Raw genomic sequence first — 57671 nt, 5'->3', positions numbered from 1 at the left:
ATCGCGCCGGGGCCCCGCGACGGCGCCGAGGTGCGCCGGATGCTCCTGACCAGCGCCGCGATCCCGCCCGCCGCGGTGTGGCACCGCCTGCGCGCGCAGTGGCGCTGGCGCCGCGGCGCGCCGGCGTGGCCGCCGCCGCTGCGCGCGGTCCTGTTCGACCGCGACGGCACCCTCGTGCACGACGTCCCCTACAACGGCGACCCGGAGCTGGTGGAGCCCGTGGACGGCGCCGCCGAGGCCGTCGTGCGCGTGCGCGCGGCGGGCCTGGCCACGGGCGTGGTCACCAACCAGTCCGGGGTGGCGCGCGGCCTGCTGACGCGCGAGGACGTCGACCGGGTCAACGCGCGCGTCGGCGACCTGCTGGGCCCCTTCGACACCGTGCAGGTGTGCACCGACGGCCCGGACGAGCCGTCCACGCACCGCAAGCCGCAGCCGGGCATGGTGCTGGACGCCGCCCGCGCGCTCGGCGTGCTGCCCGCCGAGTGCGCCGTGGTCGGCGACATCGGCGCCGACGTCGAGGCGGCCCTGTCCGCGGGCGCGCGCGGTGTGCTGGTGCCCACGCCCGTCACCCGCTCCGAGGAGGTGCGCGACGCGCCGGAGGTCGCCGCCGACCTGGCCGGGGCCCTCGCCCTGCTGCTGGACGGCACCGGCGCGCGGGCCGCCGGCGCCGGCGAGGGGGGCGCGTGAGGGTCCTCGCCTGCCGCACCGACAACGACGGCGACGTCCTGCTGACCGGGCCGGCCGTGCGGGCGCTGGCGGCCTCGGCCGAGGTGGACGTGCTGGCCGCCCCCGCGGGCGCGGGCGCCGCCCGCCTGCTGCCGGGGGTGCGCGACGTCCTCGTGCTCGACCCGCCGTGGAGCGGGTACGCGCCGCCGGCCGTGGACGCCGCGGCCCTGGACGCCTTCGTCGCCGAGGTCCGCGGGCGCGCCTACGACGCCGCGGTGGTCTTCACCTCCTTCCACCAGAGCCCCCTGCCGCTGGCGCTGCTGCTGCGCCTGGCCGGGGTGCCGCGCCTGGCCGCCGCCAGCGAGGACTACCCCGGCTCGCTGCTGGACGTGCGCCACCGCCGCGAGGCGCCGGGCCTGCCGGAGCGGCACGAGGTGGAGGCCATGCTCGACCTCGCCGGCGCCGCCGGGTTCGCGCTGCCCGACGGCGACGACGGCCGCCTGCGGGTGCGCGACGACCTGCCCGACGCCCGGGCGGCGCTCGGCGGCGCGCTGCCGGCCGGCCCGTACGTCGTCGTCCACCCGGGCGCCTCCGTGCCGGCGCGCGCGCCGCTGCCGGGCCAGGCCGCCGAGGCCGTGGCGCAGCTGGCCGCCGAGGGCCGCGCCGTCGTCGTCACCGGCGGGCCGGGTGAGCGGGAGCTGACCGCGCGCGTGGCCGGCCGGCGCGGCACCGACCTGGGCGGGCGCACCGACCTGCCGCTGCTGGCCGCGGTGCTGGCCGGCGCCGACGCCGTCGTCGTCGGCAACACCGGCCCGGCGCACCTGGCGGCGGCCGTCGGCACGCCCGTGGTCTCCTGGTTCGCGCCCGTCGTGCCCGCCGCCCGGTGGGCGCCGTACGGGGTGGCGCGCGTGGTGCTGGGCGACCAGGCCGCCGCGTGCGCCGGCACCCGCGCCCGGGAGTGCCCCGTGCCCGGTCACCCCTGCCTGGCGGGCGTCGACACCCCGCGGCTGGTCGCCGCCGTCGACGCGCTCGCCCCGATCCCGACCCCAGGAGGTGCGCCGTGAGGATCCTCGTCTGGCACGTGCACGGTTCGTGGACCACCGCGTTCGTGCAGGGCCGTCACGACTACCTGCTGCCCGTGGTGCCCGACCGCGGCCCCGACGGGCGCGGGCGCGCCCGCACGTGGGACTGGCCCGCGAGCGCCGTGGAGGTCGCCCCGGAGGCGCTGCGCGACGCCGACGTCGACGTCGTGGTGCTGCAGCGCCCCGAGGAGCTGGAGCTGGTGGAGCGCTGGACGGGCCGCCGGCCCGGGCGCGACCTGCCGGCCGTGTACGTCGAGCACGACGCGCCGCGCGCGGGAGCGGCCGACAGCCGGCACCCGCTGGCCGACCAGGACGAGGTGCCGGTCGCGCACGTGACGGCCTTCAACCGGCTGTACTGGGACTGCGGGCGGGCGCCGACCACGCTCGTGGACCACGGCGTCATCGACCCCGGGTACCGCTTCACCGGGGAGTCGGCGTCGCTGGCGGCGCTGGTCAACGAGCCGGTGCGCCGCTGGCGGGTGGCGGGCACGGACGTGCTGCTGCGGGTGGCCGAGCAGGTGCCGGTGCACCTGTACGGCATGGGGGTGCAGTCCCTGGCCGACCGGCTGACGGTCTCCGAGGACCTGCCGCAGGCCGCGGTGCACGACGCGCTGGGCGCGCACCGCGCCTACCTGCACCCCTACCGCTGGACGAGCCTGGGACTGTCGCTCATCGAGGCCATGATGGCCGGGCTGCCGGTGCTGGCGCTGCCGGCGACGGCGGCGCCGGAGGCCGTGCCGCCCGCGGCCGGGGTGCTCTCCAGCGACCCGGACGCGCTGGTGGCCGCGGCGCGGCGCTGGCTGGCGGACCCGGACGAGGCCCGCGAGCGCGGTCTGGCGGCGCGCGAGCACGCGCTGGCGGCGTTCGGCGTGGAGCGGTTCCTGGCCGACTGGGACCGCCTGCTGGCGGCGGTGGCGGAGCGTGGCGGGGTGGACCGGCTGACGGGGGTGGTGGCATGAGGCGCGCGCGCGAGCCGCGGCGGATCGCGATGGTGTCCGAGCACGCGAGCCCGCTGGCGGTGCTGGGCGGCGTGGACGCCGGCGGGCAGAACGTGCACGTGGCGGCGCTGGCCGGTGCGCTGGCCGACCGCGGGCACACCGTCGTCGTCTACACCCGGCGCGACGCGCCGGACCTGCCGGCGCGCACGGCGCTGCGCCGCGGTGTGGAGGTCGTGCACGTGGACGCCGGCCCGGCCGGTCCGGTGCCCAAGGACGAGCTGCCGCCGTTCATGCCCGCGTTCGCGGACGTGCTGCGCGCGGAGTGGGAGCTGGAGCGCCCCGACGTCGTGCACGCGCACTTCTGGATGTCCGGCACGGCGGCGCTGCCGGCCGCGCGGGACCTGGACCTGCCGGTGGTGCAGACCTTCCACGCCCTGGGCAGCGTCAAGCGCCGCTACCAGGGGGCCGCGGACACCAGCCCGCCGCAGCGGCTGGGGGCGGAGCGGACCCTGGCGGCCGAGTGCGACCTCGTGGTCGCCACCTGCAGCGACGAGGTGCACGAGCTGCGCGGCTCCGGGGCGGCGCCGCGGCGCGTGCAGGTCGTGCCCTGCGGGGTGGACGTGGCCCGCTTCGCGCGCCCGCGCAGCGGCCCGGCCGTGGTGGGCGACAAGCTGCCCGGCTGCCCGACGCGGCTGCTGAGCGTGGGCCGGCTGGTGCCGCGCAAGGGCGTGGACGTGGCGGTGCGCGCGCTGGTGGAGCTGCCGGACGCCGAGCTGGTCGTGGCGGGCGGCCCCGACCCGTCGCAGCTGGAGGGCGACCCGGAGGCGCGCCGGCTGGTGCAGCTGGCCCGCGAGCACGGGGTGGCCGAGCGGCTGCGGATGGTCGGGCGGGTGGACCCGGCGGACCTGCCGGGCCTGCTGGCCTCGGCGGACGTGCTGCTGGCCACGCCCTGGTACGAGCCGTTCGGCATCGCGGTGCTGGAGGCGATGGCCGCCGGGTTGCCGGTGGTGGCCAGCGCGGTGGGCGGGATGCTCGACACGGTCCGCGACGGCGAGACGGGCCGGCTGGTGCCGGTGGACGCCGCCGGGCACGCCGACCCCGCCGCGGTCGCGGCGGCCGTGCGCTCGGTGGTGGCCGACCCGGCGACGGCGGCGCGGCTGGGCGCGGCCGGGCAGGAGGTGGCCCGGCGGCGCTACGACTGGGCGCGGGTGGCCGCGGCCACCGAGGCCGCCTACGAGAAGGTGCTCGCGCTGCCGCGGCGCACGGCGGCCAACGGCCGCCCCACGACGCGGGCGTGGCTGAGCGAGCACGTGCTGGAGCTGCAGGGGGTGCTGAGCGCGCTGGAGGCCGAGGGCGAGCGCCTGGACCGCTGGGGCCGGCACCTGGTCGACGTGGTCGACAGCGGCGGGCGGCTGCTGGTGGCCGGCAACGGCGGCAGCGCCGCCGAGGCGCAGCACTTGACCGCCGAGCTGGTGGGCCGCTTCGTCGGCGAGCGGCGGCCGCTGTCGGCGCTGTCGCTGCACGCGGAGACCTCCACGGTGACGGCGGTCGTCAACGACTACGGCCCCGACGAGGTGTACGCGCGGCAGGTGGAGGCGCACGGGCGTCCTGGCGACGTGCTGCTGCTGCTGTCCACCAGCGGGCGCAGCACCAACCTGCTGCGGGCCGCCGAGCGCGCCCGCGCGGGCGGGGTGACGACGTGGGCGCTGACGACGAGCGCGGCGAACCCGCTGGCCGCGGTGTGCGACGACGCGCTGGGGCTGCCCGGGCCGTCGACGTCGGCGATCCAGGAGGGGCACCTGATGGCGGTGCACGCGCTGTGCGTGGCGGTGGAGGCGCACCTGCCGGCGGTGCGCAGCACCACGACGGTGGACCTGACGGCCGTGCGCGCGGAGGTGTCCGCGTGAGCGCTGCGCCGCGGCGCGTGGTGGTGGTCGGCGACGTGGTCCTGGACCGCGAGCTGGTCGGCGACGTGCACCGGGTGGCCCCGGACGCCCCGGTGCCGGTGGTGGACCTGACCGGGACGGTGGAGTCGCCCGGCGGGGCGGGGCTGACGGCCCTGCTGGCGGCCGGGCCGGGCGAGACCCCGGTGCGGGTGGCGCTGGTGGCGCCGGTGGCCGACGACGAGGCCGGGCGCCGGCTGGTGGAGCTGCTGCCGGGCGTGGAGGTCGTGGCCCTGCCGCACGCGGGCGGCACGCGCCGCAAGTCGCGGGTGCGCGGCAACGGGCAGGTGCTGCTGCGCCTGGACGACGGCGGCCCGGGCACGCCGGGGCCGCTGGACGCGCCGCTGCGCGCCCGGGTGGCGGGGCTGCTGGCGGAGGCCGACGTGGTGCTGGTCTCGGACTACGGGGCGGGCACGACCCGCGACCCGGTGCTGCGCGAGCTGCTGACGTCCGCGGCGGCGAGCACGCCGGTGGTCTGGGACCCGCACCCGCGCGGCGGGGACCCGGTGCCCGGCTGCGCGCTGGTGACGCCGAACCTCGCCGAGGCGCGGGCGGCGGCCGGGGACGGGTCGCTGGGCGCCGCGGAGGCCGCCGCGCTGGTGCGCGAGCGCTGGGCGGCGCGCGCGGTGTGCGTGACGGCCGGCGCGGACGGGGCGTTCTGCGCGGTGGCCGGCAGCGAGGTGCTGCACGTGCCGGCGGTGCCGGCGGCCGGCGACCCGTGCGGGGCCGGGGACCGCTTCGCGGCCACGGCCGCGGTGCGGATCGCGGCCACGGGCGCGCTGTCGCCGGCGGTGGCGCGCGCGGTGGAGGACGCCTCGGCGTGGGTGGCCCGCGGCGGGACGAGCGGGTTCTTCGCGCGCGCGGCGGCGACGGGCGGGACGACCGCGGCCCCCGCCACCGCGGCGACGGAGCCCCTCGCGCGCGGCGCGGAGAGCGCCCAGGAGGTCGCGGCGCGGGTGCGGGCGGCCGGCGGGACGCTGGTGGCCACGGGCGGCTGCTTCGACGTCCTGCACGCCGGGCACGTGGGCTGCCTGGAGGCCGCGCGGGCCCTGGGCGACGCGCTGGTGGTGCTGGTCAACTCCGACGCCTCGGTGGCCCGCCTGAAGGGCCCGGGCCGGCCCGTGGTGGGCCAGGTCGACCGCGAGCGGGTGCTGCGGGCGCTGTCCAGCGTCGACGCGGTCGTCGTCTTCGAGGAGGACGACCCGCGGGCGGCGCTGGAGGCGCTGCGCCCGGACGTGTGGGCCAAGGGCGGCGACTACGGCGGCGCGGAGCTGCCGGAGGCGCCGCTGGTGCGCGGCTGGGGCGGGCGGGTCGTGCTGCTGCCCTACCTGGACGGGCGCTCGACCACCCGCATCCTCGAGCGGGGCCGCGCGTGATCCTGGCGCTGCGCGCGCTGGGGCTGGGGGACCTGCTGGCGGGGGTGCCGGCCCTGCGCGGCCTGCGCCGGCTGCACCCGGAGCAGCGGCTGGTGCTGGCGGCGCCGCGCGCGGTGGGTGAGTTCCTGCGGGTGCGCGGCGTCGTCGACGAGGTGCTGGCGACCTCGTGGCTGGACCCGCTGCCGCCGGTCGCGGCGCCGGACCTGGCGGTGGACCTGCACGGGCGCGGGCCGGAGAGCCGGGCGCTGCTGGCGGCGACCGGGCCGCGGGAGCTGCTGGGGTTCGCCACCGACGGGTGGCCGGACGGGCCGGTGTGGGTGCGCGACGAGCACGAGGTGCTGCGCTGGTGCCGGCTGGTGGGCGCCGGGACGCCGCAGGACCTGCGGCTGGGCTCCGGCACGGGCACCGGACCGGTCGTGGTACACCCGGGCGCCGCGTCGGGCTCGCGCCGCTGGCCGGTGGACCGGTGGGCGCGGGTGGTGCGCGCCCTGGCGGCGCACTCCCCCGTCGTCGTCACCGGCACGGCCGACGAGGCGCACCTGGGCGCGGCGCTGGCGCGGGCCGGGGCGCGGGACCTGTGCGGGACGCAGTCGCTGGAGGAGCTGGCCCGCACGGTCGCCGACGCGCGGCTGGTGCTGTCCGGGGACACGGGCACCGCGCACCTGGCCACGGCCTTCGGCGCGCCGTCGGTGCTGCTGTTCGGGCCGACCCCGCCGCACTGGTGGGGTCCGGCGGTCGACGCGCACCTGCACACCGTCCTGTGGCACGGCGACCCGGCCGCCGACGACTACGTCGGCGACCCGCACGCCGACGAGGTCGACCCGACGCTGGCGCGGATCGGCGTCGAGGAGGTGCTGGCGGCGGTCGCGGCGCTGGGCCGCTGAGCCCCGGCCCGTTGTCCCGCGGGCCGTCGCGGGGCAGGCTGGCGCCGTGAAGCTCGGCGCCGTCGCCCTGGACACCCCCGACCCCGCGGGCCTGGCCCGCTTCTACGCGGGCCTGCTCGGCTGGGAGGTCGACGAGCAGGAGTCCTCCGAGGACTGGGTGGAGGTGCGCGGGGACGGGCACGTCCTGGCCTTCCAGCTGGCCCCCGACCACGTGCGCCCCACCTGGCCGGCCGGCGGGGTGCCGCAGCAGGTGCACCTGGACCTGCACGTGCCGGCGTTCGAGGACGCCGAGCGCCGCGCCCTGGAGCTGGGCGCGACCGTCCTGGACACCTCGCCGCAGCACCCGACGTGGCGCGTGTACGCCGACCCGGCCGGGCACCCGTTCTGCCTGTGCCTGGACGGGTCCGGCCAGGCTCCCGAGGAGGCGTCCGGGGGCTGACGGGGCCCGGCGGGCTCAACCCCCGGCGAGCAGCTCCAGCAGCCGGTCCACCGCCGGCGCCTGACCGGCGACGAGCTTCGCGCGCGCCACCCCGGGCGACACCCACGCCGCACGGTCCACCTCCGGGTGGTGCCGCACCCGGCCCGAGCCGGGCGGGTGCTCCAGCGCGAACGTGCCCGGGCGCAGCGCGGTGACGTCGAGGTCGCCGGCCAGCGCCCACACGCTGACGACCTTGCCGCCGGACTGGCGGAACTCCCCCAGCGCGACGGGCTCGCCGGGCGGCACGGGCAGCCCCAGCTCCTCGGTGAACTCCCGGCGGGCGGCGGCGAGCAGGTCCTCGCCCTCCTCCGGCTCCCCCTTGGGCACCGACCAGGCGCGCTCGTCGCGGCGCGCCCAGAACGGCCCGCCCATGTGCGCGATGAGGACCTCGACGCCGCCGTCCGGCGCGGGGCGGTGCAGGAGCAGGCCCGCGCTGCGGCGCGGCCCGCGCGCCCGCGTCCCTGCCGCCGCGCCCGCCGGTGCCACCACCTGGCCAGTGTGCCGCCCCGCGGGCGTGGGAGCCTCGGGGACCGTGACGAGGACGCAGGACGGGACGGCGCCGGGCGCGCCGCGGTCGGGGATGGCGCGCGCCGGGGACGCCGTCGGCCGGTGGTTCGCCGTGGTGGTGCTCGCGGCGGGGGCGCTGGCGCTGGCGTTCCCCGCGGTGCCCTCGGGCTGGACCCCGGCGGTGCCGTGGCTGCTCAGCGTGATCATGCTGGGGATGGGCATGACGCTGCGGCCGGTGGACTTCGCGCTCATCAGCCGGCGGCCGTGGGCGCTGCTGCTGGGGGTGGCCGCGCAGTTCACGATCATGCCGCTGCTGGGCTGGGGCGTGGCGCACCTGCTGGGCCTGCCGCCGGTCCTGGCGGCGGGGATGGTGCTGGTGGGCGCGGCGCCGGGCGGGACGGCCTCCAACGTCGTGGTGTACCTGGCGCGCGGCGACACGGCCCTGTCGGTGGCGATGACGTCGGTGTCCACCCTGCTGGCGCCGTTCCTGACACCGCTGCTCGTGCTGGCGCTCGTCGGGCGGTCGCTGCCCGTGAGCGGGACGGCGCTGTTCACCTCGATCGTGCAGATCGTCCTGGTGCCCGTGGTGGCCGGGCTGCTGCTGCGGCTGCTGCTGCCGCGCCTGGTGGAGCGCTGCCTGGACGCGCTGCCGCTGGTGTCGGTGGCGGGCATCGCCGTCGTCGTCGCGGCGGTCGTGGCCGGCAGCGCGGGCACGCTGCTGGAGGTCGGCGCCCTGCTCGTGGTGGCGGTCGTGCTGCACAACCTCGGCGGGTTCGCGCTCGGCTACGCGGTGGGCCGGCTGTGCCGGGTGCCGGTGGCCAGCCGCCGGGCGATCAGCGTGGAGGTGGGGATGCAGAACTCCGGGCTGGCCGCAGCGCTGGCCACCGTCCACGTGGGCCCGGCCGCCGCGCTGCCCGCGGCGATCTTCTCGGTGTGGCACAACGTGTCCGGCTCGCTGCTGGCCACCTGGTGGTCGCGCCGGCCGGTCCCGGACGCGGCTCAGGTGGACGTGCGCGCGGGGGTCAGCCGGTCCGCGGACAGGTAGAGGCGCAGCGCCGCGACGAGGACGCCGTCCGGCGAGGCCGCGAGGTCGAACGCCAGGCAGAACGGGACCGCCGGTCCCGGCCCGCCGGTGAACTCGCCCTCCAGGTGCGCGCGCTCGTCACCGACGTCCAGCGACAGGCCCCGCGGCCGCTCGACGTGCGCCCGGCCGTGCAGGTCCAGGACGTGCTCGCGGACGGCGGCCCGGCCGCGGAACTCCTCACCCGTCGAGCAGTCGGTCCACACGACGTCCTCGGCGTAGCAGGCGGTGAAGTCCCCGCCGTCGCCCAGCGCGGCGAAGTACCGCTCCAGCAGGGCCCGGTTCTCCTCGGCCGTGGGCATCGCCGTCCCCCTCCTCGCGGTCCTGGCGCGCCCAGGGTCCCGCACGGGCGCGCCGGGGTCCAGGACCGGGGTGCGGGCCCGGCGCGGAAACCCGTTGCCGCGCCGTGGCGGCGATGGCAGCGTCCGGCCGGTGGAACCGCCGGACGGCCCGCTGGTGCGCGCCGCGCACGCCGACGCGTGGGCGCAGCTGGCGCGGGTCCGTCCCGGGGGGGGCGGTCGCCGAGCTGCCCGGCGCGCGGCTGGCCTCCAGCGGCCTGCGGCACCCGCAGTTCAACGGCGCCGACCTCTTCGGCCCCGCGCTCGTGGACCCCGGCGCCGTGGCGGCCTGGTTCGCCGCCGAGGGGGTGCCGTGGGCCTGGCGCACGCCTCCCGGGCTGGTGGACCCGCCGGGGAGGCTCGTGGTGGCGCAGCGGCTCATGGCGGTGCCCGCGGCCGGCCTGCGGTCCGCGGTCCCGCCGGCCGGCGTGCACCTGGCCCTCGCAGGACCGGAGGACCTGGCCGACGTCGCGGCCGTCGACGTGGCGGCCTTCGGCGGGGACGCGGGGCGGGCGCGCGCCTGGCTGGGCCCGCACCTGGCGGCCGGTGCGGTGCGGGCCGGGGTGGAGGTCGGCCTGGCCCGCGCTGGCGGGCGCGCGGTCGGCACCGCGTACGCCGTGCGCTCGGACGGCGCCGCCGGGCCGGCGGTGCTGCTGGCGGGTGTCGGGGTCGTCCCCGACGCCCGCGGGCGCGGCGTCGGTGCGGCGCTGTCGTCGTGGCTGCTGGCGCGCGCCGCCGCGGCCGGCGCCCGGCTGGCGCACCTGCAGCCGGACGACGAGCGGGCCGCGCGCGTGTACGCCCGGCTGGGGTTCACCGAGGTCGAGGGCCTCGAGGTGCGCGCCCCCGAGGACCCGGCCGGTGGCGGGAGCGGCCGCGGACCGCGAGGGTGAACGTCGTGGACACCGTGCTCGACAGGTCGGGGGTGCGCGTGCGCTCCGCGGCGCCGGGGCGCCGCGCCGTGCTGGCCCGGGCCGCCGGGATCGGCGCCGTCAGCGGGCTGGCCGGGGCGGCCGCGACGGCGGTCAGCCAGCGCCTCGAGCGCGCCGTGACGGGACGGCCGGCCTCCTACGTGGCCGGGCGGACCCTGCTGCTGCTCGCGGGCCGCTCCCCCGGCGACGACGAGCGCCCCGCCGCGGCCACGGCCGCCATGCGGGTGGGCACGAGCGTCGCCCTGGGGGCCCTGCGCGGGGTGTGGCGGGCCAGCGGGCTGGTCGTCGTGCGGGCGACCGTCGCGCAGACGCTCACGCGGATCATCGTCGACCAGACGCTGGAGAACGCCACGGGCGCGGGCGCCCCGCCGCGCACCTGGCAGCGCGGGGAGGGTGTGGTCGAGGTGCTGCACGCGGCCGTCGACGCGATCGCCACCGGCCTGCTCGTCGAGCACCTGGTCGACCCGGTGCTGGAGTCGCGCCGCGGGACCGCGAGCCACTGACCCCGCCGGCGGGCCGGCACCGCCGTCAGCGGCGGGCCTCCTCGCGCAGGGGCCGGACGGCGGGCGGCACGGCGTCGCCGACCACGGCGGGGAACTCGCACGTGAAGCTGCCCGAGTAGCCGGCCAGCGGCCCGAACCGGGCGTTGGAGACGGCGACGTCGATCGTGAACCGCTCGCGCCGCTCGTCCCAGCCCTCGGTGAGGACCGCGGTGCCGGACAGCGCCATCGGGAAGCGGAAGCTCACCGGTCCCTCGTGGAAGCGCTGCGCGCCGGAGACGATCCGCAGGCTGCCGTCCGGCAGCACCGAGGGGCGCAGGTCCACCGCGAGGTGCTGGTGGGTGCCCAGGTAGTCCAGGACCCGGCCGGGCCCGTCGGCCACGAGCGTGGCGTCGAAGCGGCGGCGCCGGCCGGGCCGCACCTCGAAGGTGCGCACGACGGTGACGGTCTCGCGGCCCAGGGAGTCGCGGTACGCGTAGTTCTCGACGCTGAACGGCACGTCGGTGGCCGCGTCCGGGACGAGGATGTTGCGCCAGGCGCCCAGGTGCAGGAACGGCAGCGTCCACGCCGGCCCGTGCCACACCCGGTCCATCGTCCCGCGGCCCACGCAGGAGTACCCGGCGGCGGTCGAGACGCCGAAGCGCCGGCGCAGCATCGGGTGCAGGCGGTGCGCGTCCTCGCCGAGCGCGCCCAGGACGACGCTGCCCGCCAGGTCCGGCACGGACCCGGGCACGGGCTCCACGGCGCTCACGGGGCGCTCACGGGGGCGCTCACCGGACGCTCGGGGCGCACCGGCCGGCGCCCGCACCGGCGGGCGGAGGGGGTGCCGCGACCCACGGGCACGAGGGCGGCGGCGGCCACCGCGAGCGCCGCGACCGCGGCCCCGCGCGGGCGCCCGGTCCGCAGCGCCGGGACCGCGAGCGCGACCAGCAGCGCCCGCGCCGCCGCGTCCGCCAGGGCGCGGTCGCGGGCCCGGGCGGGGTCCAGGCCCTCCTGCGCCCACAGCCGCAGGCGGTCGAAGCTCCACGCGGTGGCCCAGCCGACCGCCGGCCGCACGAGCACCGGGTCCAGGAGGCGGCCCAGCGGGCCCCAGCCGGGGGTGTAGTCGTAGCCCGTGCTGAAGCGGAAGCCCCGCGCGGTGGGCTCGTAGCGCCAGTACCCCGACCCCTCGCCCAGCGGCGACAGGCGCCCGTGCGGGGAGAACCGCAGCGCCGACGTGCCCCGGCCGTCCGCCCCGCGCCGCTCGCCCGCCGAGACGCCGGTGCCGGTCACGGTGACCAGCGGCAGGCACGGGTGCGGCAGCGACAGGACGTAGGTGAACCGCTGCCGCCCGTCCGCACCGTCCGCACCGTCCGCGGGCGCCTCGGGGTGGATCGCCGAGAAGCGCAGGTCCCAGCGCGGGTGCTGGGCGGGGTCCTGCGTCAGGCGCCACAGCACGTCGGCGTCGCAGCGCACGAGGGTGTCGACGAACAGGGGCGGCACGCGATCACGCTAGCCGGGCGGCACCCGACCGCGGTGGTGTTCGGCCCGGTCAGGTCGCGCCGACCGGGCGGGTCCGCCTCAGCGCGCCTGCTGCTCCCGGAACCACTCCACGGTGCGCTTGAGGCCGTCGGCCCAGCCGACCCGCGGCTCCCAGCCCAGGACGGTGCGCGCCAGCGTCGTGTCCGGCCGGCGCACCTGGGGGTCGTCCACGGGGCGGGGCACGTACTCGATCGTGGAGGCGGACCCGGCGCCGGCGATGACGTCCTCGGCGATCTCCCGCACGCTCAGCTCCTCCGGGTTGCCGATGTTCACCGGGCCGGGGTGGCCGCTGGCGGCCAGGGCGAGGATGCCGTCGACCAGGTCGTCGACGTAGCAGATCGAGCGGGTCTGCGAGCCGTCGCCGGCGACGGTGACGGGCTCACCGGCCAGGGCCTGGCGGATGAAGGTGGGGATGGCGCGCCCGTCGGCGGCGCGCATCCGCGGGCCGTACGTGTTGAAGATCCGCACGATCGCGGTGTCGACGCCGTGGGCGGTGCGGTAGGCCGTGGTCAGCGCCTCGGCGTAGCGCTTGGACTCGTCGTAGACGCCGCGCGGGCCCACGGGGTTCACGTGCCCCCAGTACGTCTCCGGCTGCGGGTGCACCTGCGGGTCGCCGTACGTCTCCGACGTGGAGGCCAGCAGGAACCGGGCGCCCTTGGCGCGGGCCAGCCCGAGCGCGTTCCAGGTGCCGGTGGCGCCGACCTTCATGGTCTCCAGCGGCAGCTTGAGGTAGTCCACCGGCGAGGCCGGGGAGGCGAAGTGCAGCACGAGGTCCACCTCGCCGCTGACGTGCACGTACTCGGTGATGTCGCAGCGCCGCAGCCGGAAGCCGGGGTGGTCCACGAGGTGGGCGACGTTGTCGGGCACGCCGGTGAGGAAGTTGTCGAGGCAGACGACCTCGACGCCGGCGTCCAGGAGCGCCTCGCACAGGTGGCTGCCGAGGAAACCGGCGCCGCCGGTGACCACGGCGCGGGAGAAGGTGCGCGGCTCCCGGTACGCCTGCTCCGGTGCGGGCTGCGACTGCTGCGTGTGCTGCACGCTGGGCATGCAACCACCCGGCGGCCCGGCGCGCGCGGCCGACGCGCCCGCGGGCCGCGCGGGGTGCGGGCCGGCGGCGGGCCGCTAGCGTGCCGCCGTGACCTCCCCCGCCCTGCCCGTGACCGTCGTGGTCGCCACCCGCGACCGCGCCGAGGACCTGCGCCGGTCCCTGCCCCGCCACGAGGCGCCGGTGGTGCTCGTCGACAACGGCTCGCGCGACGGCACGGTGGAGGTGGCCCGCGCGGAGGGCCGGCGGCGGCGCGAGGAGGGCCTGCCGCCGCTGGTCGTGCTGGAGGCCGGGGAGAACCTGGGCGCGGTCGGGCGCAACCTCGGCGTGGGGGCCGCCGAGACGCCGCTGGTGGCCTTCGCCGACGACGACTCCTGGTGGGCGCCCGGCGCGCTGGTGCGCGCCGGGGAGCTGTTCGCGGCGCACCCGCGGATGGCGGTGCTCGCCGCGCGCCTGCTGGTGGGGCCGGCCGAGGAGCTGGACGGCGTGTGCGACGACATGGCCGCGGCGCCGTGGGGGCGCAGCGACGACCTGCCCGGCCCGGACGTCCTGGGGTTCCTGGCGTGCGGGGCGGTGGTGCGCCGCGAGCCGTACCTGGCGGTGGGGGGTTTCGACCCGGTCGTGCACTTCGCGGGCGAGGAGGAGCGGTTCACCTACGACCTGGTGGCCGCCGGGTGGGGCCTGGCGTACGTCGACGAGGTCGTCGCCCACCACCACCCCTCCCCCACCCGCAGCACCCCCGAGCAGCGGCTGCGCCTGCTGCAGCGCAACAGGTTGCTGACGGCGTGGATGCGCCGGCCGGTGCGGGTCGCCGCGCGCGACACCCTGCGGGCGCTGCGCGGGCCCGCGCACGAGCGCGGCGGCGTGCTGGACGCCGCCCGCCGGATGCCGGGCGCCCTGCGCCGGCGCCACCTCGCCGGCCCGGAGGTCGAGCGCCGCCTCGCGGTGATCGGCCGGTGAGCGCCCCCGCGACCTGGCCGGAGGAACCGCTCGACGGCCCGCCCGACGCGCGGGTCACCGTCGTCGTCATCACCTGGCAGCGGCGCGAGGAGGCGCTGCTGGCGGTGCGCCGGCTGCTGGCCCTGCCCGAGCGCCCGCGGGTGGTGGTGCTGGACAACGGCTCCACCGACGGCACGGCCGCGGCCCTGCGCGCGGCGCACCCGCGCGGCACGGCCGGCGCGGACCGCCTCGACGTCGTCGTCCTGCCGGAGAACCAGGGCGCCGTGGCCCGCAACACGGGTGTGGCGACGGCGTCCACGCCGTACGTGGCCTTCTGCGACGACGACACCTGGTGGGAGCCGGGGTCCCTGGCGCGCGCCGCGGACGTCCTGGACGCCGACCCGCGGGTGGCGGTCCTGACCGCCCGCATCCTCGTCGAGCCGGGCTCGCGCGAGGACGACATCGTCGCCGAGCTGCGCGACTCCCCGGTGCCCGGCGCCCCGGACCTGCCGGGCCCGGCGCTGGGCAGCTTCCTGGCGGGCGCCTCGGTGGTGCGCCGCGACGCCTTCCTGGGCGTCGGGGGTTTCTCCCGGCGGCTGTGGCTGGGCGGGGAGGAGGAGCTGCTGGCCGCCGACCTGGCCGCCGCCGGCTGGGAGCTGTGCTACCTGGAGGCCCTCGTCGTGCACCACCAGGCGTCGGTGCTGCGCGAGTCGGCGCTGCGCCGCCGGCACGGGGTGCGCAACACGCTGTGGTTCACGTGGTTGCGCCGGCCGGTGCCGGCGGCGCTGCGGCGCACCGGGTTCCTGCTGTCCAGCGTGCCGCGGGACCGCGTCAGCGCGCTGGGCGTGCTGGACGCGGTCCGCGGCCTGCCGTGGCTGGTGCGGGAGCGGCGCGTGCTGCCCCCGCACGCCGAGGCGCGCTTCGCCAGCCTGGAGCAGGCGCAGCGCGAGTCGCGCTCGCGGCACTACGGCTGAGCCCGCCCACCCCGGTGCCGGTGCTCCGGGGGCGACCTCACCCGCCGCCACGGGGCGCGCGCCCGGGCCGGACGGCCGGGTGCGCGCGCCGGCCCGGCGCCGCGGGCGGCCGGGCGCCCCGGCGGTGCGGGCGCGGCGAGCGCCGCCGGCCGCGCGGGCGCCCGGGGCGGCTCGTCCCCGCCGCCGCTCCCGCCGCCGGCACCCCGCGCGCCGTCGCCCGCGCCGTCCGGGGAGTCCCCGGCCGCGGACGGCCACCTCGCCTCGACCTCGAGCAGCAGCAGGTCGACGAGGAGGTCCGCGGCCGGGTCGGCCTCAGCCGCTGATCGCCTGCTGGTCATCGGCGTGCTGGACCTCGATGCGCCGCGGCTTGGCCCGCTCGGCCACCGGTACCCGCAGGGTCAGGACGCCGGAGCGGTAGCTGGCGCTGATCCGCTCGGTGTCCAGGTTGTCGCCGAGGATGAGCTGGCGGCTGAACACCCCGCGCGGGCGCTCGGCGGCGATCATCTCGTCGGTGCCCTCGTGCACGGGCCGCTGCGCCCGCACCGTCAGGACGTTGCGCTCCACGTCGAGGTCCACGGTGGACGGGTCGACGCCGGGGAGGTCGAACTCCACGACGAACTCGTCACCGCGGCGCCAGGCGTCCATCGGCATCACCGCCGGCCTGGCCGTGGTCCCCAGGAACTGCTGCGTCAGGCGGTCCAGCTCCCGGAAGGGATCGGTGCGCATCAGCATCGTCACCACCTCCGTCGTCGTGAGGAGATGCGCTGTGAACCCCGTGCCGGCCGGTCCCCGCCCGGTCGGCACAGCACTGTGGTAGCACTCCCGGCGCCCGGGTGCAAGAGGTGCGCGGCGATCCGCTCGAGACCCCGACCGGCTGCGGTGCAACGGGTCCGGGCGCCTCCCGGGGGAAGTCAGGCGATCTCGGCGAGGGCCCGCATGACCCGCTGCTCGCTGACCGGGTGCGCGGTGGCGACCCCCTGCGCGAACAGCTGCAACCGCAGCTCCTCCAGCGTCCAGCGCAGGTCGGCCAGCTCGCGCGGCACCAGCGGCCCGGCGCGGCGGACGCGGTCGGCCCACGCGTCGGCCACGCGCGAGAACTCGGCCATCCGCACCCGGTCGCGCTGCGGGTCGTCGGGCACCGCGGCCAGGCGGCGCCCGATCCCCTGCAGGTAGCGCAGCAGGTCCGGCAGCCGCGCCGGGCCGGCCTCGGTGACGAACCCGGGGTGGACCAGGCCGGTGAACTGCGCGCGCACGTCCGTCAGAGACGGCACCAGCGCCAGGCTCGTGGTGCGCGAGATCGCCCGCTCCACCTCGGCGGCCGAGCGCAGCACCCGCAGCGCGCGCTGCACCGTCTCGGCGGTGGCCGCGCCCAGGCGGGCGCCGACCCGCCGCGCCAGGTCGTCGAACTCCGCGCGGGTGCGCACGGGGCCGCCCTCGGCGTCCAGCAGCTCGCCGACGGTGGCGACCAGGCAGTCCTCCAGGACGGCGGCGGCGCTGCCGTGCGGGGCGCGCGCCAGCAGCAGCCTGGCGTCGTTGGGCAGTCCGGCCTGCACGGCGCGCAGCGGCGAGGGCAGCACCAGCAGCAGCAGGCGCCGCACGCCGTCGCGGTGCGCGCGCTGCGCCTCCGCCGCGGTGGCGAACACGTGCAGGCCCACCGACGCTCCCTCGTCGACCAGCGCCGGCCAGGAGGTCACCTCGGCGCCGCGCACGACCGACGTGCGGGTCTCCGGGACGCGCTCGGGCAGGTCGTCCCACGAGCGCGCGCCGTCCACCCGCAGGTCGTCGGCGACCTCGGTGAGCGTCTCGCGCACCCGGCCGGCCAGCCGCTCGCGCAGGGCGGCGAAGTCCTTGCCGCGCGCCAGCTCCCGCAGCTCGCCGCTCGCCGGGTCCGGCGCCACGACGCGGAACGTCGCGCGCAGGTGGTCGGGGACCTTCGCCCAGTCGACGTCCTCCAGGTACACCTCGGTGCCGTCGCCCAGGCGCGGCATCTCCCGCTCGAACGCGGTCCAGAAGTCCTCCGCGCGGGCGCTGACGCGCTGCAGGAACCGGGCGGCGACGTCGGGGGCGGGCACGAGGTTCTTGCGCAGCTGCTTGGGCAGGGCCCGCACCAGCGCCGTCACCAGCTCGTGCCGCAGCCCCGGCACCTGCCAGGCCAGGTCGCGGTCGTCGAAGCGGTTGACGACCTCCAGCGGCACGTCGACGGTCACACCGTCCTGCGGCGAGCCGGGCTCGAACACGTACGTCAGCGCCAGCTCCAGCGTCCCGGACCCGCTGCCCTGCACCCAGGTGCGGGGGAAGTCCTCCTCGCTGACGGCCTCGTCGTCGGCCACCAGCATCGCCGGGTCGAACGTCAGCAGGTCCGGCTGCTCGCGGCGCACCCGCTTCCACCAGGTGTCGAAGTGCCGGCCGGAGACGACCTCGGCGCCCACCCGGGCGTCGTAGAAGTCGAACAGCGCCTGGTCGTCGACGACGATGTCGCGGCGGCGGGCGCGGTGCTCCAGCTCCTCGGCCTCCTCCAGCAGCTCGCGGTTGCGGGCGAAGAACTCGTGGCGGGTCTCGAAGTCGCCCTCGACGAGGGCGTGCCGGATGAACAGCTCGCGCGACAGCTCCGGGTCGACCGAGCCGTAGGCGACGGTGCGCCCGGCCACGACCGGCACCCCGTACAGGGTGACCCGCTCGGTGGCCACGACGGCGGCGCGCTTGCGCGACCAGCGCGGCTCGGAGTACTGCCGCTTGACGACGTGCCCGGCCAGCGGCTCGATCCAGCGCGGGTCGATGGCGGCGACGGTGCGCGCCCACAGGCGGGTCGTCTCGACCAGCTCGGCGGCCACGACCCAGTCGGGCGAGCGCCGGCCCAGCGCCGAGCCGGGGAACACGGCGAAGCGGGCGCCGCGCGCGCCCAGGTACTCCTGCTGCGCGGGCCGCTCGCCCCGGCCGCGGCGGCGCTCCTCGCGCACCTCCTTCAGGCCGATCCCGCCGAGCAGGCCCGCCAGCAGCGAGCGGTGGACGGCGTCGGCGTCGTACAGGCCCGCGAAGCGGTCCCGCGGCGGCGCACCCGCGCCGTCCCCGGCCGGCGCGGCGTCCGCCTCGGGCAGCGGGTCCGGCTCGACGACGTCCATCCCCAGCTCGCGCTGGGCGATGCGCCGCAGCTGGGTGTACGTGTCCTGCCACTCGCGGATGCGCAGGTAGTGCAGGAACTCCGCCTTCACGGTGCGCCGGAACGCCGAGGAGGACAACCGGCGCTGCTCGGCGCGCAGGTGGTGCCACAGGTTCAGCAGGCTGAGAAAGTCGGACTGCTCGTGGCGGAAGCGCGCGTGCAGCTGGGCGGCGCGCTCGCGCTGCTCCAGCGGCCGCTCGCGGGGGTCCTGCACGCTGAGGGCGGCCACGACGACGAGGACGTCGTGCAGGCAGCCGTTTCGCCCGCCCTCCAGCACCATCCGGGCCAGGCGCGGGTCGATGGGCAGGCGGGACAGGTCGCGGCCGGTGCGGGTCAGGCGCGGGCCGCGGTCGCCGGGCCGGGCCTCCTCCAGCGCCCCCAGCTCGGTCAGCAGCGCCAGGCCGTCGGCGACCGCGCGCCGCTCCGGCGGCTGGATGAACGGGAACGCGGCGATGTCGCCCAGCCCCAGGGAGGCCATCTGCAGGATGACGGCGGCCAGGTTGGTGCGCAGCACCTCCGGGTCGGTGTACTCCGGGCGGGACAGGAAGTCCGCCTCCGAGTAGAGGCGGATGCAGACGCCGTCGGCGACGCGCCCGCAGCGGCCGGCGCGCTGGTTCGCCGAGGCCTGCGAGACGCGCTCGACGGGCAGGCGCTGCACCTTGGTGCGGGTGCTGTACCGGGAGATCCGCGCGGTGCCGACGTCGACGACGTAGCGGATGCCGGGCACCGTCAGGGACGTCTCGGCGACGTTGGTGGACAGCACCACGCGCCGGCCGCCGTGCGGGCGGAACACCCGGTGCTGCTCCTCGGCGGACAGCCGCGCGAACAGCGGCAGGACCTCCAGGTCGCGGAACCCCCGCTCCTTCCGCAGCCCCTCCACGGCCTCGGCGGTCTCGCGGATCTCGCGCTCGCCGGGCAGGAACACCAGCACGTCGCCGGGGCCCTCGGCGGCCAGCTCGCGCAGCGCGTCCAGGACGCCCTCGGTCTGGTCGCGGTCGTCCTCGCGCAGCGCGGAGGCCTCGGCGCCGTCGTCCCCCTCCTCGGGCTCCTCCACGAGCTCCTCGGCGGCCAGCGGCCGGTAGCGGACCTCGACGGGGTAGGTGCGCCCGGAGACCTCCAGCACGGGCGCGCCGCCGAAGTGCTCGGAGAAGCGCTCGGTCTCGATGGTGGCGGAGGTGATGACGAGCTTGAGGTCGGGCCGGCGCGGCAGCAGGCGGGCCAGGTAGCCGAGCAGGAAGTCGATGGTGAGGCTGCGCTCGTGGGCCTCGTCGACGATGAGGGTGTCGTACGCCAGCAGCTCGGGGTCGCGCTGCACCTCGGCCAGCAGGGTGCCGTCGGTCATGACCTTGACGAGGTTGTCCTCGCCGACCTCGTCGGTGAAGCGCACCGCGTACCCGACGAGGGAGCCGGGCGCGCGGCCCAGCTCGGTGCCCAGCTCCTCAGCGACGCGCTCGGCCACGGCGCGCGCGGCGATGCGCCGCGGCTGGGTGTGGCCGATGCGCCCGCGCACGCCGCGGCCGACCTCCAGGGCGATCTTGGGCAGCTGGGTGGTCTTGCCCGAGCCGGTCTCCCCGGCCACGACGACGACCTGGTGCTCGCGCAGGGCGGCGGCGATGCGGTCCTTGTCCTGGCTGACGGGCAGCTCGGCGGGGTAGCGCAGCGCCGGCACGGAGGCGCGCCGGCGCGCGGTGCGCTCCTCGGCGGTGGCCGTCTGCGCGGCCACGTCGGCCAGCAGCTCGTCCAGGTCGCCGGGCAGGGCCAGGCGCCGGCGCAGCCGCTGCTCCTCGCGCAGCGAGACGCCCGCCAGGCGCTGCACGAGCGCGTCCACGCGCGGGTCGGCGGGCAGCGGGCGGCCGGCACCCCCGGAGGCGCCCCGGGAGCCGGGGCGGGAGCGGGAGGGGCGACGGCGCGAGGAGCGACGAGAGGGGGCGTCCGACATGGCGCCTCGAGTCTAGGTCCCCCACTCGCTCACCCGTTCGGAGCAACTTCGGTCACCAGGGGTGAGCGAAACGGGTGACTCGCTTGTGCGGCGTCCCCCGACGGCCTCACAGTCGGTCGCGGACCGTCACCGGGGGGCGACGGCCGGAAGGCGCCACCGCGCCACGGAGGGAACACCATGAGCACGCTGCAGAGCCGCACGAGCGCCCGCACCAGCACCCGCACCACCCGCCGCACCCGCGCCCTGGCCGCCGCCGCCGGCGCCCTCGTCGCCGCGGGCGCCCTCGCCGGTGCCGCACCCGCGTCCGCCGCCGGCGCGCCCGACCTCGTCGTCACGGCCGTCTCCTGGGGCCCGTCCTCGCCCGTCGTCGGCGCCCCCGTCACCTTCCGCGCCACCATCGCCAACCGCGGCACCGCCGCCACCCCTGCCGGGGTCGTGCACGGCGTGCAGTTCAAGGTCGACGGCGTCATGACCACCTGGTCGGACTCCTCCACCGCGGCCCTGGCGCCCGGCGCGAGCCGCACCGTGACCGCCAACGGCGGCCCGGCCGCCACCGCCGTCTGGACCGCCACCGCCGGCGCCCACCGCATCACCGCCGAGGTCGACGACGCGCGCCGCATCGCCGAGTCCGACGAGCGGAACAACCGCCGCGACCGGACCCTGACCCCCCGCACCGGCAGCGACACCGTCTCCAGCGAGGTCGTCGTCACCGGCACCGGCACCGACCGCTGGGTGAGCGTGCGCAGCACCCTGGGCCCGTCCACGCGCCCCAGCTACGTCTCCTCCCGCCTGTCCGGGACCCTCAGCGCCGCCTGCTACGACGCCCGCGGCACCGCCGTGGCCGGCACCGTCCGCGACCTGGGCCGCGTCGCGATCGGCGACACCGCCGCCGGGCCGTTCCGCTCCTCCCCCGACGCCGTCTACGCCGTCGCCGACGCCCACCGGGCCCCGGTGACCGTCAGCGCCGACGTCGTCCTGCGGGCGATCCTGCGCGACCGCGCCGGCGACCTCGCCGGGCTGGGCTGCGCGGGCGGCACCACCGCCGGGTTCGCCCGCTGGGACGTGGACTCCCTCACCACGCAGCGCCGCAGCCTGGTCGACGACGCGGTGGTGGCCACGGCCACCTCCACCGACCGCGTCTCCTACGCGTTCCCCGCGCCCACGGCCTGACACCCGTCGCCCGACACGCGCCGCCGGGCGCCCGGGAACCCCTCCCGGGCGCTCAGCGCAGGCGCGGCAGCACGACCTCGCCGAAGGCCGGCAGGTCCACCAGGTAGTCGGGGAACACGAGCATCAGCCCGTCCAGGCCGCCGGCCTCCACGTGCTCCAGCACCTGCTCCACCACCGAGTCCGGGCCGCCGACGACGACGGCCGTCTGGAACGCCTCGTGGGCCTCGTCGCCGGCGGTCATCGACATCGCCCGCTCCAGCGGCAGGCCCCACGACAGCTTCATCGCGGTGATGGCCTCGCGGTCGTACCCGCGCCCGTACGCGGCGAACCGGCGCCGCGCGGCCGCGTCCGTCTCGTCCAGGACCACGGTGAGCATCGCGTACGTGCGGATGCTGCGCCCCCGCTCGGCGGCCAGGCGCCGCACCTGCGCACCGGCCACCTGCAGCCCCTCGACGTCCTCGGCGGTGAGGAACGAGCCGTCGCAGTGCTCGGCCTGGAACGCCAGCCCCGCCGGCGAGCGCCCGGCACCGACGACCCGCGGGCGACGCGCCGGGTGCGGGCGCGAGACGCAGTCGTCCAGCGAGAAGAACTCCCCCCGCGCGGTCACCGACGGCTCGGTCCACAGCCGGTCGACCAGCCGCATCCACTCGTCGGTCATCCGGTAGCGGTCGTCGTGGCTCTGGGCTGGGTCCCACAACCCCATCTGGGAGAACTCCCGCTCGTAGGCGCCGACGACGACGTTCAGGCCCGCCCGCCCGCCGGAGACCTGGTCGAGGGTGGCGAGCACCTTCGCGGCCACGGCCGGGTGCACGAGGTTGGTGTGCACCGTCGCCCACACCCCGACCCGCTCGGTGGCCTCGGCCAGCGCCGCCATGAGCGTCACCGACTCCAGCGTCTCGCCCCAGTGGTCGGTGCGGCCGCCGAAACCCCGCCACTTGGCCATCGACAGGACGAAGTCGAACCCCGCGTCCTCGGCGATCAGCGCGGCACGCCGGTTGTGCTCGTAGGTGGCCGGCGGGCGCGGCGCCGTGTCGGAGACGATCCACCCGCCGCTGGCGACCGGCAGGAACACCCCGTACTCGGTACCGGTCGCGGTACCGGTCGCGGGACCGGTCGCGGGACCGCTCACGGCACCGGCCAGACGAGCTGCCCCGCGTCGTCGTAGAGCGCCGGCACGACGGCGGGGTCGGTGAACGTGGCCGGGTCCGGCGCCGCGGGGATCTGCCCCCTCTCGACGAGGAAGCGCGCCTCGGTGCTCATCAGCTCCTCGTCCAGCGTGCCCAGCGGCTGCCCGGCGGGCAGCGAGGAGTCGACCAGCCCGCTCTCGACCTCCCACACCGCGGCGTTGTGCTCCTCGTCGTAGCCGGCCTGCGCGCGCTCGGCCGCGTAGCCGACGCACTCGGCGGCGTTCTCCTCGCAGTACGAGTACGCGCGCAGCTGGGCGCGCAGGAAGTCCTCCACGGCCGTGCGGTGCTCGGCCAGGAACGCCGGGTTCACGATCGTCGTGGCGATCGAGCCCGGGACGCCGTAGTCCTCCGGGTCCCACTGCACGACCTCCTCGCCCAGCTCGGCGAGGGTCAGCGGCTCGTTGGACTTGTACCCGGTCAGCGACTGCACCTGCCCGCGCACCAGGACGGTCGGGTCGTAGCCGACGACGACCTGGGTGATGCGGTCCACGTCCACGCCGTCGGCGCGCAGCATCGCCTCGATCGTCACCGGCAGGGCGCCCTTGTGGCCCAGCGTCGTGCCCTCCAGCTGAGCGAGCGAGGTGATCTCCGGGCCCGTCATGAGGGTGGCGACCGGCACGTGCCCGAACGTGGCCACGGCCGTGACGTCCACGCCGTTGGCGACGTTGACGAGGACGTCGGCGTTGCCCGCGATGGAGCTGACCTGGGCCGTGCCGGCGGCGACCAGCTGCGCGTTCTGCGCCGTCTCCCCCGTGCCCGGCTGCAGCTGCACGTCCAGGCACACGGCGTCGAAGTACCCCAGCGCCTCCGCGGCGACGGGGTCGAGGATGCTCGCCGAGGCCTGGAACTGGTAGCCGGTGACGTAGGTGACCGTCCCCGCCTCCCGGTTGGCGGCGCAGCGCTCCTCGCTGACGGCCGAGCCCTCGGCGGCGCGCTCCGCCGGGGGCGCCCCGCCGTCCCCCGCGCCGCCGTCGCCACCGCCGCAGGCGGCGAGCAGCAGGACCGCGCTCAGGGCGCCGGTGAGGACGGCGCCCCGGCGGCGGGCGGGCGCGGGACGGGGGGTGGGCGGCACGGCTGCTCCTCGGTGGGTGCTGCGGGGTCGGGCGTCGGGTCGGGCGTCGGGTCGGGCGTCAGGTCGGGCGCTGCGACTCGTGCCATCCCAGCACGCGCCGCTCGACGGTGCTCACGAGGAGCAGGAGCAGCGCCCCCAGCAGGGCCAGGCACGCGATCGCCGCCCACACCGTGCCCAGCTGGGAGTTCGAGGACGCCACGCTGATGACGGTGCCCAGCCCGCGGGTCGCGCCGGCGGCCAGCAGCTCGGCGACGACCGCGCCGACCAGCGACAGCGGGAAGGCGACCCGCAGCGCCGAGAACAGGTACGGCAGCGCGTACGGCACCCGCACTCGCAGCAGCACGTCCAGCCGGCTGGCGGCGACCGTGCCGAAGACCTGCAGCACCGGCCGCGGTACCGAGCGCAGCCCGGTCGTGGTGTTCATCAGGACGGGGAAGAACACGATGAGCGCGGTGACGACGACCTTCGGCGTCATCCCGAACCCGAACGCGACGATGAGCGCCGGCACGACCGCCACGACGGGGGTCACGTTGAGCACGACGGCCAGCGGCATGACGGCGCGGCGCAGCACCGCGGACTCCGAGACCGCCACCCCCAGGCAGAACGCGGCGACGGCGCCCACCAGCAGGCCCAGCAGCGCCTCGCCGAGGGTGGTGGCCGCGTTGGCGGCGTAGAAGCCGGGGTCGCCGGCCAGCTCGGCCCCCACCGCGGACAGCCGCGGCAGCACGTAGGGGTTGTCGCGCGCCACGAGCGTCCAGACGGTCCCGGCCGCGAGCAGCGCGACGACGGTGGGCACCCACGTGCGCGGGTGCAGGGCGGACCTCACCGGGCGGCACCCGCCGGCGGTGCGCCCCGCACGTCCCGGGTGGCGCTCCGGGTCGCGCCCCGGGTCTCGTCCGGCGCCGCGTCCTGGGTCCAGGCGGACCCCAGCGCCACGCGGACCCGGTGCTCCATCTCGTGCATGGCCGCCGAGTCGAGCTGGTCGTGGTGGCGGGGGCGGGACAGCTCCACGTCCAGCACGGCCTCGACCCGGCCCGGGCGGGCCATGACGACGACCGTGTCCGAGAGCAGGACCGCCTCGCTGACGGAGTGGGTGACGAACAGCACCGTGGTGCGGTGCTCCTGCCACACGTCCAGCAGCTGCAGCTGGACCGCCTCGCGCGTGAACTCGTCCAGGGCGGAGAACGGCTCGTCCATGAGCAGCACGTCGGGGCGCAGCGCGAACGCCCGCGCGATGGCGGCGCGCTGGCGCTGACCGCCGGACAGCTCGTGGGGGCGCCGGTGCAGCAGCCCGCCCAGCCCCAGGCGCTCCAGCAGGGCCACCGGGTCCACCGGCGCCCCGCCCCGGCCGGCGCGCCGCGGGGCGCGGCGGTTGACCCGCTCCAGCACGCGCACGTTGCCCAGCACGTCCAGCCACGGCAGCAGCGCCGGCACCTGCGGGACGAAGCCGACCATCTTGCGCTCGGCGGCGCGCACCGGCGGCTCGCCGCACACCGACACCGTCCCCGCGTCCGGCTGCTCCAGCCCGGCCACCAGCCGCAGCAGGGTGGACTTGCCGCAGCCGCTGGGCCCGATGACGCTGACGAACCGGCCGCGGGGCACGTCGAGGTCGACGTGGCTCAGGGCCGTCGTCGCGCCCGGCCCGGAACCGTACGTCTTGCAGGCGTCGGCGACGCGCAGCCCGCCGCCGTCCGGCGGGCCGGGCGCTCCCGCCCGCTGCTGCGACCCGTCCTCCGGCACGCTGCGACCCTACCCAGGGGGGTCCGGAGCACCCGGCGGCGCCCGGCGGGTCCGCCCGTCACGGCGCCGGCGCGACGGCCTCCGCGACGCGGACGCGGTCGCGGCCGGCGGCCTTGGCCTCGTACAGCGCCCGGTCCGCCGCCGCCAGCAGCGCGCCGGCCGCGCCCGGCCCGCCGGTCGGGCCGTCGTGGACGGCGACGCCCACGGACACCGTGGGGCGCACCGCCCGTCCGGGTCCGGCGGTGGGGCCGGCGGTGGGGCCGGCGGTGGGGCCGGCGGTGGGGCCGGCCGGGACCGCGAGGGCGGCGCAGCGGCGGCGCAGGTCCTCGGCGCGCTCGCGCGCGGCGCGCTCGGGTGTCGCGGGCAGGACGAGCACGAACTCCTCCCCGCCGAAGCGGGCGAGCGCGTCGCCGGGTCGCGCGGACGCCCGCAGGGCGTCGGCGACCGCCACGAGGACGGCGTCGCCGACCGGGTGGCCGTGGGTGTCGTTGACGCGCTTGAAGTGGTCGACGTCGACGACGAGCAGGGCCACCGGGCGCCCGGTGTCCCGCGCCTCGCGCAGGGCGGCGGCCAGCGCGCCGTCGAGGAAGCGGCGGTTGTGCAGGCCGGTGAGGGGGTCGCGCACCGACTCCTCGGCCAGCTGCGCGCGCAGCCGGTCGATCTCGGCGAGCTGCGCGCGCAGCCGGGTCGTGGCGCCCACGGCCTCGCTGACGTCGCGCACCACGACGACCCGGCCCAGCGAGCGCCCGCGCCGGTCCGAGACGAGCGTCGTGCGCACGTCCAGGTGCACGCCGGGCAGGGCCTCGACGGTGCGCCGCGAGGAGCCGCCGGGCAGGTCGCCCAGCTGCTCGGGGCCGAGGACCCGGTCGGCGGCCAGGCCCACGAGGTCGGCGTCCAGGTCCGGCCGCACGCGCCGGGCCAGCTCGTGCGCGGCGGGGTTGGCGTCCACGACGCGGCCGCGGGCGTCGACCACGAGGACCGCGTCGGCGATGGTGTCCACGACCACGTCGCGGGCCACGGGCACCACGCGCAGCAGCCCCTGGCGCAGGACGGCGCGGGCGTCGATGAGCCCGGTGACCGCGAAGAACAGCGGGGTCAGGTCCTGCCGGCCGACGAGGTCGGGGGCGGCGAGGACGAGGAGGTTGCCGACCACGGGCGGCACGGCGCCCAGCAGCAGGGTGCCCAGCTGCGGGCGGAACACCGGCGAGGCCCGCGCCCACGAGCGCACGAGCCCCGCGAGCGCGACGGACATCAGGCCGTAGCAGTAGGCGGTGTGGACCCAGAACAGCGCGCCGAACTCGGCGACGAAGCGGCCCTCGCGCGGTCCCAGCGCCGTGAACCACGCGTCGCCGCCGCCGACGATGGCGGTCGCGGCCATCGAGGCCAGCAGCGCGAGCGGGACGCCGAGCAGGACCGCCCGCACGAGCGGCCGCGGCCGGTGGTGCGGGTCCACGACGGTCCGGCACACCAGGAACAGGCCCGTGACGGCCCCCCACACGCCGAGCAGCGAGCCGTGGACGGCCAGGCGCTGCACGGCCGGGTCGCCCGACAGCTGCACGAGCGCGGCGCAGCCGGACCAGTGGACGAGGGCGAGCATCGTCGCCGCGAGGACGGTGGCCGCCGGGGTCGAGGAGCGCCGCCGCCACGCGACCACGCCCGTGCGGGCGCAGACGAGGGCGGACAGCACGAAGGCAGCGCCCAGCACCAGTCCCACGCCGGCCCCCTCCTCCTCCCCGGGGTCCTCGGCACGCCGGGCGGCCGGCTGGAGGCTCCGGGCGGGCGTCAGAGGGCCGCGCGCAGCAGGGACAGCGCGAGCACCGCCATGACGACGGCGATGCCGGCGTCCAGGACCCGCCAGGCGGCGGGCCGGGCGAACAGCGGGCGCAGCCGCGCGGCGCCGTGCCCGAGGGCGGTGAACCACAGCGCGCTGGCCAGCGCCGCCCCGGCGGCGAACCACCACTGCCGGCCCGCGTGGGACTGCGCGATCGAGCCGAGGAGGACGACGGTGTCCAGGTAGACGTGCGGGTTCAGCCAGGTCAGGGCCAGCGCGGTGCCCGCGGTGGCGGCCGCCGACGCGGGCGGTGCGGTGCCCGCCGCCTCCAGCGCGCCCGGGCGCAGCGCCCGGCGGGCGGCCAGGAGCGCGTAGGCGGCGAGGAAGGCGGCCCCGGCCAGCCGCACCGCGTCCAGCAGTCGCGGGTGGGCGCCCACGAGCGCCCCGGCGCCGGCCGTGCCGGCGGCGATGAGGACGACGTCCGAGAGCGCGCACACCGCCACGACCAGCCCGACGTGCTGCGTCCGCAGCCCCTGGCGCAGCACGAAGGCGTTCTGCGCGCCGATGGCGACGATGAGGGACAGGCCGAGGCCGAGGCCGGAGGCGGCGGCGACGAGGGCGGGGTGCACGCGACGACGGTAGGGACGACCACCGCCGAAGCGCAGCTCACGTCCCTGCAGCTGCGTTAGCGTCGCTTCCGTGGATCCCGCAGCGCTGCCGGCACGGGGCTGGGACCTGGACCTCGGCCAGCTGCGGGCGCTGCGCGCCGCGGTGGACGAGGGCAGCCTGGAGGCCGCGGCCCGCGTCCTGCACGTGACGCCCTCGGCCGTCAGCCAGCGGCTGCGCGCCCTCGAGGTCGCCACGGGCCGGGTCCTGCTGGTGCGCAGCCGGCCGGTGCGCGCTACGGCCTCCGGGCAGGTGCTGCTGCGCCTGGCCCGGCAGGTGGAGCTGCTGGCCGGCGACGCGCTGGCCGAGCTGGGCGGGGCCGGCGGCGGGCCCGCGGTGCCCGTCCTGCCGGTCGCGGTCAACGCCGACTCCCTGGCCACCTGGGTGCTGCCGGCCCTGGCCCCGCTGGCGGGCTCGGTGGCCCTGGACCTGCACCGCGACGACGAGGGCCGCACGGCGGACCTGCTGCGCGCGGGCACCGTCGTCGCCGCCGTCACCACCGAGCCGGAGGCCGTGGCCGGGTGCTCGGTGACGGCGCTGGGCGCCGCCCGCTACCGGCCGGTGGCCTCGGTGGCGTTCGCGCGCCGCTGGCTGCCCGGCGCGCTCACCGGCACCGCCGACCCGGCCGCCCTGGCCGCCGCCCTGCCCCGCGCGCCCGTCGTCGTCTTCGACCGCGCCGACGACCTGCAGCACCGCTGGCTGCGCCGGGTCGCCGGTCCGGGCGCGGCTCCGCCCGCGCACCACGTGCCCGCCTCGGCGGACTTCCTCGCCGCGGTCCACCTCGGCATGGGCTGGGGGATGCTGCCGGACCTGCAGGTCGGCGCCGGCGGCCCGGACGAGCGCTCGGGGCTGGTCGTCCTGGACCCGGCCGGGGCGGTGGACGTCGCGCTGCACTGGCAGCAGTGGAAGCTGCGCTCGCCCGCGCTGGACGCGGTGACGCGCGCCGTGACGGACGCCGCGCGCCGCCACCTCGTGCCGCCGGGGCCGGCGTGAGCGGGTGGGTGCAGGCGCTGCTGGGCGCGCTGGCCGGGCTGCTGCTCGTGTACGCGCTGGCGCTGCTGCTGCTGTGGCGCCTGAGCCCGCCGGAGGCGACGCTGCGCGAGGCGCTGCGCCTGCTGCCGGACCTGCTGCGCCTGGTGCGCTCGCTGGCCGCCGACCGGGCCCTGCCGCGGCGGGTGCGCGCGTACCTCGTCCTGCTGCTGGGGTACCTGGCGCTGCCGTTCGACCTCGTGCCCGACGTCGTGCCGGTCCTCGGGTACGCCGACGACGCCGTCGTGGTGGCCCTCGTGCTGCGCGCCGTCGTGCGCGCCGCCGGGCCGCAGGCCGTGCGCCGGCACTGGGCTGGCACGCCGGTGGGGCTGGACCTCGTCCTGCGCCTGGCCGGGCAGCGGGGGCGCTGAACCCCGGGAACGCCGAACGGGCGCCGTCCGCGTGGACGGCGCCCGTTCGGCGCGAACCTGTCGGGCTGACAGGATTTGAACCTGCGACCCCTTGACCCCCAGTCAAGTGCGCTACCAAGCTGCGCCACAGCCCGATGGCTCCCGCGCACCCCGTCGGGGTGGCCGAGCCGGGTAGAACCCTACCTCACCGCCGCCGCTTCTCCCGCACCCGCACGCTCAGCTCGATGGGGCTGCCGGTGAAGCCGAACTCCTCGCGCAGGCGGCGCTCGAGGAACCGGCGGTAGCCGGCCTCGAGGAACCCCGTGGCGAAGACGACGAACCGCGGCGGGCGCGTGGAGGCCTGCGTGCCGAACAGGATGCGCGGCTGCTTGCCGCCGCGGACCGGGTGCGGGTGGGCGGCCACGACCTGGCCGAGGAAGCTGTTCAGCCGCCCCGTCGGCACGCGGGTGTCCCACGACTCCAGCGCCGTGTCCAGCGCCGGGACGAGCCGCTCCAGGTGCCGGCCCGTCATCGCCGAGACGTTCACGCGCGGCGCCCACGTCGTCTGCACCAGCTCGCGCTCGATCTCGCGCTCCAGGTAGTGCCGGCGCTCCTCGTCCGTGAGGTCCCACTTGTTGTAGGCCAGGACCAGGGCGCGCCCGGACTCCACGACCGTGGAGACGATCCGCACGTCCTGCTCGCTCATCGGCTCGCTGGCGTCCAGCAGCACGACGGCCACCTCGGCCTTCTCCAGCGCCGCCTGCGTGCGCAGCGAGGCGTAGAAGTCCGCCCCGCGCGTCAGGTGCACGCGGCGGCGGATGCCCGCGGTGTCCACGAAGCGCCAGGTGCGCCCGCCCAGCTCGATGAGCTCGTCGACGGGGTCGCGGGTCGTGCCCGCCGTCGGGTGCACGACGACGCGCTCGGAGCCGGCGAGCTTGTTGAGCATGCTCGACTTGCCGACGTTCGGGCGGCCCAGCAGCGCCACCCGGCGCGGGCCGCCCACCGGCGAGGCCCCGCCCACCGCCGAGACGGCCGGCAGGAGCTTCACCGCGGCGTCCAGCACGTCGCCGGTGCCGCGCCCGTGCAGCGCCGAGACCGGGTACGGCTCGCCCAGGCCCAGCGACCACAGCTCGGTGGCGTCGGCCTCCTGGCGCGGGCCGTCGACCTTGTTGGCCACGAGGACCACGGGCCGGCCGGAGCGGCGCAGCAGCCGCACGACCTGCTCGTCGGTGGCGGTCGCGCCCACGGTGGCGTCCACGACGAACATCACGGCGTCGGCCAGCTCGACGGCCACCTCGGCCTGCTCGGCGACCTGCGCCGCCATGCCCTCGACCTTCTGCTCCCAGCCGCCGGTGTCCACCAGCGTGAAGTCGCGGCCGGCCCAGGACGCCGGGTAGGTCACGCGGTCGCGCGTCACGCCCGGCACGTCCTCCACGACGGCCTCGCGCCGGCCCAGGATCCGGTTGACCAGCGTGGACTTGCCCACGTTGGGCCGGCCGACGACGGCCAGCACCGGCAGGGGGGCGCGGGCGCCCTCCTCGGCCTCGCCGGGGCCGCCGGACTCCAGCAGCGCGACGTCCTCCGGGGAGAGGTCGTACTCCTCCAGCCCGGCGCGCAGCGCGGTCTCGACGCCCGCGTCGTCCTCGACGCCGGGGGTGGTCTCGTCGGTCACGGTCGGCCTCCCGGCACGTCGTCGGACGCCATGTCGCCGAGCCCCAGCTCGTCGGCGTCCACCTCCTCGGGCAGCTGCACCCCTGTGCGCCGCACTGACTCCAGCACGTGCGCGGACAGCTCCTCGCGCACCTGGTCGACGGCCCGGGCGAGCGCCACGCGCCCCGGGACGCCGGGTTCCTGCTCCACGCGGAACGGCTCGCCGAAGCAGAAGTGCAGCCGGCGGCGCAGCGGCGGCAGACCGCTGCGCTGCCCCGGCCGGTGGGCGCCCAGGCACGCCACCGGCACGACGGGCGCCCCGGACTTCAGCGCGATCCACGCGATGCCCGAGCGCACGGAGGCGGCGTCGCCGCGCCCGCGCGTGCCCTCGGGGAAGACGCCGGCGGCCCCGCCGTCGGCCAGCACCTGCAGCACCGCCTGCAGGGCCTCGCGGTCCCCGCGGGTGCGGTCGATGGGGATCTGCCCCGCGCGCAGCAGCGCCCAGCCGACGACGCGGCCGGGCAGCGACTGGTCGGGCCGGAAGACCTCCTGCTTGACGAGGAAGTGCGCCGGACGCGGCGCCACCCCGTACAGCAGCGGCCCGTCGACGATCGAGGCGTGGTTGGCGGCGAACAGCACCGGCCCGGTGGCCGGGACGTTCTGCGCGCCGTGGACCTTCCCGGCCCACACGCCGCGCGCCAAGGCCGTGCCGATCCAGCGCGTCCACGCCTGCGGCTCGCGGGGGACGAACCCCGCCGCGGCGGAGCCGTCCCGGGTGCCCGGGGCGCTCACCGGGCCGCGCCCGCCGCCGGGCGCAGGCCCGTGCGCTCGGCGACCAGCTGCAGCAGGGCCGCGACGGTGCCCTCGAAGTCCAGGTGGGTGGAGTCCAGCGTGGTGACCCCGTCGGCGGCCGTCGTGAACGCCGTCGTGCGCGCGTCGACCGCGTCGCGCTCGACGACGGCGCGCCGCACGGTCTCCAGGGCGGCGCTGTCCGCGCTGCCGACGTCCTGCCGGGCCCGGCGGGCCAGGCGCACCGACTCGTCGGCGGTCAGCAGCACCCGCACGTCGGCCTCGGGCGCCACCACGGTGGTGATGTCGCGGCCCTCGGCCACCACCCCGGCGCGCGCGCCCGGCGCCGGGGCGGCGCAGGCGGCCTCCACGAGCGCGCGCTGGCGCAGCACCAGGTCCGCGCGCACGGCCGGCACCGCGGCGACCGCGCTGACCGCGGCCGTCACCTCGGGCGTGCGGACGGCGGCGCTGACGTCCTCCTCGGTGCCGTCGGCGGCGACGACGGCCACGCCCGGCGCCGCCGGGTCGGTGCCCATCCGCAGCGCCACCGCGCGCACGTGCGCGGCGACGGCGTCGGCGTCGGCCAGGTCGACCCCGGCGCGCAGCGCGGACCACGTCACCGCCCGGTACATCGCGCCGGTGTCCAGGAACGCCACGCCGAGCGCGCGGGCCGCGGCGCGGCTGACGCTGGACTTGCCCGAGCCCGAGGGGCCGTCGACGGCCACGACCACGGGCGCAACGGGTGCGGGGGCCGCGCCGCCGGGGGCGTCCGCGCGCGCGGTGGGAGGGGTGTCGCGGGGGGTGGGCACGGGCTCGAGGTTAGACGACGGCGGGGACGCCGCCGTCCCGGCGGTGGCCCGGCGGGCACGCCGACCGGGACGTCAGCGGGGACGTCAGCGGGGACGTCAGCGGGGCACGTCAGCGGGGCACGGTCCAGCCGCGCTCGCGCAGCGCCGCCTCCAGCGGCTCGGCGGCGGCCGGGACGACGTCCACGGAGGCCAGGGCGACCGGCTGCCCCTCGGAGTGCTCCAGCCGCAGGTCCTCCAGGTTCACCCCGGCCGAGCCGACGTCGGCCAGCAGCCGGGCCAGCTCCCCCGGGCGGTCGGGCACCACGACGACGACGGTGGCGTAGACGACGGGTGCGCTGCCGTGCTTGCCGGGGATGCGCTCGCGCCCGGCGCGGCCCTCGGCCACGGCCCGCGCCAGCCGCCCGCGCGCGCCCGCCGCGGCCGGGTCCACCTCCAGCGAGCGCAGCGCCGCCACGACCTCCTCCAGGTCGTCGCGCACCTGCTCCAGCACGGTGGCCACCGGGCCGGCGTTGGCGGCGAGGATCTGCGCCCACAGGACGGGGTCGCTGCCGGCGATGCGGGTGACGTCCCGCAGGCCCTGCCCGGCCAGCACGACGGCGCGCTCGGGGGCGTCGCGCAGCCGCGCGGCCACCAGGCTGGCCGCCACCTGCGGGGCGTGCGAGACGACCGCCACCGCCTCGTCGTGCTCGTCGGCGGGCATGTCCACGGGCACCCCGCCGCAGTCGGTGGCCAGCCGGCGCACCACGGTGACCGCCTCCGGGGCGGCCTCGGGGCCGGCGGCGACCACCCACGGCCGCCCGGCGAACAGGTCCGAGCGGGCGGCCACGGCGCCCGAGCGCTCCCGCCCGGCCATCGGGTGCCCGCCCACGTAGCGGGTCAGGTCAGCGCCGCGGGCGCGCAGCTCGGTCAGCAGCCCACCCTTGACGCTGGCGACGTCGGTGACCACCGCCCGCGGGTGCGCGGCCAGCTCGTCGGCCACCACCCCGGCGACCACGTCGGGCGGGGCGGCCACGAGCACCACGGCCGGGTCGTCGTCCGGGGAGGCCAGCCGCCCGGCGCCCATGTCGCGCGCCAGGGCCGCCGCCGTCGGAGAGGTGTCCTCCAGCACGACGTCGACGCCGCGCGCGCGCAGCGCCAGCCCCGCCGAGGCGCCCAGCAGCCCCGAGCCGACGACGCGCACGGTGCCGCTGGTGCCCGCCGGCGCGGACGCGTCGAGCGTCACGGGGCGGTCACTGGGCGATGTCCCGGCGCAGGGCCACCGCGCCGCGCAGGTACACGTGGCGCACCTGCGCGCGCGTGCGCGGCGTCTCCACGTGCGCCATGAGGCGGATGACCCGCGGCATGGAGCCCTCGATCTCCAGCTCCCGCGCGCACATCAGCGGCACGTCGCCCATCCCCAGCTCGCGCGCCGCCACGGCCGGGAACTCCGAGACCAGGTCCGCGGTCGAGGTGAAGATCACGCTGATGAAGTCCTCGAGGTCCAGCTCGTTGAGCCGCACCACCTCGGTGACCAGCTCCCGCGTCGCCGCCAGGACCTCGTCCCGCTCGTCGACGTCCACCTGCACCGCACCCCGGACCGCCCGCACCGCCACGCGCTCACCGTACCGACACCGGGCTCAGAGCCCGGCGACCGCCATCAGCTGCTGCAGCTCCCCGCGCGTCAGCCGCCGGTTCTTGCCGGGCTTCAGGTCGCCCAGCACGATCGGGCCCAGCTGCGTGCGCACCAGCTTCAGCACCGGGTACCCCTCGGCCTCCAGCAGTCGGCGCACGACGTGCTTGCGGCCCTCGTGCAGGACGACCTCGACGAGCGCGTAGCCCGGCTTGGAGTCCACCAGCCGGAAGGAGTCCACGGCCACGGGGCCGTCCTCCAGCTCCACGCCCTCGCGCAGCGCCTTGCCCAGGTCGCGCTTGACCGGCCCGCGCACCTCCGCCAGGTACGTCTTGGGCACCCCGTAGGAGGGGTGCTGCAGGCGGTGCGCCAGGGCCCCGTCGTTGGTGAGCAGGATGAGGCCCTCGGTGTCCATGTCGAGGCGGCCGACGTGGAACAGGCGCTCCTCGCGCGGGCCGACCATGTCGGCGAGGTTCAGGCGGCCCTGCTCGTCGTACATCGTCGACACGACGCCCTTGGGCTTGTTCACGGCGATGTAGACCAGGTCGTCGTCCACGGCGAAGCGCAGGCCGTCCACGTGCACGACCTGCGTGCGCGGGTCGATGCGCACGCCGAGCTCGGTGACGACCTCGCCGTCCACCGTGACGCGGCCGGCGGCGATCATCTCCTCGCAGGCGCGGCGCGAGCCGGCGCCGGCCATCGCCAGGACCTTCTGCAGCCGCACGCCCTCGGGGTCGTGCACCTGCCCCCCGCGGGGCGCGGCCGCGCCCGGACCGCGGCGGGGCGGCTGCGGGGCGGGCGCGATCTCGTCGGTCATCCGCTTGGCGGCGCCGCGGCGCTCGCGCGGCGGCTTGCCGCCGGTGCTCTTGCCGCCGGTGCTCTTGCCGGGGGTGCTGCGGGCGGGGCGGGCGGCGGACCCGCGGGACGGGCGACCGCCCCCCGCGGCGCCGCGGCCGCCGGAGCGGCGGGGGCCGCCGCCTCCTCGGGGCGCGGACGGGCTCATCGGTGCTCCTCAGGACGTGGGGGTCTCGGAGCGCTCGGAGCGCTCCGCGTGCTCGGGGCGGTGCGGGCCCCCGGCGCCCGGCGCCGCGGCGGCACCGGCCGGGGCACCATCCTCCCCCATCGCGGCGGCCTCCCCGTCCGGCGGCGGGGCGGCGGGCTCGGCGGCGGGCTCGGCGGAGGGCTCGGCGGAGAGCGGGGCGAGGACCTCCGGCGGGTCCAGGTCCTCCGGGCCGACCTCCTCGGGCAGGAACGGGGCGAGCGCGGGCAGGTCGTCGAGGCTGTCCAGCCCCATCCGCTGCAGGAACTCCTCCGTGGTGCCGTACAGGGTGGCGCCCGAGGTGGCCTCCACCCCCACCTCGCGGACCAGGCCGCGCGTGAGCAGCGTGCGCACCACCCCGTCGACGCTGACCCCGCGCACGGCCGCCACGCGCGAGCGGCTGACCGGCTGGCGGTAGGCGACGATCGCGAGGGTCTCCAGCGCCGCCTGCGTCAGCTTCGCCGTCTGCCCGTCCAGCAGGAACGCCTCGACGACCTCGGCGTGCTCCGGGCGCGAGTACACCCGCCAGCCCGTCGACGTCTCGCGCAGCTCGAACCCGCGGCCCTGCTCGGCGTACTCGCCGGCCAGCTCGCGCAGCAGCAGGTCGACCTCGTCGGCCGACTCCCCCGTCGCGCGCGCCAGCGACTCCGCGCGCACCGGTTCGTCGGCGACCATGAGCACCGCCTCCAGCGACGCCCGCAGGCGCCGGCCCTCGTCGTCGGCCCCACCGTCCCGCACCACGTCCCGCACGTCGTCGGCCACGTCCTGCGCCACGTCCTGCGCCACGTCCTCCCCCTCGCTCACGCGTCCGGCCCGGCGCCGTCGAACTCGTCCACACCGGCCGGCACGCCGTCACCGGCACCGCCCGCGTCCACCGCGTCGGCGTCCCAGCGCACGAGCAGCACCCCGAGGGCCTCCTCCTGCTCCAGGCGCACCCGCCGCTCGCGGAACAGCTCCAGCACCGCCAGGAACCGCGCGACCCGCACCAGGACGCCGTGCTCGCCGTCGCCCGCGTCGGCCACCAGGTCGGCGAACGTGGCGGCCCCCCGCGCGCGCAGCCGCGCGACGACGACACCGGCCTCCTCGCGCACGCTGACGGCGCTGGCGTGCAGGTGGTCCAGCGCGACCAGCGGCACCGGGCGGGGCGTCAGCACGCGCGCCGCGAGGGCCGCCAGCTGCTCGGGGGTGACGGTGAGGACGAGCTCGGGCAGCAGGCGCTCGAAGCGCGGTTCGACCGCGACCGCGCGCGGCACGCTGCGCGAGGCGCGCGCGTGGCGCTCGGCGAGCAGCTCGGCGACGCGCTTGTAGGCGCGGTACTGCAGCAGCCGCGCGAACAGCAGGTCCCGGGCCTCCAGCAGCGCGAGGTCCTCGGGGTCCTCCACGTCGGCGGCCGGCAGCAGCCGCGCGGCCTTGAGGTCGAGCAGGGTGGCGGCCACGAGGACGAACTCGCTGGCCTCGTCGAGGTCGAACTCCTCCTCGCGGGCGGTGGCCGCGCGCAGGTGGGCGATGAACTCGTCGGTGACGGCCGACAGGGCGACCTCGGTGACGTCGAGCTGGTGCTTGGTGATCAGCCCCAGCAGCAGGTCGAAGGGCCCCTCGAAGTTGTCGAGGTGGACCCGGAAGGCGGGGCGGGCCGCCCGCAGGCCGGCCGGGCTGTCGTCGGGGACTGCGGGGGCGGCCGGCACGGCGCCCACGGTAGCGCCGCGCGCCGCCCGGTCCGGCCGGGCGGCGCGCGGTCAGCGGCGCGTCAGGGGGTGCGCCGGGCCCCGGAGGACTCGGGCGCCGGCGCGTCCTGCAGGGCCTCGGTGACCAGCTGCGCCACGCGGCCCACGCGCGGCTCGCGCAGGATCGACATGTGCTCGCCCGGCACCTCCACGAGCCGCACCTCGCCGGTCAGGTGCCGCGACCACTGGCGGCGGGCGGCCGCGTCCTCGTCGTCGGCGGCGACCACCACGAGCGTGCGCCCGTCGTAGGGCTTCGTGGTGTAGCGCTGCTGGATGAACATGCCCTGCCGGAAGAAGCGCACGTAGTGGCCGAGACCGGGGTGCGGGACCACCCCGGTCAGGGCCAGCGACAGCGCCTCCTTGGCCTTGGCGAACAGCGTCGCCCGCTCCGGGCGCGGCATCAGCGAGGGGTCGGGCGGGAAGGAGTCGACGACCGCGAGCAGCTCGACCTCCTCGCCGGCCGCGCGCAGCTGGTGGCACATCTCCAGCGCGATCAGCCCGCCCAGGGAGTGCCCGGCGATCCGGTACGGCCCGTGCGGCTGCTGCGCCCGCACGGTGGCCACGTGCCGGCGGGCGATGCGCTGCACCGACCAGTCGGGCAGGGCGCGGTTCTCCAGGCCGTTGGCCTGCAGCCCGAACACGGGCACGTCGGCCTCGACGCGCTGCGCGAGCGTGCGCAGGGCCAGCGCGGCGCTGCCGGCGCCGGCGACGACGAACAGCGGGGTGCCGGTGCCCTGCGGGCGCAGCGGCACGAACGTGGGCCGCACGTCGCGGCCCCGCTGCCGCACGGCCGCGGAGAAGGTCGCCACCGTCGGGTTGGCGGCCAGCAGCGCCGTGGTGACCGTGCTGGTCGCGGCCGCCGCGTCGCCCTCCAGGGAGGCGATGCGCGTGACGAGGGCCTCCGCGGCCAGGGAGTCGCCGCCCAGCTCGAAGAAGTCGTCGTGGACGCTGATCTCCTCCAGCTCCAGCACCGCGCAGAAGTGCTCGAAGACGATCTCCTCCCAGCTGGAGCGGGGCACCTCGAAGGGGGCCGTGCTCACCGCGGGCTCGGGCAGCGCCGAGCGGTCGAGCTTGCCGCGGTCGGTGCGCGGCAGGGCGTCGAGGAACACCACGTGCTCGGGGACCATGTGCGAGGGCAGGTTCTCGCGCACCACCGCCCGCACGGCCGAGGCCTGCGGGCGCGGGCCCGAGGGCACGACGTAGGCCACCAGGGCCGTGCGGCCCGAGCGCGGCGAGGGACGGCCGACGACGACGGCCTCGCGCACGTCGGGCTGGGCGAACAGCAGGGCCTCGATCTCACCGGGCTCGACGAGCAGGCCGCGCACCTTGACGCTGTGGTCGGTGCGCCCCAGCAGCCGCAGGCACCCGTCGGCGGCCAGGGTCCCGACGTCGCTGGTCAGGTAGGAGCGGGTGCCGTCGGGGTGGTCGGTGAAGCTCTCGGCGGTGCGCTCGGGGTCCTGCCAGTAGCTGCCGCCCAGCCAGCGGCTGGTCAGCACCACGCGGCCGGTGCCCTCGTCGAGCAGCTGCCCGTCCTCGGTGCGCACCTGCAGGCGGGCGCCGGGCACGGCCCAGCCGACCGGCGTGGCGCCCTCGGGGGCGGGGTCGTCGGCGCGCAGGGCGTACTCGCTCATCAGCCACGTCTCGGTGGAGCCGTACCGGTTGCGCAGCACGCAGTCGGGGCCGACGGCGCGCCGGACGGCGGCCAGCTCGGCGCCGTGGACGGTCTCGCCGGCCATCGTCACCGAGCGCAGGCCCTCCAGGCGCCCCTGCGGGCCGAGCGCGGCGAGCACGCCGCGCAGGATGGCCGGGCTGGCGAGCAGGACGTCGGCGCCGACCTCGCGCATCCACCCCGGCAGCTGGGCGACCGAGCGGCGGCGCGGGTCGAACAGCTCCTGGCGCGCGCCGGTCAGCAGGCACGCCAGGGTGATGCAGACCCCGGCGCTGAACGCCATGGGCAGCAGGTGAACCACGACGCTGCCCGGGCCGTAGCAGCCGGTGCCCACGGAGTTGACCCAGGCGTCGTGCAGCACCGAGCGGTGGTCGCACGCCACGCCCTTGGGGGCGCCGGTGGAGCCGGAGGTGTAGACGATCAGGGCGGCGTCGTGCGGGCCCGCGGGCGTGCCCAGCAGCGCGTCGGCGGCGGTGACGGGGTCGGGGCGCCCGGCCGCGTCGGCGTCCGGGTCGACGACCTCGCCGGCCAGCTGGACGGCGGTGCCGCGGCGCTCGGCGTCGCTGATGCACAGCACGGCCCCGGAGGCCTCCACGTAGTGGCGCAGCCGCGGGGCGGGGGTCGTCGGGTCCAGCACGACGACGGGGCAGCCGGCCGCGACGACGCCGACGATCGCGGCGACGGCACCGACGTCGTGCCCGCGCAGCACGGCCACGGGCCGGCCAGGCTCCTGGCGCGCCAGCACGGCGGCGCGCACCTGCGCGGCCCGGCCGAGCAGCTCACCGCCCGTCATGCGGTCCTCGGCGTCGGCGGCGACGACCTCGTCGACGAGGGCGAGCGCCACCTCCACGATCCGGGGGACGAGGTCCCCCTGCGCGCGCTCCTCCGTCAGCGGCGGCAGTCCCGCGAGCCCTCCCGCGGTGTCGAGCACGTCCTGGTCCACGGCTTCCCCCCCTGGCAGCACGCAGGGGACGATAGCCCGCCGACCGGCGCGGTGGAGCGCCGACGGGGTGCTCGGCAGCGGGTTCGCCCGCCCAGCCGCCGCGTTGTCGCGCCCCGTCGAGATGACCTCACGCAGCGTCGATCAGCCGGGTGCTGCGCGGGGCGTCGCGTCAGGCGGCGTCGCCGCGCGCGATGAGCTCGCGCGCGAGCTGCCGGTAGGCCTCCGCCCCCGGGTGGCTGCCCGCGTAGGAGGTGATCGGCTCCGCCGCCACGGTGGCGTCGGGGAACTTCACCGTGCGGCCGATGACCGTGTGGAACACGTCGTCGCCGAACGCGTCGACGACCCGCGTCACCACCTCGCGGCTGTGCAGCGTGCGCCCGTCGTACATCGTCGCCAGGATCCCGTCGATCTCCAGCGCCGGGTTCAGCCGCTCCTGCACCTTCTCGATCGTCTCCACCAGCAGCGCCACCCCGCGCAGCGCGAAGAACTCGCACTCCAGCGGGATGACCACCCCGTGCGAGGCCGTCAGGGCGTTGACCGTCAGTAAGCCCAGCGAGGGCTGGCAGTCGATGAGGACGACGTCGTAGTCGGCCAGCGCCGGGCGCAGCGCCCGCGCCAGGACGCTCTCGCGGGCCACCTCCCCCACCAGCTGCACCTCGGCCGCCGACAGGTCGATGTTGGCCGGCAGCAGGTCCAGACCCGCCACCTGCGTCTCGCGGATCACCGAGCGCACGTCGGTGCCGCGCTCCATGAGCAGCTGGTAGACCGTCGCGTCCAGCTCGTGCGGGTTGATGCCCAGCCCGGCCGACAGCGCCCCCTGGGGGTCGAAGTCGACGAGCAGGACCCGCCGGCCGTACTCGGCCAGCGCCGCCCCCAGGTTGATGGTGGTCGTCGTCTTGCCGACGCCGCCCTTCTGGTTGCACATCGAGATGACGCGCGCGGGGCCGTGCTGGTGCAGGGGCGCGGGCACCGGGAAGGACGGCAGCGGCCTGCCCGTCGGGCCGTGCTGCGGGCCGAGCTCCATCTGCGCCTGCACGTCGCGGCCGGCGGCGGGCGCCGTCTCCACCGCAGCGTCCGCCGGGGCCGCGCCGTCCCCGCCCACGGCGGGCCGCCCGTCCCCGGGCTGCTCGGCGTGCGGCGGGTGGGTGCCGACCAGCCCGGGGTCTCCCGGCACCGGGCCCTCGGCCGGGCTGGCGGGGCGGGGCGGCGGGTACTCGCTGGTCACGGGTGCGGCACTTCCTCGGGCGGTCGGGGACGTCGTGGCGAGCTGCTCCGTCGCGGCTGGCGCGCCGGGCGCGGCGCGCTCGACCTTAGTCCGCCGCCGGCGCGGCGGTCACACCCCCGGCCACGACGCCCACCGCGTCCCCCGCCGCGTCCCCCGTCAGGTCGATCGAGGCCCGCGGCACCGCGAGGGCGCGCGGGTGCGTCCCGGCGTGCACCTCGCGCAGCGAGTCGACCGTCACCAGCGTGTACACCTGCGTGGTCGCCACCGAGGCGTGCCCCAGCAGCTCCTGCACGACGCGCACGTCCGCCCCGCCCTGCAGCAGGTGGGTGGCGAAGGAGTGCCGCAGCGTGTGCGGGGAGACGGTGCGGGTGGTCCCGGCGCGCCCGGCGGCCGCCTGCAGGACGGCCCACGCGCTCTGCCGCGACAGCCGCCCGCCGCGGCTGTTGAGGAACAGCGCCGCCCCGCCGCGGCCAGCGGCCGCCAGCGCGGGACGGGCGCGCACCAGGTACTGCTCCAGCGCGCGCCGCGCGTAGGAGCCGACGGGCACGACGCGCTCCTTGCCGCCCTTGCCGCGCAGGCGCACCACGCCGCTCTCGCCGAGGACCTGCTCGGAGACGTCGTCGACGTCCAGGCCGACGGCCTCGCTGATGCGCGCGCCCGAGCCGTACAGCAGCTCCAGCAGGGCCTTGTCGCGCAGCGGCACCGGCCCGTCGCCGGCCCCGGCCACCTCCAGCAGGGCCGCGACCTCGTCGACCGTCAGGGCCGCCGGCAGCCGGCGCGGCGGCACGGGCGGGCGCACCTGCACCGACGGGTCCCGGCCGGTGCGGCCCTCGGCCAGCAGGAAGCGGTGCCAGCCGCGCACGGCCGAGGCCGTGCGGGCCGCGGAGCTGGCCGTCAGCGCCGCGGCGCCGTCCGCGCCGTCGCGCAGCGCCACGACGAACGCGCTGACGGCCGCCTCCTCCACCTGCCCGGGGTCGGCGACCCCCCGGGCGCGCAGGAAGCGCACGTAGCGGGCCAGGTCGCGCCGGTAGGCGCCCAGGGTGTTCTCGCTCAGGCCCCGCTCGACGCGCAGGTGCGCCAGGTAGTCGCGCACGGCCGCCTCCAGGGGCCCCGCCGCGGACCGGCCCGCGGACGGGGTCGCGGACGCCGGCCCGGACGACGGCGCCCCGTCGAGGGCGGGCGCTGGTCCACCGGTGAGCACCCGACCGACCTTAGCGACGCCCTCAGGAGCGGTCGGGTCCCGCGAGCCCCGGCGTCCACGGCGTGTCGGCCGGGCGCAGCGTCGAGAAGCCCGCCGAGCGCGCGGCCGCCAGCGCGAGCACGCCGATGACGGTGCCCGGGTTGGCCAGGCGGCCGTCCAGCACCGCCCGCACGGCCCCGTCGAGCCCGACGCGGACGGCGACCATGTCGCGCTCCTCGTCCTCGCGCTCGTGCCGCTCGGCCTCCGGCACGGCGCTCAGACCGCGGGCCAGGTAGATGCGGTTGCCCTCGCTGGAACCGCCCGGGGAGTTGAACCAGTCCACGAGCACGGCCCAGTCCGCCGCGCGCAGGTCGGCCTCCTCGGCCAGCTCCCGCTGCGCCGCGGTCAGCGGCGGCTCCCCCGCCACGTCCAGCAGGCCCGCCGGCAGCTCCCACAGCTCCCGGCGCACCGGGTGGCGGTACTGGCGCACCAGCACCAGGCGCTCGGCGTCGTCGAGGGCCAGCACCGTCACGGCACCGGGGTGGCGCTGCACGTCGCGGGTGACCGAGCGGCCGCCGGGCAGCTCGACCCGCTCGCGCACGACGTCCCACACGTGCCCGCGGAACACCGTCTCGACGAGCTCGGTGGGCCGCTCGGCGAGGGCGTCGGCCAGGTCCCCGCCCGTCGCGACGGGCAGGTCCAGCGCGTCGGGACCGCTCACGCGCGGGCCCCCTGCGCCAGCTCCTGCTCCGCCGCCTGCTCCGTGCCGTCCGGCACCGGCTCGGGCTCGACGTCCAGCAGCGTCTCGGCGCGCTGGCGGTCCAGGGCGGCGGCCACGAGGCCGGAGAACAGCGGGTGCGCCCGCGTCGGGCGCGACTTGAACTCCGGGTGGGCCTGCGTGCCCACGTAGTACGGGTGCACCTCGGCGGGCAGCTCGACGAACTCCACCAGCTCCCGGTCCGGGGACAGGCCGGAGAACACCAGGCCCGCCGCGGCCAGCTGCTCGCGGTAGGCGTTGTTCACCTCGAACCGGTGCCGGTGCCGCTCGGAGATGCGCTCGCTGCCGTAGGTGGCGGCCACCACGGAACCCCGCTGCAGGACGGCGTCGTAGGAACCCAGGCGCATCGTGCCGCCCAGGTCGCCCTCGCCGGCGACGATGTCGCGCTGCTCGGCCATCGTCGCGATGACGGGCGCGGTGGAGGCCGGGTCGAACTCGGTGGAACTGGCGTCGGCCAGGCCGGCGACCGTGCGCGCGTACTCGATCACCATGCACTGCAGGCCCAGGCACAGCCCCAGCGTGGGCACCTGGTTCTCCCGCGCCCAGCGCAGCGCGCCGAGCTTGCCCTCGATGCCGCGCACCCCGAAACCACCCGGCACGCACACCGCGTCGACCCCGGCGAGCTCCTTGCGCGCCCCGGCGGGGGTGGCGCAGTCGTCGGAGGCGACCCAGCGGATGTCGACCTTGGCGTCCTCGGCGAAACCCCCGGCGCGCAGCGCCTCGGTCACCGACAGGTAGGCGTCGGGCAGGTCGATGTACTTGCCGACCAGGGCCACCTCGACGCGGCGGCGGGGGCTGTGCACGCGGCGCAGCAGGTCGTCCCACGCGGTCCAGTCCACGTCGCGGAACGACAGGTTCAGCTTGCGCACGACGTACGCGTCCAGGCCCTCGCGGTGCAGCACCTTGGGGATGTCGTAGATCGACGGCGCGTCGATGGCGGCGACCACGGCCTCGTCGTCCACGTCGCACATCGAGGCGATCTTGCGCTTGACGCTCTCGGGGATCTCCCGGTCCGCCCGGCACACGATGGCGTCGGGCTGGATGCCGATGCTGCGCAGCGCGGCCACCGAGTGCTGCGTCGGCTTGGTCTTCAGCTCCCCGCTGGGCCCGATGTACGGCACGAGCGAGACGTGCACGAAGAACACGTTGTCGCGGCCCAGCCGCTGGCGCACCTGGCGCGCGGCCTCCAGGAACGGCAGGGACTCGATGTCGCCGACGGTGCCGCCGACCTCGGTGATGATGACGTCGATGTCCTCGCGCGCCTGCGCGCGCATCCGGTCGACGATCTCGTTGGTGATGTGCGGGATGACCTGCACGGTGTCGCCCAGGTACTCCCCGCGCCGCTCCTTGGCGATCACCGAGGAGTACACCTGGCCGGTGGTCACGTTGGCCGAGGCGTCGAAGCGCACGTCGAGGAAGCGCTCGTAGTGGCCGATGTCCAGGTCGGTCTCGGCGCCGTCGTCGGTGACGAACACCTCGCCGTGCTGGAACGGGTTCATCGTCCCGGGGTCGACGTTGAGGTAGGGGTCGAGCTTCTGCATGGCGACCCGCAGACCGCGGGCGCGCAGGAGCCGGCCGAGGCTGGAGGCCGTGAGCCCCTTGCCGAGGGAGGACGCCACCCCTCCGGTCACGAAGATCTGCTGGGTCGAGGACTCGGAGGAGGTGCGGTTCGCCACGGACTTCGAGGTTACCCGACGCGGGCGCGCCGGTGGGCCACCGCGCGGGCGTGGACGGCGCGCACCTGCGCGGCCGCGTCCTCGGCGGTGGGCAGCTGCGCGGCCCGCACCCGGGCCGCGGCACCCCGCTCGGCGCGCAGCGCGTCGTCGGCCAGCAGCCGCCGCAGGGCCGCGGCCAGGGCCGGCGGGTCGCCCACGGGCACGAGGTCCGCGGCCGCGCCCGTCACCTCGCCCGTGCCGCCGGCGTCGGTGGCCACGACCGCCGCCCCCGCGCGCAGCGCCTCCTGCAGGAAGACCGGCTGCCCCTCCCAGACGCTGGCGCTGACGACGACGTCGGCCGCGCCGAGCAGGTCGGGCACGTCCGCGCGCGCGCCCAGCAGGCGCACGGGCAGCCGCTCGGCGGCCACCCGCCGCTCCAACGCGGCGCGCAGCGGCCCGTCACCGGCGAGCAGGACGACGACGTCGCGACCGCCCACCCGCGCGGGCAGCGAGGCGGCGGCCGTCAGCAGGTCGTCCAGGCCCTTCTGCGGCGCCAGGCGCGCCACCGCCAGGACGACCAGGGCCTCTCCCAGCCCCTCCCGCTCCCGCACCCGGGCCGGCTCGCGGGCCGGGGCGGTGGGCGGGGCGGGCACGAGGGCGCGCTCGGCCGCGGCCGCCCCCGCGGCGCGGGCCTGCGCCACCAGGTCGCCGGACACGCCCAGCACGGCGTCGGCGCCGGCGGCCACGCGCCGCTGCACCGCGCGCCCGAGCGCGGCGCGCCGGCCCGAGCCGAGGACGGCGTTGTGGAGGGTGACGACGAGGGCCGGGCGGCGCGGCAGGGAGCGCACCGCCAGCAGCGCCACCAGCCCGGCGCGCACCCCGTGCGCGTGGACCACCTGCGGCCGGGCGCGGCGCAGCAGGGCGCGCAGGCGGGCGGCGGCGCGCGCGTCGCGCAGCGGGTGCAGCGAGGCCCCGACCTCCACCGGCGCCGTCAGCGCCCCGGCGGCCGCGAAGGCGAAGCGCTCCAGCGTCGCGGCGGGCGCGGCCACGGCGACGGACCCGTCCGCGCGCAGGGCCCCGACCAGCGCGTGCACGTGCCGGCCGACGCCACCGGCGCTGCTGCCGAGCACCAGCACGACGCGCGCCCGCTCCCCCGCCGGGCCCGCTCCGGTCCCCGCCGTGCCCCCGCCCTCAGCGCCCGCCACGCCGGGCAGCATGGCGCACCCGGCCGGGCAGCACGCGCCCGGCCGCGGCCAGCAGCGGCGCCACCTGCCCCGGCAGCAGCAGCCGCAGCAGTGCCAGCACCAGCACCCCGGCGACGGCGGCCGCGGCGGCGGCCACGAGGACCTCCCCCGGCAGCGAGCCGCCCAGCCCCGGGCCCAGCGCCGCGGCCGTGCCCGCACCGCCCGCTCCGGCCGCGGCGGCCGCGGGCACCGCCAGCGCGACCGTGCGGGCCACCCCCGCCACGGTCGCCGCCCCGCGCCGGCGGCGCAGCGCCAGGGCCAGCAGCAGCCCGGCCAGCGACAGGCCCAGCGCGTGCGCGGCGGCGAAGCCCGTCACCAGCCGCTCCGGCGGCAGGGCGCGCGCGGCGACCACGGCGGCGGCCAGGACGAGCGCCCACCCGGCCACGGTGGCCAGCGCGGCGGCCCGGCCCCCGCCCACCGTGTACAGCGCCCGGGTGAGCAGCGCCAGCAGGCCGTAGCCGACGAGGCCGGGCGCGGCGGCGACCAGGGCACCGGCCAGGTCCCCCGACAGCCCCGAGCCGACGTCGCTGACGACCACGAAGACCGCGGCCACCGGCTGCGCCACCGCGGCCAGCGCCGCCGCGCCGGCGGCGCTGACGACGACGACCGTGCGCGCGGTGCGCGCCACCAGGGGCGCGAAGTCCTCCGCGTCCCCGGCCCGCGGGTCCCGCGGATCCTGCGGGTCCTGCGGGTCCTGCGGGGCCGGGGCGCCGGCGGGTGCGGCGGCCGGTGTCCCGGCCGCGCGCGCCAGGCGCGGGAAGACGGCGGTGGCCACGGGGACGGCCAGCACGGCGTACGGCAGCAGGAACAGCGCCCACGCGTAGCTCCACCGGTTCACCGCGCCCGCGCCGCCGTCGTTGGCCAGCCGGGTGACCGCCACGGCGACCACCTGCTGGGCCAGCAGGACGGTCAGCCCCGACAGCGCCAGGGTCCGCAGGACGGGCCCGTCCCCGGGCGCGGGCGTCAGCGCCGGTCGCCAGCGCACCGCCGAGCGCAGCGCCGGCGCGTGCGTCAGCGCGAGCGCCACCACCCCGAGGCTCGTGCCGCCGGCCAGCACCGCCAGCGCGGCGGCCGGCACGTCCGCCAGGTCGTCGCCCGAGACCACCGCGGCCGGTGCCAGCCGCCCGGTCAGCAGGTAGGCGCCGGCGACGACGACGCTGGAGACCAGCGGCGCGGCGGCCGGCGCGGTGAAGCGCTGCTGCGCCTGCAGGACGCCGGCCAGGACGACGGCCACCGCGTACAGCGGCACCTGCGGCAGGAACACCCACAGCATGAGCACCCCCGTGCCGACCAGGCCGCGGCACTCCTCGGCGGCCCCGCCGGCCAGCAACCAGCTCATCAGCGGCCGCGCCAGCAGCGCCGCCAGCCCCGCCACGAGGACCAGCGCCAGCACGCTCCACGTCAGCGCGAAGGAGGCCGTGCGGGAGGCGGCGGCGCGCTCGCGGGCGTCGCCGGAGGCCAGCCGCGCCGACAGCACCGGGACCAGCACCCCGGCCAGCGCGCCGCCGGCGACGACCTCGAACAGGACGTTGGGCACCTGGTTGGCCGTCTGGTAGGCCGTGCCCAGGCAGGTGTCGCCGACGGTCTGCGAGAAGGCGACCAGCCGCCCGAACCCGGCCAGGCGGGCCGCCACCGTCAGCAGCGCGACGGAGGCGACCGCCCCGGCCAGGGTGCCGGCGCGCCGGCTCAGGGCCGACCGAGCCGGTCGAGCTCGCGCAGCGCGGGCACCGCCTCGATGACGCGGGTGAAGCTGACCCGCTCGCTGAGCAGCGTCAGGGCCACGACGACGGCGAGGACGGCGCCGCGACCGCGCGGGCCGCAGCGGGCCAGCACGGCGGTGCCCAGCAGCGCCCCGAGCGCGTTGGCACCGGTGTCGCCCAGCATGCTGCGCCCGGCCAGGTCGTCGCCGAGCACCGCCGCGGCGGACCCGGTGGCCGCGGCCGCCAGCGGCGCCGCGGGACCGGCCGCCAGCGGCGCGGCGGCCAGCAGCACCACCTTCAGGGCGCGGCCGGGGCGCAGGTCGAAGAGGTTGAGCAGGTTGGCGCTGCCGGCGACGAGGGCGCCGGCGACCAGGGCACCGGCCACCCGTGCCCCGGTCCCCCCGGGCCCGGTCGCGCGCGCCGGCCCCGCCGAGCGCACGGGGCCGGCGCCCTCGGTGAGCGCCGCGACGGCCAGGCCGGTGGCGGCCAGCCCCGCCACCTTCACGGCCCCCGTCGTCAGCCGGCCCGCGCGCAGCGCCGCCAGGTGCCCGCGCAGGCCCCGGGCCCCCGCGTCCCGCTCGCCGCGCCGCTCGGCCAGGTCGTCCACGGCGCCGAGCAGCGCACCGCCGGTGAGGGCGACCAGGCCCGCGGCCCGCCAGCGGCCGGGGGCGGCCAGGCAGCCGGCGGCCGCCGCCAGCGCGGCGACCGGACCCTCGAGCAGGGTGACCGCGTCGCCGCGGTGGTTGGTCCGCTCCCAGCGCTCCCGCCCGCCGGGCACCGGCCCGTCCGCGACCGCCCGGCGCAGCCGCCGCCCGGCCGCGAGCGCGAGGCCGGCGGCCGCGGCGGCGCGCGCGGCGCCCGCGGCGCTCACGGGGCCGCCACCGCGGGCAGCGGCGGGCTGAGCGCGTCCGCGGTCGAGGCGGTGCCGTACTGGCCGGCGTCACCGCTCAGCTGCTCGCGCAGCCCGAGGACGGCCGAGACCCGGCCGCTCGCGGAGTCCAGGTCGTCGACGGTGCTGACGGCCCCGGCCACGTCCGCGTCGGCGCGCACGGCCGCCACGGCGCCGCCCTCGTCCGCCGACCCCGCCGGGCCGGCCAGCAGGGCACCGGCCGAGGCCGCGTCGAAGCGGGCGGCCAGCGTCGTCCAGGCCGCGGCGCCGGCCTCGGCGGCCTCGGCCGCCTCGGCGTCCCCCTCGACGTCGGGGGCGGGACCCGCCACGAGCAGGGCCAGGCTGGCGGGTCCCGCGGGCTCGCCGCGCACCTCGACCAGGCCGGCGTCCACCAGCGCCTGCAACCCCTCGCCGGCGACGGGGCCGGGCGCCTCGGTCCCGAGGTCGGGGACGACCAGCGCGGCGGCCAGCGCCCCCGCCAGCACGTCCTGGGCCCCCTCGTCGCCGCCGGCCGCCGCGCCGTCACCGCCGTCACCGCCGTCACCGCCACCGCCGTCCTGCGCGGCACCGTCCTCGTCCGGCGCACCGGCGTCCTGCTGGGCGCCCTCGTCGCCACCCTCCCCGGCGCCGGCGCCGGTGCCGGGACGCGCGGCGCTCAGCCGCCCGGCCAGGTCGGCGCGGTCGGCGGCCAGGGCGGGGTCGACCCAGTCCGCGGAGACGGCGACCCGCGACGCGACCGTGGCGCCGGCGGCCTCCAGCACGGCCACGGCCTCGTCCGTGACGTCGGCGTCGGCCCCCGGCAGCTCCACGACGGCGACCGCGCGACCGCCGAGCTGGCGGGCCACCAGGGCCGGTGCGACGGTGGCGGCCCACTCCTCGCGCGCGGCGAGGGCCGCCTGCGCCTGGTCGCGCTCGGTGCGCAGCTGCTCCTGCTCCTGCGTCAGCTGCCGCACCTGGTCCGTGATGCCCACCGAGATCCCCTCGTTGAGGGGGCCGGCGCCCAGCACGATGCCGACCGCGAGCGCCAGGAACACCGACACCAGCGAGACGACGTGGTAGCGGAAGTCGATCACCAGGCAGCTCCGGGGCGGGGACGGGTCGGACGGGCGGGACGGGCCGGGGCGGCGGGCCCGCGGGCCGGCGGCCGGCGCGTCACGGGCCGGTCCAGGGCAGCCAGCTGACGAACGCCGCCCACCACGTCTCCAGCCGCGCGCCCGTCACCGCCAGGATCGCCTGCCCGGTGGGGGTGACCAGCAGCGCCGCGGCCAGCGCCAGGACACCGGCCAGGACGAGCACCAGCACCTGCGCGTCGGACACGCGCGAGCGGTACAGGCGCGAGACGCCCTTGGCGTCGACGAGCTTGCCGCCCACCCGCAGGCGGGTCAGGAACGTGCTGGCCATGCCGGCGCGCCCCTTGTCGAGGAACTCCACGAGCGTGACGTGGGTGCCCACCGCCGCGATCAGGGTGGCGCCCTTGTCGTCGGCCAGCAGCATCGCCACGTCCTCGCTGGTGCCCGTGGCGGGGAAGACGACCGGGTCGATGCCGAGCTGGCGGACCCGGTCGAGGCCGGGTGCCCGGCCGTCGCGGTAGGCGTGGACGACGACCTCGGCGCCGCTGCGCAGCGCGGCGTCGGACACGGAGTCCATGTCGCCGACGATCATGTCGGGCTTCCAGCCGGCCTCGAGGATGGCGTCGGCGCCGCCGTCGACGCCGATGAGCACCGGGCGGTACTCGCGCACGTAGGGGCGCAGCGTGACCAGGTCCTCCTTGTAGTGGTAGCCGCGGACCACGACGAGGACGTGCCGGCCCTCCAGGTCGGTGGCGATGTCGGGCACGCCCACGCCGTCCAGCAGCAGGTCCCGCTCGCGGCGCAGGTACTCCATCGTGTTGGCGGCGAACGCCTCCAGCTGCAGGGACAGGCCCGCCCGGGCGGCCTCCATGTCCGCGGCGACGAGCTCGGCGCTCAGCCGCCGGCCGCGCGCGACGACCCGGCCGTCCACCGACAGCGCGTCCCCGGCCAGCTCCACGCGCTGCCCCTCGCGCACGGCGGCCATGACGTCCTCGCCGACGGCGTCGAGGACGGGCACGCCGGCGGCCAGGAGGATCTCCGGGCCCAGGTTGGGGTAGCGGCCGGAGGTGCTGGCGGCGGCGTTGACGACGGCCGCCGGGGCGCAGGCGACCAGCGCCTCCGCCGAGACGCGGTCGAGGTCGAGGTGGTCGATGACGGCCACCTCGCCCGGGCGCAACCGCTTGGTCAGCCGCTTGGTGCGCCGGTCCACGCGGGCGGTGGCCCGCACCGCGCCGGCGGCACCGGTCTCGGGGGACTGCGCCGCGGCGCGCCCGCGCCGACGCCTCACCACGCGCCCTCCACCCCGTCCCCCACCCGCCGCACGTCCCCGGCCGCGCCAGCGACCGCACCTCCCGCCGCACCGCGGGTCCTCACCGCGCCGGCGCGCCCGGCCGTCCACCGTCCACGGTGGTGCGGCCGGCCGTTCACGTCGGCGTCGATGGTCGCACGCGCGGCGCGCGGGCCCGCGGTGCACGCGCCGGGCCGCGACCGGTGGAGCCCGCGCGCCCCGTCCGGCCCCCGGACGGCTCCGCCGCGGGGGCGTCCGCGGGGGCGTCCGCGGGGGCATCCGCGGGGGCGGCCGGAGGGGTGTCCGCGGAGGCCGGGACGTCGTCTCCCGCGGCGGGGCCGTCGTCGAGGGTGGAGGCGCGCAGCAGCTCCTCGGCGTGCGCGCGGGCGGTCCCCGAGCCGCGCCCGGACAGCATGCGCGCCAGCTCCTCGACCCGGCCGTCGTGGTCCAGCGCCACGACCCCGGACTCGGTGACGCTGCCGTCGTCGGTCTTGACGACGACGAGGTGCGCGTCGGCGAAGGCCGCGACCTGGGCGAGGTGGGTGACGACGAGGACCTGCGTCGTGCGGGCCAGCCGGGCCAGCCGGCGGCCGATCTCGACGGCCGCGCGGCCGCCGACCCCCGCGTCGACCTCGTCGAAGACCATCGTCGGCACGGGGTCGGCGCCGGCCAGGACGACCTCGAGCGCCAGCATGACGCGGGAGAGCTCACCGCCGGAGGCGCCGCGGGCCAGCGGCCGGGGCGCGGCCCCGGAGTGCGCCGCCAGCTGCAGCTCGACCGCGTCGGCCCCGTGCGGGCCGAGCTCGGCGGTCTCCTCGACGGCGACGGCGAGGCGGGCGCTGGGCATGGCCAGGGCGGTCAGCTCGGCCGCGACGCGCTCCTCCAGGCGGCGGGCGGCCTCCCGGCGCGCCCGGCCCAGGCGCGCGGCGGTCGCGCGGGCCTGCTCGTGCGCGGCGTCGCGCTCGGCCGCCAGCCGCTCCAGGCGCCCGTCGTCGTCGAGGTCGAGCAGCCGCTCGGCGGCGGTGCGCGCCCACGCGAGCACGCCGGCCACCCCCTCCGGGGCGTCCGGCCCGCCGGCGGGCGCGTAGCGGCGCACGAGCGCCGCGAGCTGGGCGCGCCGCTCCTCCACGGCGGCCAGGCGCGCCGGGTCGGCCTCGACCGCGCTGGCGTAGGCGGCCAGGTCGGTGGCCAGGTCGGTGAGCAGGTAGGCCAGCTCGTCGGCGCGCCCGGCCAGCGCCGCCAGCGCCGGGTCGTGCTCGGCGGCCGGGGCCAGCGCGGCGCGCGCGGCGCCCACGGCCTCGTCGGCGCCGCCGGCCTCACCGGCCAGGGCCTCGTGAGCGGTGGCCGCCGCGGTGCGCAGCAGCTCGGTGTGCCCGAGCCGCTCGGACTCCTCGCGCAGCGCGACGTCCTCGCCGGGCTGCGGGTCCACGGCCTCCACCTCGTGCAGGCCGAAGCGCAGCAGCTCGGCCTCGCGGGCGCGCTCGGCGGTGCGGGAGGCGACGTCGTCGTGCTCGGCGGCCAGCCGTCGCCAGCGGGCGTGCTGCTCGCGGTAGGCGGCCAGGTCGGCGGCGACCGCGGACCCGGCGAAGGCGTCCAGGACGCGCAGCTGCTGGGCGGCCGAGCGCAGGCGCAGCTGCTCGGTCTGCCCGTGCACGGCCACGAGGTGCTCGGCCAGCTCGGCCAGCACGCCCACGGGCGCGGCGCGGCCGCCGACGTGGACGCGGCTGCGGCCGCCGGCGCCGACGGCGCGCGCCACCAGCAGCTCGCCGTCCTCGACCTCGCCGCCGGCCTCGGCGGCGCGGGCGGCCACGGGGCCGTCGGGGTCGACGCGCAGGCGGCCCTCGACGACGGCGCTGTCGGCGCCCGCGCGGACGGCAGCGGCGTCCGCGCGCGCGCCCATGAGCAGCCCGAGCCCGGTGACGACCATGGTCTTGCCGGCCCCGGTCTCACCGGTGACGACGGTCAGCCCGGGTCCCAGCGGCAGGCGCGCGTCGCGGATGACCCCCAGGTGGCGGATCCGGATCTCCTCGATCACGCGCGCGGTCCCCTCCAGCCCTGCACGGGCAGCCCGAACTTGGCGACGAGGCGGTCGGTGAACAGCCCGCGGCTCAGCCGCGCCAGCCGCACGCTGGTCGCCGAGCGGCGCACCTCGACCCGGCAGCCGGCGGGCGCCTCGAAGGTGCGCCGCCCGTCGCACCAGACGACCCCGCCGCCGCTGGGGCCGGGGAGCACCTCCACGCCCACCACGGAGGTGGGCGCGATGACCAGCGGCCGGGCGAACAGGGCGTGCGCGCTGATCGGCACGACCAGCAGCGCCTCGACCTCCGGCCAGACGACGGGCCCGCCGGCGGAGAAGGCGTAGGCGGTGGAACCGGTGGGCGTGGCCGCGATGACGCCGTCGGCGCCGAACGTGCTCAGCGGCCGCCCGTCGACGTCGACGACGACCTCGACCATCCGCTCGCGGCTGGCCTTCTCCACGGAGACCTCGTTGACGGCCCAGGAGCGCGAGACCACCTCCCCGTCGCGCAGCACGACGACGTCGAGCGTCATGCGCTCCTCGACGCGGTAGTCGCCGGCGACGACCCGCGCGACGGTGTCGGTGACCTCCTCGCGCTCGGCCTCGGCCAGGAAGCCGACGTGGCCGAGGTTGACGCCCAGCAGGACGGTGGGCGTCCCGCGCACCAGCTCGGCCGCGCGCAGGATGGTCCCGTCGCCGCCCAGGACGACGACCATGTCGGCGTCGGCGACGGCCCCGGACAGCTCGCACGCCGTGACGAGGCGGCGGTCGCCGGGCCCCAGGGCGGCGGCCTCCTCGTGGGTCATCAGGGTGCGCACCCCCGCCGCGGCGAAGCGGCGCACCACCTCGACCAGGGCGCTGACGGCCTCGGCCCGCCCCGTGTGGGCGAGCACGAGGACGCTGTGGCGCTCGTCGGGGGCGCTCACGCCAGCCCCGCCTGCGGGCCCTCGGCGACGGCGCGCGCCAGCTCGTCCTCGTCCAGCGGCGGGGCGCCGGCGGCCAGGTGCAGGAAGTACTCCACGTTGCCGCTGGGCCCGGGCAGCGGGCTGGCGGCCACGCCCCGCACCCCGGCACCGGCGGCCGCGGCCGCGTCGGCGACCCTGCGCACGGCGTCGGCGCGCAGCGCGGCGCTGCGCACGACGCCGCCGGTGCCGAGCGCCTCGCGCCCGACCTCGAACTGGGGCTTCACCATGAGCACGTGGTCCGCCTCCGGGGCCGCGCAGGCCACGAGGGCCGGCAGGACGAGGGTCAGGGAGATGAAGGACAGGTCGGCCACGACCAGGGAGGGCGCGGGCGCCACGAGGGCGGGGTCGAGGGTGCGCACGTTGGTGCGTTCCAGGACGGTCACGCGCGGGTCCTGGCGCAGCGACCACGCCAGCTGCCCGTAGCCGACGTCGACGGCCACGACGTGCCCGGCGCCGCGGCGCAGCAGGACGTCGGTGAAGCCGCCGGTGCTGGCGCCGGCGTCGAGGCAGCGCCGGCCGGTGACGGGCACGGCGAAGGCGTCCAGCGCCCCGAGGAGCTTGTGCGCGCCGCGGCTGACCCAGTCGTCACCGTCGGCGCCGCCCTCCACGACGATGGCGGCCGCCAGGTCGACCTGCGTGGCCGGCTTGGCCGCGGTGCTGCCCTGCACGCGCACGCGGCCGGCCGCCACGAGCTCCCCGGCCTGCTGGCGCGAGCGCGCCAGGCCGCGCCGGACCAGCTCGGCGTCGAGCCGCTGCCTGCGCGCCATCAGTCCTCGGCCGCCGCGAGGCGCTCGCGCAGCGCGCGGTCCACCTCGGCGAAGGCGTCCGGGTGCTCGTGCACCGGGACCCCCCGCAGGGCCTCCAGCCGCTCCAGCGCGTCCTCCAGGGCGCTGTCCGCGGCGGCCTCGGCGGGGCTCGGCCGGGAGGGGTCGCGGGGCGGGCCCGGGACGGGTCGGTCGGTCACGCGGCAACTCTACGAGCCGGTCCCGACAGCCACGTGCTCGCGCAGGACCGCCGCGGCGGCGTCCGGGTCCAGCGGTGCGCCGGTGTCCGCGGTCCACCAGCACGCCTCGGCCCCGGCCCGCAGGACGTCCAGGCCGTCGGGTCCCGGCGCGGAGGAGACCACCCGCAGGACGCCGTCGGCGACCTCCACCCGCGCGTCGCGGCAGCGCGCGGTGACCGCGGAGGCGTCGCCGCCGACCTCGGGTCCGGGGTGCTCGGCCCGGAGGCCGCGCAGGTCGTGCGCCACGGCGGTGGGCCGCTCGTGCGGTGCGGCCGCCACCAGCTCGGCGACGCCCGTGACGCCGGTGAGGACCAGCAGACCCGGCAGCCCGGCGGTGCGGGCGCCCTGCAGGTCGGTGTCCAGGCGGTCGCCGACCACGAGGGCGCTGCGGGCGCCGGTGCGGCGCACCGCCTCGTCGAACAGCGCCCGCTCGGGCTTGCCGCACACGGTGCCGGGCCGGCGCCCCGCGGCGGCGGCGACCAGCTCGACGAGCAGTCCGTTGCCGGGCGCCGGCCCACCCGGGGTGGGCACCGTCCGGTCCAGGTTGCTCGCCGTCCACGGCAGCCCCGAGCGCACCGCGTGGGTGGCCTCGGCCAGCAGCTTCCAGCCGATGTCCGGGGAGAAGCCCTGCACGACGGCCGCGGGCTCCTGCGCGAGGCTGTCCACGGGCCGCAGCCCCACCTCGGTGAGCGCGACCCGCAGGCCCCGTCCGCCCACCAGCAGGACGGGCGAGCCGGGGGCGAGGGTCGCGGCCAGGTGCCGGGCCGCCGCCTGCGCCGACGTCACCACGTCGTCGTCGTCGGCCGGTGCGCCCAGCTCGCGCAGGTGGGCGGCGACCACGTCGGGGGTGCGGGCGGCGTTGTTGGTGATGTAGGCCAGGCGCACCCCCGCCTCCCGGGCGGCGGCCAGGGCCGCGGGGGCGTGCGGGACGGCGTCGGGGCCGACGTAGACGACCCCGTCCAGGTCCAGCAGGAGCGTGTCGTGGGCGTCCAGCAGCGGCCCCGCGCTCCCCGCCAGCACCGGCCCGGACCGGTCGGCGGGCCGTGGGCCGCTGGCCGCAGCGCTGGTCGTGGTGCTGGTCGTGGCGGTGGTGGTCACGGGCTCCCCGGTGTCTGCCGCGCGGCGAGCGTGGCGCGGACCTGTCGCAGGCGGTCGGCGTACTCGGGCCGGTCCGGGCGCATGGCGTGGGCCATGGCCAGGTGCTCGGCGGCCGGGCCGAAGCGGCCGAGGCGGCTGAGGCTCAGCCCGAGACCGAAGTGAGCGTAGTCGTCGGCCGGGCGGGCCCGGGCGAGGCGCTCGAAGGAGTCGGCGGCGGCGGCCACGTCACCGGAGTCGTACTGGGCGCGGGCCAGCGCTTCGAGCACCCCTGTCGAGCCGGGCTCCTCCGCGTGCGCGCGGGACAGCAGGGTGGCGGCGGCCGCGGCTTCCCCGCCGGCGAGCAGCGCCAGCCCGCGCTGCAGCCACTCGTAGGGACCTCCGGACGGCTTGCCCTCCTGGTGGCTCGCTGGCACGGGACGGCCTCCTCTCGACCTGGACGACGCGCTGGACGGGTTCGGGTGGCCGGCGCGACGGGCGCCGCGGCCTCGACCGTAGGATGCGCCGCGTGACGGGAGGGCGCGAGGGGGCGCGCGCCGAGGCTCCTCCCGCCGGAGCGTCGCCCGCCGGCGCCGACGCCCCGCTGCGGCCCTTCCGCGGGCTGCGCTACGTCCCGGACGTCGTCGGCGACCTGGGCTCCGTCCTGGCCCCGCCGCACACCGACCTGCCCCGCGCGGCGCGCGCGGCCCGCCTGCAGGCCTCCCCGTGGGCCGTGACGCGGCTGGAGCGCCCGGAGAACGACCCGGCCCCGGGCCGGGCGGTGGACCGGTGGCTGGCCGAGGGCGCCCTCGTGCAGGACGGGCCCTCGCTGTACGTGGTGCGCCAGCGCCGGGCGGGTGCGGAGCACCGCTTCCTCCTGGCGTCCCTGCGGGTGGACGCGGGCACGGGCGCGCGGGTGCACCCGCACGAGGCGGTCTTCCCCGACGTGGTCCGGTCGCGGCGGGAGAGGTTGCGGGAGACGGGCGTCGACTCGGAACCGGTCCTGCTCGTGCACGGCGGCGGGGCGCCGGCGGCCACGGAGCTCGTGCGGGCCGCGGAGCGCCACGGGCACCCGGTGGCGGGCGCGGTGACCAGCGACGGCGGTGGCGTGCGCGTCGCGGTGGACGTCTGGCGCCTCGACGACGAGGACGTCGTGCGGAGGGTGGCGGAGGACCTGCGCGACGTGGACCTGGTCGTCGCCGACGGTCACCACCGCTACGCCGCGGTGCGCGCGGAGTTCGAGGCCACCGGCGTGCCGCAAGAGCTCCTGGTGGCGGTCGTCGACGACCAGGCGCACCCCCTCGCGCTGCGTCCCCTGCACCGGTCGGTGCCCGCGCGGGCCGTGCCGGTGCTGCGCGCGCTGGCCGTCGACGTCCGGGAGGTCCGGGGCGGACCGCTGTCCGACCCCGCCGACGCGGCGCGGCTGACCGCGCGCGAGCTGACGGGCGAGCTGGACGCCCTGCTGGTGACGAGCACCGGCGCGTGCCTGCTGAGCTTCACCGACGGCGGGGTCGAGGCGGGAGCGGGCGCCTGTGTGGACGAGGCGCTGGTCCGGGCGGGTGTCGAGCCGGAGAGCGTGCGGTTCACCGCCGACACCGGCTCGGCGCTGGCGGCGGTCTCGGAGGAGGTGGCCGTGGTCCTGCTCCCGAGCGTGCCGTTGTCGCGGATCGCCGCCACGGTGCGGAGAGGGCGCCTGCTGGGGCGCAAGACGACGTCGTTCGCCCCCAAGCCGCTGGCCGGCGCGGTGCTGCGCCTGCGGTGACACGGACCACTGCACTGGCAATACCGTGATCGCTGGTACGAATACGGCCGGACGTGGGGACGCCCGCGGACGGTCTCCGGTGACGGCAGAACCGTGCCGGGGAACGAGGAAGGGGTGCCGGTCCCCGGTACCCACCCCGCGCGGGGTGGTACCAGGGACCGACACCCCTTGCTCGAAGAAGTGTGGCCGGCGGTGTCCTACTCTCCCACCCAGTCTCCCGGGCAGTACCATCGGCGCTGGTGGGCTTAGCTTCCGGGTTCGGAATGTTGCCGGGCGTTTCCCCACCGCTATGACCACCGGACCACGG

At 78.2% G+C, this 57671-nt stretch carries 53 protein-coding genes, 1 tRNA gene and 1 rRNA gene (1 of these 55 running past the window's edge); 16 read left to right on the top strand and 39 right to left on the bottom strand.

Annotated features, from left to right (window positions below; genetic code table 11):
• The 7 genes in view from AB8M62_RS07565 to AB8M62_RS07535 are tightly spaced (at most 46 nt apart) and all read left to right on the top strand, a layout consistent with a single transcriptional unit that may run on beyond the window.
• A protein-coding gene (locus tag AB8M62_RS07565) for an HAD-IIIA family hydrolase (RefSeq protein ID WP_369054076.1) crosses the window boundary here: on the top strand, positions 1 to 687 show its end. The gene continues 852 nt to the left of window position 1, outside the view; 687 of the gene's 1539 nt are visible here — the last part of the coding sequence; the start codon falls outside the window, past its left edge; the stop codon is at positions 685 to 687.
• Complete coding sequence (locus tag AB8M62_RS07560) at positions 684 to 1730, top strand: glycosyltransferase family 9 protein (RefSeq protein ID WP_369054074.1); 1047 nt, start codon at positions 684 to 686, stop codon at positions 1728 to 1730. Before AB8M62_RS07565 ends, AB8M62_RS07560 begins: the two co-directional genes overlap by 4 nt.
• The gene (locus AB8M62_RS07555; RefSeq protein WP_369054073.1) at positions 1727 to 2707 is read left to right on the top strand and encodes a glycosyltransferase; all 981 of its coding nucleotides are present in this window, start codon (positions 1727 to 1729) and stop codon (positions 2705 to 2707) included. The genes AB8M62_RS07560 and AB8M62_RS07555 overlap by 4 nt, the downstream gene beginning before the upstream one ends.
• Positions 2704 to 4593, top strand: coding sequence for a glycosyltransferase (locus AB8M62_RS07550; protein WP_369054071.1), 1890 nt, complete (start codon positions 2704 to 2706; stop codon positions 4591 to 4593). Before AB8M62_RS07555 ends, AB8M62_RS07550 begins: the two co-directional genes overlap by 4 nt.
• Positions 4590 to 6005: a PfkB family carbohydrate kinase gene (locus AB8M62_RS07545; protein WP_369054069.1), complete on the top strand. Its 1416-nt coding sequence runs from the start codon at positions 4590 to 4592 to the stop codon at positions 6003 to 6005. The genes AB8M62_RS07550 and AB8M62_RS07545 overlap by 4 nt, the downstream gene beginning before the upstream one ends.
• Positions 6002 to 6889: a glycosyltransferase family 9 protein gene (locus AB8M62_RS07540; protein WP_369054068.1), complete on the top strand. Its 888-nt coding sequence runs from the start codon at positions 6002 to 6004 to the stop codon at positions 6887 to 6889. Before AB8M62_RS07545 ends, AB8M62_RS07540 begins: the two co-directional genes overlap by 4 nt.
• Before the next feature lie 46 nt (positions 6890 to 6935).
• Positions 6936 to 7328 (top strand): VOC family protein, encoded by a 393-nt coding sequence (locus tag AB8M62_RS07535; protein WP_369054066.1) that lies wholly within the window; start codon positions 6936 to 6938, stop codon positions 7326 to 7328.
• Positions 7329 to 7343: 15 nt separating this feature from the next.
• Here AB8M62_RS07535 and AB8M62_RS07530 read toward each other — a convergent pair whose 3' ends face one another.
• Entirely contained in the window at positions 7344 to 7856 is a 513-nt protein-coding gene (locus AB8M62_RS07530; RefSeq protein ID WP_369054065.1) for an NUDIX hydrolase, read from the bottom strand.
• Positions 7857 to 7947: 91 nt separating this feature from the next.
• Between AB8M62_RS07530 and AB8M62_RS07525 the strand changes: the two genes are divergently transcribed.
• Positions 7948 to 8919 (top strand): bile acid:sodium symporter family protein, encoded by a 972-nt coding sequence (locus AB8M62_RS07525; protein ID WP_369069158.1) that lies wholly within the window; start codon positions 7948 to 7950, stop codon positions 8917 to 8919.
• Here the strand turns inward: AB8M62_RS07525 and AB8M62_RS07520 are convergent.
• Positions 8874 to 9257 (bottom strand): nuclear transport factor 2 family protein, encoded by a 384-nt coding sequence (locus AB8M62_RS07520; protein WP_369054064.1) that lies wholly within the window; start codon positions 9255 to 9257, stop codon positions 8874 to 8876. The genes AB8M62_RS07525 and AB8M62_RS07520 overlap by 46 nt on opposite strands.
• A gap of 113 nt (positions 9258 to 9370) precedes the next feature.
• Here AB8M62_RS07520 and AB8M62_RS07515 point away from each other — a divergent pair, with 113 nt between their 5' ends.
• Entirely contained in the window at positions 9371 to 10183 is an 813-nt protein-coding gene (locus tag AB8M62_RS07515; RefSeq protein WP_369069119.1) for a GNAT family N-acetyltransferase, read from the top strand.
• Between the two features lie 5 nt (positions 10184 to 10188).
• Positions 10189 to 10725 (top strand): hypothetical protein, encoded by a 537-nt coding sequence (locus tag AB8M62_RS07510; protein ID WP_369054062.1) that lies wholly within the window; start codon positions 10189 to 10191, stop codon positions 10723 to 10725.
• A gap of 25 nt (positions 10726 to 10750) precedes the next feature.
• Here the strand turns inward: AB8M62_RS07510 and AB8M62_RS07505 are convergent, their stop codons facing one another.
• The 3 genes from AB8M62_RS07505 to AB8M62_RS07495 form a co-directional block, all read right to left on the bottom strand.
• A complete protein-coding gene (locus AB8M62_RS07505) occupies positions 10751 to 11377 on the bottom strand; it encodes a DUF4166 domain-containing protein (RefSeq protein WP_369054169.1) in 627 nt (208 codons plus the stop codon).
• A 92-nt stretch (positions 11378 to 11469) separates the two neighbouring features.
• The gene (locus tag AB8M62_RS07500; protein WP_369054060.1) at positions 11470 to 12204 is read right to left on the bottom strand and encodes a hypothetical protein; all 735 of its coding nucleotides are present in this window, start codon (positions 12202 to 12204) and stop codon (positions 11470 to 11472) included.
• Positions 12205 to 12282: 78 nt separating this feature from the next.
• On the bottom strand, positions 12283 to 13290 hold the full coding sequence (locus AB8M62_RS07495; RefSeq protein WP_369054059.1) for a UDP-glucuronic acid decarboxylase family protein: 1008 nt from the start codon (positions 13288 to 13290) through the stop codon (positions 12283 to 12285).
• A gap of 88 nt (positions 13291 to 13378) precedes the next feature.
• Between AB8M62_RS07495 and AB8M62_RS07490 the strand changes: the two genes are divergently transcribed.
• The gene (locus AB8M62_RS07490) at positions 13379 to 14248 is read left to right on the top strand and encodes a glycosyltransferase family 2 protein (protein WP_369054058.1); all 870 of its coding nucleotides are present in this window, start codon (positions 13379 to 13381) and stop codon (positions 14246 to 14248) included.
• On the top strand, positions 14245 to 15201 hold the full coding sequence (locus tag AB8M62_RS07485) for a glycosyltransferase family 2 protein (protein ID WP_369054057.1): 957 nt from the start codon (positions 14245 to 14247) through the stop codon (positions 15199 to 15201). The genes AB8M62_RS07490 and AB8M62_RS07485 overlap by 4 nt, the downstream gene beginning before the upstream one ends.
• 312 nt (positions 15202 to 15513) lie before the next feature.
• Here the strand turns inward: AB8M62_RS07485 and AB8M62_RS07480 are convergent, their stop codons facing one another.
• Both AB8M62_RS07480 and hrpA read right to left on the bottom strand, forming a co-directional pair.
• Positions 15514 to 15933: an Hsp20/alpha crystallin family protein gene (locus tag AB8M62_RS07480; RefSeq protein WP_369054056.1), complete on the bottom strand. Its 420-nt coding sequence runs from the start codon at positions 15931 to 15933 to the stop codon at positions 15514 to 15516.
• Positions 15934 to 16112: 179 nt separating this feature from the next.
• Positions 16113 to 20297 (bottom strand): ATP-dependent RNA helicase HrpA, encoded by a 4185-nt coding sequence (gene hrpA / locus AB8M62_RS07475; RefSeq protein ID WP_369069118.1) that lies wholly within the window; start codon positions 20295 to 20297, stop codon positions 16113 to 16115.
• A 177-nt stretch (positions 20298 to 20474) separates the two neighbouring features.
• Here hrpA and AB8M62_RS07470 point away from each other — a divergent pair, with 177 nt between their 5' ends.
• Positions 20475 to 21467, top strand: coding sequence for a CARDB domain-containing protein (locus AB8M62_RS07470; protein ID WP_369069117.1), 993 nt, complete (start codon positions 20475 to 20477; stop codon positions 21465 to 21467).
• Positions 21468 to 21519: 52 nt separating this feature from the next.
• Here AB8M62_RS07470 and AB8M62_RS07465 read toward each other — a convergent pair whose 3' ends face one another.
• From AB8M62_RS07465 to AB8M62_RS07440, 6 genes are all read right to left on the bottom strand, one after another.
• Complete coding sequence (locus tag AB8M62_RS07465; protein WP_369054053.1) at positions 21520 to 22596, bottom strand: LLM class flavin-dependent oxidoreductase; 1077 nt, start codon at positions 22594 to 22596, stop codon at positions 21520 to 21522.
• The gene (locus AB8M62_RS07460; RefSeq protein ID WP_369069116.1) at positions 22593 to 23726 is read right to left on the bottom strand and encodes an ABC transporter substrate-binding protein; all 1134 of its coding nucleotides are present in this window, start codon (positions 23724 to 23726) and stop codon (positions 22593 to 22595) included. The genes AB8M62_RS07465 and AB8M62_RS07460 overlap by 4 nt, the downstream gene beginning before the upstream one ends.
• 58 nt (positions 23727 to 23784) lie before the next feature.
• Positions 23785 to 24552 carry an ABC transporter permease gene (locus tag AB8M62_RS07455; protein ID WP_369054050.1) on the bottom strand — a complete coding sequence of 256 codons (768 nt, stop codon included), beginning with the start codon at positions 24550 to 24552 and terminating at the stop codon, positions 23785 to 23787.
• The gene (locus tag AB8M62_RS07450) at positions 24549 to 25466 is read right to left on the bottom strand and encodes an ABC transporter ATP-binding protein (protein ID WP_373694882.1); all 918 of its coding nucleotides are present in this window, start codon (positions 25464 to 25466) and stop codon (positions 24549 to 24551) included. Before AB8M62_RS07450 ends, AB8M62_RS07455 begins: the two co-directional genes overlap by 4 nt.
• 58 nt (positions 25467 to 25524) lie before the next feature.
• A complete protein-coding gene (locus AB8M62_RS07445; RefSeq protein ID WP_369069115.1) occupies positions 25525 to 27180 on the bottom strand; it encodes a histidine kinase N-terminal 7TM domain-containing diguanylate cyclase in 1656 nt (551 codons plus the stop codon).
• A gap of 68 nt (positions 27181 to 27248) precedes the next feature.
• Complete coding sequence (locus AB8M62_RS07440; protein WP_369054048.1) at positions 27249 to 27866, bottom strand: LysE/ArgO family amino acid transporter; 618 nt, start codon at positions 27864 to 27866, stop codon at positions 27249 to 27251.
• A gap of 70 nt (positions 27867 to 27936) precedes the next feature.
• Between AB8M62_RS07440 and AB8M62_RS07435 the strand changes: the two genes are divergently transcribed.
• Entirely contained in the window at positions 27937 to 28896 is a 960-nt protein-coding gene (locus AB8M62_RS07435; protein WP_369054047.1) for a LysR family transcriptional regulator ArgP, read from the top strand.
• Complete coding sequence (locus tag AB8M62_RS07430) at positions 28893 to 29303, top strand: YkvA family protein (RefSeq protein WP_369054046.1); 411 nt, start codon at positions 28893 to 28895, stop codon at positions 29301 to 29303. Before AB8M62_RS07435 ends, AB8M62_RS07430 begins: the two co-directional genes overlap by 4 nt.
• 60 nt (positions 29304 to 29363) lie before the next feature.
• On the opposite strand, the gene AB8M62_RS07425 is transcribed toward AB8M62_RS07430, so the two are convergent.
• From AB8M62_RS07425 to AB8M62_RS07305, 25 genes are all read right to left on the bottom strand, one after another.
• Positions 29364 to 29437 (bottom strand) — tRNA-Pro (locus tag AB8M62_RS07425).
• Between the two features lie 50 nt (positions 29438 to 29487).
• Complete coding sequence (gene der, locus AB8M62_RS07420; RefSeq protein WP_369054045.1) at positions 29488 to 30954, bottom strand: ribosome biogenesis GTPase Der; 1467 nt, start codon at positions 30952 to 30954, stop codon at positions 29488 to 29490.
• A complete protein-coding gene (locus tag AB8M62_RS07415) occupies positions 30951 to 31724 on the bottom strand; it encodes a lysophospholipid acyltransferase family protein (RefSeq protein ID WP_369054044.1) in 774 nt (257 codons plus the stop codon). Before AB8M62_RS07415 ends, der begins: the two co-directional genes overlap by 4 nt.
• On the bottom strand, positions 31721 to 32452 hold the full coding sequence (cmk, locus tag AB8M62_RS07410) for a (d)CMP kinase (protein ID WP_373694883.1): 732 nt from the start codon (positions 32450 to 32452) through the stop codon (positions 31721 to 31723). Before cmk ends, AB8M62_RS07415 begins: the two co-directional genes overlap by 4 nt.
• Positions 32453 to 32639: 187 nt before the next feature.
• The gene (locus tag AB8M62_RS07405) at positions 32640 to 33752 is read right to left on the bottom strand and encodes a prephenate dehydrogenase (protein ID WP_369069114.1); all 1113 of its coding nucleotides are present in this window, start codon (positions 33750 to 33752) and stop codon (positions 32640 to 32642) included.
• 7 nt (positions 33753 to 33759) lie between these two features.
• A complete protein-coding gene (gene aroH, locus AB8M62_RS07400) occupies positions 33760 to 34122 on the bottom strand; it encodes a chorismate mutase (protein WP_369054040.1) in 363 nt (120 codons plus the stop codon).
• Positions 34123 to 34146: 24 nt separating this feature from the next.
• Positions 34147 to 35142, bottom strand: coding sequence for a pseudouridine synthase (locus AB8M62_RS07395; RefSeq protein ID WP_369054039.1), 996 nt, complete (start codon positions 35140 to 35142; stop codon positions 34147 to 34149).
• Between the two features lie 9 nt (positions 35143 to 35151).
• A complete protein-coding gene (gene scpB / locus AB8M62_RS07390) occupies positions 35152 to 35853 on the bottom strand; it encodes an SMC-Scp complex subunit ScpB (RefSeq protein ID WP_369054166.1) in 702 nt (233 codons plus the stop codon).
• Positions 35854 to 35978: 125 nt separating this feature from the next.
• On the bottom strand, positions 35979 to 36863 hold the full coding sequence (locus tag AB8M62_RS07385; RefSeq protein WP_373694881.1) for a segregation and condensation protein A: 885 nt from the start codon (positions 36861 to 36863) through the stop codon (positions 35979 to 35981).
• A 62-nt stretch (positions 36864 to 36925) separates the two neighbouring features.
• Positions 36926 to 39514 carry an AMP-binding protein gene (locus tag AB8M62_RS07380; RefSeq protein WP_369069113.1) on the bottom strand — a complete coding sequence of 863 codons (2589 nt, stop codon included), beginning with the start codon at positions 39512 to 39514 and terminating at the stop codon, positions 36926 to 36928.
• Between the two features lie 169 nt (positions 39515 to 39683).
• Entirely contained in the window at positions 39684 to 40538 is an 855-nt protein-coding gene (locus tag AB8M62_RS07375) for a ParA family protein (protein ID WP_369054163.1), read from the bottom strand.
• 286 nt (positions 40539 to 40824) lie between these two features.
• The gene (locus AB8M62_RS07370) at positions 40825 to 41832 is read right to left on the bottom strand and encodes a tyrosine recombinase (RefSeq protein WP_369054036.1); all 1008 of its coding nucleotides are present in this window, start codon (positions 41830 to 41832) and stop codon (positions 40825 to 40827) included.
• Between the two features lie 130 nt (positions 41833 to 41962).
• A complete protein-coding gene (locus AB8M62_RS07365) occupies positions 41963 to 42640 on the bottom strand; it encodes an NUDIX domain-containing protein (protein WP_369054035.1) in 678 nt (225 codons plus the stop codon).
• Positions 42637 to 44373 (bottom strand): CTP synthase, encoded by a 1737-nt coding sequence (gene pyrG / locus AB8M62_RS07360; RefSeq protein WP_369054033.1) that lies wholly within the window; start codon positions 44371 to 44373, stop codon positions 42637 to 42639. The genes AB8M62_RS07365 and pyrG overlap by 4 nt, the downstream gene beginning before the upstream one ends.
• An 11-nt stretch (positions 44374 to 44384) precedes the next feature.
• On the bottom strand, positions 44385 to 45557 hold the full coding sequence (locus AB8M62_RS07355) for a glycosyltransferase family 4 protein (RefSeq protein ID WP_369054031.1): 1173 nt from the start codon (positions 45555 to 45557) through the stop codon (positions 44385 to 44387).
• Entirely contained in the window at positions 45544 to 47229 is a 1686-nt protein-coding gene (locus AB8M62_RS07350) for a lipid II flippase MurJ (protein WP_369069112.1), read from the bottom strand. The genes AB8M62_RS07355 and AB8M62_RS07350 overlap by 14 nt, the downstream gene beginning before the upstream one ends.
• Positions 47230 to 47282: 53 nt before the next feature.
• Positions 47283 to 48167, bottom strand: coding sequence for a hypothetical protein (locus AB8M62_RS07345; protein WP_369054029.1), 885 nt, complete (start codon positions 48165 to 48167; stop codon positions 47283 to 47285).
• A complete protein-coding gene (locus tag AB8M62_RS07340) occupies positions 48164 to 49258 on the bottom strand; it encodes a copper transporter (RefSeq protein WP_369054027.1) in 1095 nt (364 codons plus the stop codon). Before AB8M62_RS07340 ends, AB8M62_RS07345 begins: the two co-directional genes overlap by 4 nt.
• A gap of 79 nt (positions 49259 to 49337) precedes the next feature.
• On the bottom strand, positions 49338 to 50546 hold the full coding sequence (gene steA / locus AB8M62_RS07335; RefSeq protein ID WP_373694880.1) for a putative cytokinetic ring protein SteA: 1209 nt from the start codon (positions 50544 to 50546) through the stop codon (positions 49338 to 49340).
• Positions 50547 to 50679: 133 nt separating this feature from the next.
• A complete protein-coding gene (recN, locus tag AB8M62_RS07330) occupies positions 50680 to 52578 on the bottom strand; it encodes a DNA repair protein RecN (protein ID WP_369069111.1) in 1899 nt (632 codons plus the stop codon).
• On the bottom strand, positions 52575 to 53486 hold the full coding sequence (locus AB8M62_RS07325; RefSeq protein ID WP_369054025.1) for an NAD kinase: 912 nt from the start codon (positions 53484 to 53486) through the stop codon (positions 52575 to 52577). Before AB8M62_RS07325 ends, recN begins: the two co-directional genes overlap by 4 nt.
• Positions 53483 to 54292 (bottom strand): TlyA family RNA methyltransferase, encoded by an 810-nt coding sequence (locus tag AB8M62_RS07320; protein WP_369069110.1) that lies wholly within the window; start codon positions 54290 to 54292, stop codon positions 53483 to 53485. Before AB8M62_RS07320 ends, AB8M62_RS07325 begins: the two co-directional genes overlap by 4 nt.
• On the bottom strand, positions 54292 to 54489 hold the full coding sequence (locus tag AB8M62_RS07315; protein WP_369054022.1) for a hypothetical protein: 198 nt from the start codon (positions 54487 to 54489) through the stop codon (positions 54292 to 54294). Before AB8M62_RS07315 ends, AB8M62_RS07320 begins: the two co-directional genes overlap by 1 nt.
• Before the next feature lie 9 nt (positions 54490 to 54498).
• Positions 54499 to 55626: an HAD-IIA family hydrolase gene (locus tag AB8M62_RS07310; RefSeq protein WP_369069109.1), complete on the bottom strand. Its 1128-nt coding sequence runs from the start codon at positions 55624 to 55626 to the stop codon at positions 54499 to 54501.
• Complete coding sequence (locus AB8M62_RS07305; RefSeq protein WP_369054019.1) at positions 55623 to 56039, bottom strand: tetratricopeptide repeat protein; 417 nt, start codon at positions 56037 to 56039, stop codon at positions 55623 to 55625. Before AB8M62_RS07305 ends, AB8M62_RS07310 begins: the two co-directional genes overlap by 4 nt.
• Positions 56040 to 56131: 92 nt before the next feature.
• On the opposite strand from AB8M62_RS07305, the gene AB8M62_RS07300 reads away from it, so the two are divergent.
• On the top strand, positions 56132 to 57364 hold the full coding sequence (locus AB8M62_RS07300) for a DUF1015 family protein (protein ID WP_369069108.1): 1233 nt from the start codon (positions 56132 to 56134) through the stop codon (positions 57362 to 57364).
• Between the two features lie 184 nt (positions 57365 to 57548).
• Here the strand turns inward: AB8M62_RS07300 and rrf are convergent.
• A 5S ribosomal RNA gene (rrf, locus tag AB8M62_RS07295) occupies positions 57549 to 57665 on the bottom strand.
• Positions 57666 to 57671: the final 6 nt, after the last annotated feature.

It is taken from the genome of Kineococcus terrestris, assembly GCF_041020755.1.
Lineage (GTDB): Bacteria > Actinomycetota > Actinomycetes > Actinomycetales > Kineococcaceae > Kineococcus > Kineococcus terrestris.
The sequence above is the reverse complement of the archived record's forward strand: the minus strand, read 5'-3'. Positions and strand labels throughout refer to the sequence as shown.

What these genes read in the sequence shown, in the direction of transcription:
- AB8M62_RS07550 (WP_369054071.1), top strand. Translation starts at nt 2,704, where the DNA reads ATGAGGCGCGCGCGCGAGCCGCGGCGGATCGCGATGGTGTCCGAGCAC.
- AB8M62_RS07525 (WP_369069158.1), top strand. Translation starts at nt 7,948, where the DNA reads ATGGCGCGCGCCGGGGACGCCGTCGGCCGGTGGTTCGCCGTGGTGGTG.
- AB8M62_RS07520 (WP_369054064.1), bottom strand. Translation starts at nt 9,257, where the DNA reads ATGCCCACGGCCGAGGAGAACCGGGCCCTGCTGGAGCGGTACTTCGCC.
- AB8M62_RS07515 (WP_369069119.1), top strand. Translation starts at nt 9,371, where the DNA reads ATGGCAGCGTCCGGCCGGTGGAACCGCCGGACGGCCCGCTGGTGCGCG.
- AB8M62_RS07505 (WP_369054169.1), bottom strand. Translation starts at nt 11,377, where the DNA reads ATGCTGCGCCGGCGCTTCGGCGTCTCGACCGCCGCCGGGTACTCCTGC.
- AB8M62_RS07495 (WP_369054059.1), bottom strand. Translation starts at nt 13,290, where the DNA reads ATGCCCAGCGTGCAGCACACGCAGCAGTCGCAGCCCGCACCGGAGCAG.
- AB8M62_RS07480 (WP_369054056.1), bottom strand. Translation starts at nt 15,933, where the DNA reads ATGCTGATGCGCACCGATCCCTTCCGGGAGCTGGACCGCCTGACGCAG.
- hrpA (WP_369069118.1), bottom strand. Translation starts at nt 20,297, where the DNA reads ATGTCGGACGCCCCCTCTCGTCGCTCCTCGCGCCGTCGCCCCTCCCGC.
- AB8M62_RS07470 (WP_369069117.1), top strand. Translation starts at nt 20,475, where the DNA reads ATGAGCACGCTGCAGAGCCGCACGAGCGCCCGCACCAGCACCCGCACC.
- AB8M62_RS07395 (WP_369054039.1), bottom strand. Translation starts at nt 35,142, where the DNA reads ATGAGCCCGTCCGCGCCCCGAGGAGGCGGCGGCCCCCGCCGCTCCGGC.
- scpB (WP_369054166.1), bottom strand. Translation starts at nt 35,853, where the DNA reads ATGGTCGCCGACGAACCGGTGCGCGCGGAGTCGCTGGCGCGCGCGACG.
- AB8M62_RS07375 (WP_369054163.1), bottom strand. Translation starts at nt 40,538, where the DNA reads ATGGAGCTCGGCCCGCAGCACGGCCCGACGGGCAGGCCGCTGCCGTCC.
- AB8M62_RS07320 (WP_369069110.1), bottom strand. Translation starts at nt 54,292, where the DNA reads ATGGCGCGCAGGCAGCGGCTCGACGCCGAGCTGGTCCGGCGCGGCCTG.